The organism is Lysinibacillus sp. NPDC093210, assembly GCF_044753985.1.
GTDB lineage: Bacteria > Bacillota > Bacilli > Bacillales_A > Planococcaceae > Lysinibacillus.
Genome location: NZ_JBIVOE010000012.1, coordinates 1 through 57,671, shown reverse-complemented (window position 1 = coordinate 57,671; position 57,671 = coordinate 1). Strand labels below are relative to the sequence as shown.

Annotated in this window: 56 protein-coding genes (1 of these 56 running past the window's edge); 49 read left to right on the top strand and 7 right to left on the bottom strand. The window is 35.2% G+C overall.

The genetic code is table 11. The features are described 5' to 3' along the window. Positions 1-1,181 carry the 5' portion of an S-layer homology domain-containing protein gene (locus ACIP9C_RS21070; RefSeq protein ID WP_401014196.1) on the bottom strand. The gene continues 715 nt to the left of window position 1, outside the view, so 1,181 of the gene's 1,896 nt are visible here — the first part of the coding sequence; the start codon lies at positions 1,179-1,181; its stop codon lies off the left edge, out of view. Between the two features lie 234 nt (positions 1,182-1,415). Between ACIP9C_RS21070 and ACIP9C_RS21065 the strand changes: the two genes are divergently transcribed. The 5 genes from ACIP9C_RS21065 to ACIP9C_RS21045 all read left to right on the top strand — a co-directional run bounded on the left by ACIP9C_RS21065 (position 1,416) and on the right by ACIP9C_RS21045 (position 8,809). Beyond that, entirely contained in the window at positions 1,416-3,680 is a 2,265-nt protein-coding gene (locus ACIP9C_RS21065) for an S-layer homology domain-containing protein (protein WP_401014193.1), read from the top strand. A gap of 331 nt (positions 3,681-4,011) precedes the next feature. Next, complete coding sequence (locus ACIP9C_RS21060; RefSeq protein ID WP_401014190.1) at positions 4,012-5,157, top strand: polysaccharide pyruvyl transferase family protein; 1,146 nt, start codon at positions 4,012-4,014, stop codon at positions 5,155-5,157. Beyond that, positions 5,154-6,254 carry a glycosyltransferase gene (locus tag ACIP9C_RS21055; RefSeq protein ID WP_401014187.1) on the top strand — a complete coding sequence of 367 codons (1,101 nt, stop codon included), beginning with the start codon at positions 5,154-5,156 and terminating at the stop codon, positions 6,252-6,254. The genes ACIP9C_RS21060 and ACIP9C_RS21055 overlap by 4 nt, the downstream gene beginning before the upstream one ends. Then, positions 6,251-7,783 carry a murein biosynthesis integral membrane protein MurJ gene (gene murJ / locus ACIP9C_RS21050; RefSeq protein ID WP_401014184.1) on the top strand — a complete coding sequence of 511 codons (1,533 nt, stop codon included), beginning with the start codon at positions 6,251-6,253 and terminating at the stop codon, positions 7,781-7,783. The genes ACIP9C_RS21055 and murJ overlap by 4 nt, the downstream gene beginning before the upstream one ends. Positions 7,784-8,185: 402 nt before the next feature. Further along, entirely contained in the window at positions 8,186-8,809 is a 624-nt protein-coding gene (locus ACIP9C_RS21045; RefSeq protein ID WP_401014181.1) for a TetR/AcrR family transcriptional regulator, read from the top strand. 331 nt (positions 8,810-9,140) lie between these two features. Here the strand turns inward: ACIP9C_RS21045 and ACIP9C_RS21040 are convergent, their stop codons facing one another. Further along, the gene (locus ACIP9C_RS21040) at positions 9,141-10,529 is read right to left on the bottom strand and encodes a S41 family peptidase (protein ID WP_401014178.1); all 1,389 of its coding nucleotides are present in this window, start codon (positions 10,527-10,529) and stop codon (positions 9,141-9,143) included. A 111-nt stretch (positions 10,530-10,640) separates the two neighbouring features. Next, positions 10,641-11,963: a branched-chain amino acid transport system II carrier protein gene (gene brnQ, locus ACIP9C_RS21035; RefSeq protein WP_401014175.1), complete on the bottom strand. Its 1,323-nt coding sequence runs from the start codon at positions 11,961-11,963 to the stop codon at positions 10,641-10,643. A gap of 251 nt (positions 11,964-12,214) precedes the next feature. Between brnQ and ACIP9C_RS21030 the strand changes: the two genes are divergently transcribed. Then, positions 12,215-13,144: a C40 family peptidase gene (locus ACIP9C_RS21030; protein WP_401014172.1), complete on the top strand. Its 930-nt coding sequence runs from the start codon at positions 12,215-12,217 to the stop codon at positions 13,142-13,144. A 207-nt stretch (positions 13,145-13,351) separates the two neighbouring features. Here the strand turns inward: ACIP9C_RS21030 and ACIP9C_RS21025 are convergent, their stop codons facing one another. Both ACIP9C_RS21025 and secA2 read right to left on the bottom strand, forming a co-directional pair. Further along, entirely contained in the window at positions 13,352-14,251 is a 900-nt protein-coding gene (locus ACIP9C_RS21025) for an accessory Sec system S-layer assembly protein (RefSeq protein WP_340820901.1), read from the bottom strand. After that, positions 14,251-16,614: an accessory Sec system translocase SecA2 gene (secA2, locus tag ACIP9C_RS21020; protein WP_401014169.1), complete on the bottom strand. Its 2,364-nt coding sequence runs from the start codon at positions 16,612-16,614 to the stop codon at positions 14,251-14,253. Before secA2 ends, ACIP9C_RS21025 begins: the two co-directional genes overlap by 1 nt. 225 nt (positions 16,615-16,839) lie before the next feature. On the opposite strand from secA2, the gene ACIP9C_RS21015 reads away from it, so the two are divergent. Further along, positions 16,840-17,883, top strand: coding sequence for a glycosyltransferase family 4 protein (locus ACIP9C_RS21015; RefSeq protein WP_401014166.1), 1,044 nt, complete (start codon positions 16,840-16,842; stop codon positions 17,881-17,883). A 296-nt stretch (positions 17,884-18,179) separates the two neighbouring features. Here the strand turns inward: ACIP9C_RS21015 and ACIP9C_RS21010 are convergent, their stop codons facing one another. Together ACIP9C_RS21010 and ACIP9C_RS21005 are read right to left on the bottom strand one after the other, a co-directional pair. Beyond that, positions 18,180-19,235 carry an LCP family protein gene (locus ACIP9C_RS21010; protein WP_401014163.1) on the bottom strand — a complete coding sequence of 352 codons (1,056 nt, stop codon included), beginning with the start codon at positions 19,233-19,235 and terminating at the stop codon, positions 18,180-18,182. A gap of 145 nt (positions 19,236-19,380) precedes the next feature. Beyond that, entirely contained in the window at positions 19,381-20,016 is a 636-nt protein-coding gene (locus ACIP9C_RS21005) for a YigZ family protein (RefSeq protein ID WP_401014160.1), read from the bottom strand. A gap of 165 nt (positions 20,017-20,181) precedes the next feature. Here ACIP9C_RS21005 and ACIP9C_RS21000 point away from each other — a divergent pair, with 165 nt between their 5' ends. From ACIP9C_RS21000 to ACIP9C_RS20795, 42 genes are all read left to right on the top strand, one after another. After that, entirely contained in the window at positions 20,182-21,330 is a 1,149-nt protein-coding gene (locus tag ACIP9C_RS21000; protein ID WP_401014157.1) for a sensor histidine kinase, read from the top strand. A 40-nt stretch (positions 21,331-21,370) separates the two neighbouring features. Beyond that, positions 21,371-22,045, top strand: a complete 675-nt coding sequence (locus tag ACIP9C_RS20995; protein ID WP_173479690.1) for a response regulator — start codon at positions 21,371-21,373, stop codon at positions 22,043-22,045. 199 nt (positions 22,046-22,244) lie between these two features. Continuing rightward, on the top strand, positions 22,245-22,793 hold the full coding sequence (locus tag ACIP9C_RS20990) for a DUF4440 domain-containing protein (RefSeq protein ID WP_401014153.1): 549 nt from the start codon (positions 22,245-22,247) through the stop codon (positions 22,791-22,793). A gap of 158 nt (positions 22,794-22,951) precedes the next feature. Next, entirely contained in the window at positions 22,952-23,794 is an 843-nt protein-coding gene (locus ACIP9C_RS20985; RefSeq protein ID WP_401014150.1) for a DegV family protein, read from the top strand. Between the two features lie 523 nt (positions 23,795-24,317). Further along, on the top strand, positions 24,318-25,391 hold the full coding sequence (locus tag ACIP9C_RS20980; RefSeq protein ID WP_401014147.1) for an ATP-dependent helicase ComFA: 1,074 nt from the start codon (positions 24,318-24,320) through the stop codon (positions 25,389-25,391). Further along, positions 25,388-25,978 (top strand): ComF family protein, encoded by a 591-nt coding sequence (locus ACIP9C_RS20975; protein WP_401014144.1) that lies wholly within the window; start codon positions 25,388-25,390, stop codon positions 25,976-25,978. The genes ACIP9C_RS20980 and ACIP9C_RS20975 overlap by 4 nt, the downstream gene beginning before the upstream one ends. 84 nt (positions 25,979-26,062) lie before the next feature. Then, the gene (locus ACIP9C_RS20970; protein ID WP_173479685.1) at positions 26,063-26,476 is read left to right on the top strand and encodes a TIGR03826 family flagellar region protein; all 414 of its coding nucleotides are present in this window, start codon (positions 26,063-26,065) and stop codon (positions 26,474-26,476) included. 261 nt (positions 26,477-26,737) lie between these two features. Beyond that, on the top strand, positions 26,738-26,998 hold the full coding sequence (gene flgM / locus ACIP9C_RS20965) for a flagellar biosynthesis anti-sigma factor FlgM (protein WP_173479684.1): 261 nt from the start codon (positions 26,738-26,740) through the stop codon (positions 26,996-26,998). A 26-nt stretch (positions 26,999-27,024) separates the two neighbouring features. Next, positions 27,025-27,525: a flagellar protein FlgN gene (locus ACIP9C_RS20960; protein WP_401014140.1), complete on the top strand. Its 501-nt coding sequence runs from the start codon at positions 27,025-27,027 to the stop codon at positions 27,523-27,525. Between the two features lie 33 nt (positions 27,526-27,558). Beyond that, a complete protein-coding gene (gene flgK / locus ACIP9C_RS20955; protein ID WP_401014137.1) occupies positions 27,559-29,106 on the top strand; it encodes a flagellar hook-associated protein FlgK in 1,548 nt (515 codons plus the stop codon). A gap of 45 nt (positions 29,107-29,151) precedes the next feature. Beyond that, complete coding sequence (flgL, locus tag ACIP9C_RS20950; protein ID WP_401014134.1) at positions 29,152-30,066, top strand: flagellar hook-associated protein FlgL; 915 nt, start codon at positions 29,152-29,154, stop codon at positions 30,064-30,066. 79 nt (positions 30,067-30,145) lie between these two features. Next, on the top strand, positions 30,146-30,709 hold the full coding sequence (locus ACIP9C_RS20945) for a DUF6470 family protein (protein ID WP_401014131.1): 564 nt from the start codon (positions 30,146-30,148) through the stop codon (positions 30,707-30,709). 17 nt (positions 30,710-30,726) lie between these two features. Further along, positions 30,727-31,170 (top strand): flagellar assembly protein FliW, encoded by a 444-nt coding sequence (gene fliW, locus ACIP9C_RS20940; protein ID WP_401014128.1) that lies wholly within the window; start codon positions 30,727-30,729, stop codon positions 31,168-31,170. After that, complete coding sequence (gene csrA / locus ACIP9C_RS20935) at positions 31,170-31,388, top strand: carbon storage regulator CsrA (RefSeq protein ID WP_401014125.1); 219 nt, start codon at positions 31,170-31,172, stop codon at positions 31,386-31,388. The genes fliW and csrA overlap by 1 nt, the downstream gene beginning before the upstream one ends. A gap of 186 nt (positions 31,389-31,574) precedes the next feature. Beyond that, positions 31,575-32,387, top strand: a complete 813-nt coding sequence (locus ACIP9C_RS20930) for a flagellin N-terminal helical domain-containing protein (RefSeq protein ID WP_401014123.1) — start codon at positions 31,575-31,577, stop codon at positions 32,385-32,387. A gap of 97 nt (positions 32,388-32,484) precedes the next feature. Continuing rightward, positions 32,485-34,188, top strand: a complete 1,704-nt coding sequence (locus ACIP9C_RS20925) for a motility associated factor glycosyltransferase family protein (protein WP_401014120.1) — start codon at positions 32,485-32,487, stop codon at positions 34,186-34,188. 10 nt (positions 34,189-34,198) lie between these two features. After that, the gene (locus ACIP9C_RS20920; RefSeq protein WP_401014117.1) at positions 34,199-34,543 is read left to right on the top strand and encodes a hypothetical protein; all 345 of its coding nucleotides are present in this window, start codon (positions 34,199-34,201) and stop codon (positions 34,541-34,543) included. Then, positions 34,543-35,754: a motility associated factor glycosyltransferase family protein gene (locus ACIP9C_RS20915; protein WP_401014114.1), complete on the top strand. Its 1,212-nt coding sequence runs from the start codon at positions 34,543-34,545 to the stop codon at positions 35,752-35,754. The genes ACIP9C_RS20920 and ACIP9C_RS20915 overlap by 1 nt, the downstream gene beginning before the upstream one ends. A gap of 140 nt (positions 35,755-35,894) precedes the next feature. After that, positions 35,895-36,857 carry a UDP-N-acetylglucosamine 4,6-dehydratase (inverting) gene (gene pseB / locus ACIP9C_RS20910; protein ID WP_401014290.1) on the top strand — a complete coding sequence of 321 codons (963 nt, stop codon included), beginning with the start codon at positions 35,895-35,897 and terminating at the stop codon, positions 36,855-36,857. A 133-nt stretch (positions 36,858-36,990) separates the two neighbouring features. Beyond that, positions 36,991-38,589, top strand: coding sequence for a phosphoenolpyruvate mutase (aepX, locus tag ACIP9C_RS20905; protein WP_401014112.1), 1,599 nt, complete (start codon positions 36,991-36,993; stop codon positions 38,587-38,589). Continuing rightward, on the top strand, positions 38,590-39,723 hold the full coding sequence (gene aepY / locus ACIP9C_RS20900) for a phosphonopyruvate decarboxylase (protein WP_401014110.1): 1,134 nt from the start codon (positions 38,590-38,592) through the stop codon (positions 39,721-39,723). A gap of 1 nt (position 39,724) precedes the next feature. Then, positions 39,725-40,438 (top strand): phosphocholine cytidylyltransferase family protein, encoded by a 714-nt coding sequence (locus ACIP9C_RS20895; RefSeq protein WP_401014106.1) that lies wholly within the window; start codon positions 39,725-39,727, stop codon positions 40,436-40,438. Further along, positions 40,431-41,522 (top strand): phosphonoacetaldehyde reductase, encoded by a 1,092-nt coding sequence (locus tag ACIP9C_RS20890; RefSeq protein WP_401014103.1) that lies wholly within the window; start codon positions 40,431-40,433, stop codon positions 41,520-41,522. Before ACIP9C_RS20895 ends, ACIP9C_RS20890 begins: the two co-directional genes overlap by 8 nt. Positions 41,523-41,526: 4 nt before the next feature. Then, on the top strand, positions 41,527-42,432 hold the full coding sequence (locus tag ACIP9C_RS20885) for a LicD family protein (RefSeq protein WP_401014100.1): 906 nt from the start codon (positions 41,527-41,529) through the stop codon (positions 42,430-42,432). Between the two features lie 11 nt (positions 42,433-42,443). Then, positions 42,444-43,184, top strand: a complete 741-nt coding sequence (locus ACIP9C_RS20880) for an SDR family NAD(P)-dependent oxidoreductase (RefSeq protein ID WP_401014097.1) — start codon at positions 42,444-42,446, stop codon at positions 43,182-43,184. Positions 43,185-43,290: 106 nt separating this feature from the next. Beyond that, the gene (locus ACIP9C_RS20875; protein ID WP_401014094.1) at positions 43,291-43,530 is read left to right on the top strand and encodes an acyl carrier protein; all 240 of its coding nucleotides are present in this window, start codon (positions 43,291-43,293) and stop codon (positions 43,528-43,530) included. A gap of 56 nt (positions 43,531-43,586) precedes the next feature. Next, entirely contained in the window at positions 43,587-43,877 is a 291-nt protein-coding gene (locus ACIP9C_RS20870; protein WP_401014091.1) for a hypothetical protein, read from the top strand. Positions 43,878-43,953: 76 nt separating this feature from the next. Further along, positions 43,954-44,934 carry an AMP-binding protein gene (locus tag ACIP9C_RS20865; RefSeq protein ID WP_401014088.1) on the top strand — a complete coding sequence of 327 codons (981 nt, stop codon included), beginning with the start codon at positions 43,954-43,956 and terminating at the stop codon, positions 44,932-44,934. Beyond that, on the top strand, positions 44,931-45,992 hold the full coding sequence (locus tag ACIP9C_RS20860; protein WP_401014085.1) for a LuxE/PaaK family acyltransferase: 1,062 nt from the start codon (positions 44,931-44,933) through the stop codon (positions 45,990-45,992). Before ACIP9C_RS20865 ends, ACIP9C_RS20860 begins: the two co-directional genes overlap by 4 nt. Then, the gene (locus tag ACIP9C_RS20855) at positions 45,989-47,161 is read left to right on the top strand and encodes an acyl-CoA reductase (RefSeq protein WP_401014082.1); all 1,173 of its coding nucleotides are present in this window, start codon (positions 45,989-45,991) and stop codon (positions 47,159-47,161) included. Before ACIP9C_RS20860 ends, ACIP9C_RS20855 begins: the two co-directional genes overlap by 4 nt. Beyond that, on the top strand, positions 47,162-47,698 hold the full coding sequence (gene pseH, locus ACIP9C_RS20850; protein WP_401014080.1) for a UDP-4-amino-4,6-dideoxy-N-acetyl-beta-L-altrosamine N-acetyltransferase: 537 nt from the start codon (positions 47,162-47,164) through the stop codon (positions 47,696-47,698). After that, on the top strand, positions 47,695-48,417 hold the full coding sequence (locus ACIP9C_RS20845; RefSeq protein WP_401014077.1) for a cytidylyltransferase domain-containing protein: 723 nt from the start codon (positions 47,695-47,697) through the stop codon (positions 48,415-48,417). The genes pseH and ACIP9C_RS20845 overlap by 4 nt, the downstream gene beginning before the upstream one ends. Then, positions 48,417-49,376, top strand: coding sequence for a UDP-2,4-diacetamido-2,4,6-trideoxy-beta-L-altropyranose hydrolase (gene pseG / locus ACIP9C_RS20840; RefSeq protein ID WP_401014074.1), 960 nt, complete (start codon positions 48,417-48,419; stop codon positions 49,374-49,376). Before ACIP9C_RS20845 ends, pseG begins: the two co-directional genes overlap by 1 nt. Next, positions 49,373-50,419: a pseudaminic acid synthase gene (pseI, locus tag ACIP9C_RS20835; protein WP_401014071.1), complete on the top strand. Its 1,047-nt coding sequence runs from the start codon at positions 49,373-49,375 to the stop codon at positions 50,417-50,419. Before pseG ends, pseI begins: the two co-directional genes overlap by 4 nt. Continuing rightward, the gene (pseC, locus tag ACIP9C_RS20830; protein WP_401014068.1) at positions 50,416-51,552 is read left to right on the top strand and encodes a UDP-4-amino-4,6-dideoxy-N-acetyl-beta-L-altrosamine transaminase; all 1,137 of its coding nucleotides are present in this window, start codon (positions 50,416-50,418) and stop codon (positions 51,550-51,552) included. Before pseI ends, pseC begins: the two co-directional genes overlap by 4 nt. Positions 51,553-51,799: 247 nt before the next feature. Then, on the top strand, positions 51,800-52,183 hold the full coding sequence (gene flaG / locus ACIP9C_RS20825) for a flagellar protein FlaG (RefSeq protein ID WP_401014065.1): 384 nt from the start codon (positions 51,800-51,802) through the stop codon (positions 52,181-52,183). A 21-nt stretch (positions 52,184-52,204) separates the two neighbouring features. Next, complete coding sequence (gene fliD, locus ACIP9C_RS20820) at positions 52,205-54,688, top strand: flagellar filament capping protein FliD (protein WP_401014062.1); 2,484 nt, start codon at positions 52,205-52,207, stop codon at positions 54,686-54,688. A gap of 34 nt (positions 54,689-54,722) precedes the next feature. Further along, positions 54,723-55,082, top strand: a complete 360-nt coding sequence (gene fliT / locus ACIP9C_RS20815) for a flagellar protein FliT (RefSeq protein WP_401014059.1) — start codon at positions 54,723-54,725, stop codon at positions 55,080-55,082. Positions 55,083-55,156: 74 nt separating this feature from the next. Beyond that, on the top strand, positions 55,157-55,567 hold the full coding sequence (gene fliS, locus ACIP9C_RS20810) for a flagellar export chaperone FliS (protein ID WP_401014057.1): 411 nt from the start codon (positions 55,157-55,159) through the stop codon (positions 55,565-55,567). A 239-nt stretch (positions 55,568-55,806) separates the two neighbouring features. Beyond that, a complete protein-coding gene (locus ACIP9C_RS20805) occupies positions 55,807-56,190 on the top strand; it encodes a PilZ domain-containing protein (RefSeq protein ID WP_401014054.1) in 384 nt (127 codons plus the stop codon). A gap of 88 nt (positions 56,191-56,278) precedes the next feature. Then, positions 56,279-56,830 (top strand): ribosome hibernation-promoting factor, HPF/YfiA family, encoded by a 552-nt coding sequence (hpf, locus tag ACIP9C_RS20800; protein WP_401014051.1) that lies wholly within the window; start codon positions 56,279-56,281, stop codon positions 56,828-56,830. Positions 56,831-57,009: 179 nt separating this feature from the next. Next, on the top strand, positions 57,010-57,207 hold the full coding sequence (locus tag ACIP9C_RS20795; protein WP_401014048.1) for a hypothetical protein: 198 nt from the start codon (positions 57,010-57,012) through the stop codon (positions 57,205-57,207). Positions 57,208-57,671: the final 464 nt, after the last annotated feature.

Sequence of the window (57,671 nt, the reverse complement as noted above, 5' to 3'; positions counted from 1 at the left end):
GTATATTGTGTTGTTGCACGAGCAGGTAAAAATTGATAATAGTTATAAGCTTCGCCCTTAGAAGAGCTATTACCATTTGTGAAGTAAATACCATTCCAGCTATAGTATTTTTCACCCTGCTTCATGAAGGCAGGTGCTTTTCCGTAAACATAGCTTGAAGAATATTTATTTGTTGTGTAATCGTACAGTGTATGTTTAATTTCGCCATTTTCGTTTGAATAGTAAGAACGTCCCTTGCTTAGTGAAAAGGGAATTAACGTTACATCTGCTTGTTTTAAATAGCCAACTTGACCAGCTAATCGAACCTTCACTTGAGCTGCATCACTGCTGATATATTCCATTTCTGTATTACCAGCAACAGCGATTTGATCTTTAATCGTTTCAGAATAAAGTGCAACATAATTATTCGTAACAACATAGCCAGAAGTCATTTTTACAATTTTATCTTTTTGGACGATAACTTGCGTATTTTTTGTTAATGCTTTATCAGCAGCTTCAAAGCTTGTGAAGCCTTGATTGCCGACTAGTGTACCATTTGAAATTTCTTTAATCGCATAAGTAGAGAAGTCAGCACCAGCATCACCTGCAAGCAGCATTAAACGCTGAATAAACGTTGCAGCTTGTCCAATTGTTGCATTTTTTTCAGGCATAAAGTAACCATCAGAACCGATAATGATTCCTAAATGTGCACCGATTGCTACGGCAGAGCGGTATTCTTTAATAATGGATGCATTATCCTTAAATGTAATGGATGAAGTACCCTTAGGAATCTTTAAATAATCAATAGCTCTCTCCAGCATAATAGCCATATGCTGTCTTGAAATGGCGGCGTCAGGTTTAAATGAACCGTCTGTGTATCCTGTTATAATTCCAGCTGTAGCAGCCAATTGAATTTCCTTTGCATACACATATGTATCTGGAACATCTGTAAATGCCATACCGTTATTTGTTTCAAGATTCATTACCTTTGCTAAATAAGAAGCAAATTCTCCACGTGTGACATTGTCATTTGGTCGATAACTGCCATTAGCATCTGCTACTAAAGCGTTTTTCGAAATTAAGTAGCGCAGACCATTTTCATGTGCATGCCCTGAAAGTGCATCAGCAGATGCCAATTGGGGTTGCCCAAATAGCAAGCTCACTACTGCCAGAAGCAATGCAATGATTGATAGTTTTTTCATTTTTTTCCCTCCTAAACTTTAACATCATTTTACCAAAGTTAGAGAGTCGCGATAAGGTCAAATATATGTATTCTCTTAAAATGCGTCAATATAAATAGGTTTTTTACCATTTATATGTAACTGGAAAATAGCTTAAATGTTCCATAGCTATTTTGGCATATTTTTGATAATCTTATAGAAGTAAAACAAAGAAGGGAAGGTGAGGGCTCTACATTACTTGAGGAGCGCGAAAAAATGAAAAAAATAGCAAAAATTTTACTGATTTTAGTTGTAATGATGTCGATAGTTGTTAGTCCGCTAAATGCCTATGCATTTCAAACAGTAAAGAAGGATTATCCACTTTCAAAAGGTGTACAGTATAAACAATATACATACAGTAATACCTATACAAACTCTATTAATCATTTATCGATTAATGTTGGAGATCCGACGACAGAAGTACAATTAGGGATGCCCGCAGCAGTCAATGGAAAAGAATCGACAGTAGCAAATGCGAATCGTCTTTCTCGTGAGGGAAATCGAGTAGTTGGTGCTATTAATGCAAGTTTTTTTAATATGTCAGAAGGCTATCCATTATTTTTACTAGCTAAAAATAATGTTATTTTGAACGGTGGAACTGTTTCCAGTGGTTCCGACCAATATATGAATGTTCCGACGGCATTTGGAATGACATCTGATGGTCGCGGTGTTATTGATTATTTTGATTTTGACGTGACACTATCCCATAACGGAACGAATTATGAAATGTCAGGCTTAAATCGTGTACGTAATATATATGAAGCTATTATTTACACACCACAGTTTTATAGTAAAACAACAGATACAAATGAATACGGCTTTGAAATAGTGGTAGACACTGGTTCACCGATTACAGAAAACACATTTGGACAAACATTAACTGGTAAAGTAACACAAATTAAGCCTTATGGATCGAAAGAAAAATTAACGATACCATCTACTGGCTTTGTTGTATCTTTACAGGGCGGTGAATGGCACAATAAGTTAAGCCAAGTAGCTGTTGGCGATGAAATGAGTGTTAATTTTTCAATTGATCAACTTTGGCAAAATGCACAATTTATATTAGCGAGCGGTCCTTATTTAGTAAAGGATGGTAAACCTTATATTATGATGAGCACTTCAAGCTCACGTGCAAAAGAAGTTGCACCACGTACAGTAGTCGCTACAAGTAATAATGGACAAACAGTGCATTTAATTACTGTAGACGGGCGTCAAAACCATAGTAAGGGCATGAATATGGTGCAGCTTGCAAATTATTTAGTAGCACTTGGTGTCGATAGAGCCATTAACTTAGATGGCGGTGGCTCAACAACAATGGCTATTCGAAACTATGGCAGTAATAATGTTGTATTAGCGAATTTACCATCCAACTCAGGTAATACGCAGCGTCTAGTATCTGCCACACTACAAGCAGTAAGTACGGCACCAACTGGCAAGGCAACACATATTAAATTTACGAATAGTACAAACTATGCAACGCTTCTAGTAGGCGCTTCATCAAATGTAGCTGTTCAATACGTTTTAGATGAAAACTATACGACACTACCACTAGATGGTCATTTATCGTTAGCATCTCAAAACCAAACTTTACAGATTAATGGCTTGAACTATACAGCAACGCAAGCTGGGGATGACCGAATCTACATCGGCTATGACGGTGCTGCTGTGCAATCATATCAAGTTAAGGTAGTAGATGCCCCTACAACAATGGCTGTTGCACCAAGCTCTAAAACGGTAGGTGCAGGTGAATCTGTTAGCTTTACAATTGATGCAAAAGACGACGCAGGTAAGCCTATTGTTTATAATCCATCTCAAGTGAAATGGTCTGTAGAAGGTAATATAGGTACAATTACAAGTGCTGGTAAGTTTACAGCGCAAAATCCAGGAACGACTGGTAAGGTAATCGCTACTTTAGGAACGAAGAGTGTAGATGCTACCGTTTCTGTAGCGAAACCAGCGCTGTTTAAGGACATTCCAAATAATTATGTCTACTATAAAGAGATTGAGTATTTAACAACTCACAATATTATTACAGGTCAGGCTGATGGTACATTTAGACCAAATGACAAGCTAACACGTGCACATGCAGCAGTCATTATTAGCCGAGCATTAGATTTAAATACAAAAAATGTGAAAAATCCAAGCTTCAAAGATATTCAGGCAAATCACATATACTATAAGGAAATTGCAGCTGTTGTAGAAGCTGGTATTATGAGTGGCCGTGAAAACAATACTTTTGACCCGAATGCAACATTGACACGAGCGCAGATGGCGAAAATTGTGGCAATTGCATATGAATTAAAAGGGACAAGTGGTATTGCATTTAAAGATGTTCCAAAAGATCATTGGGCTTACACTTATGTACAACAATTAGCAGCTAACAACATCACGACTGGCTACGACGGAAACATTTATAAACCGAACGAAGCAATCAGTCGAGCACACTTTGGTCTGTTCCTTTACAGAGCGATTAATAAGTAAAAGATTAGTCAAGTCTCGGCATAATAGCGTCACATTTTTTCGAGTCTGCTCGAAAAGCACCTCTTAAAACTGTGACATCCGCCTGGGCTTTTAACTTGATTCTGCTAGTGTTCGAACCTCTTATAGTAGAGTAGACTTGTGCTGAAGTAAGTAAAAAAAGAAGTAGTACTTTTCTGCTGTTTTATGCTATGAATAATGGCCATAAGGCGGTAGAAACAGGGAGAATCTCGTAGATATTCGAGGCTCCCTTTTTTTTTACTATTTTTAAAAAGAACGAATAAGTGCAATTGTGGTATAATCTCTGTATTAAAAAGTAAAAGGATGTTTTTTAATGAAAATAGGCATTGTGGGGAATTACGGCAATGATAATAATGGTGATGAATCAATATTATACGGCATTCTTCAACAAGTAAAACAAACATTTTCGGTAACGAGTGACGACATTACCGTTTTTAGCAATAACACAAAACAAACATCCGAGCGTTATGGGGTACATAGCTATCCATTGTATTATAAAAAGGGCAATCTATATAAAACGTTTATCCATACGTATAAAAATAACAAACAATATGTATCGAAATTTGACCTCCTCATCATTGGTGGTGGTGGTATTTTAATGGATTTTTATAAACGTGAGGCTCATCTTTATGGAACATACGCAATGATGGCAAAACAAAGTAATATTCCCTACATTATTTACGGATGTGGCGCAGGTCCACTAGATACGATTTCTGGTAAAATAAGTATCCGTGTTATGTGTCGTTATGCAGCAAATATCTCTGTTCGTGATCCTCAGTCTAAAAAACTATTACAAAGTATCGGGGTCAAGAAACCGATTGAAGTGATTGGTGATCCTGCATTTACGTTAAAAGGTGATCGCAAAGATTATGCTGAAAAGCCAAGAAAAATTGGTGTTTCGGCCGTTCCGTATTATAATGCAAACTATTGGCCAGAAGGTAATGTAGCAAAATACGATGCATATGTAACAGGTATGGCGAAAAATCTAGATCAAGTAATTTCTGAGCAAAATGCTCACATTACATTTTTTGCAACGAAATTTCCTCAAGATGTAACAGTGACACAAGATATTCAGAAGAAAATGCAGCATCGTGCACATACAGAAATAATTGAGGGAAATCTTGTACCTGAGCGTTTACTAGAGGTTACGGGCGAGCAAGATATAATAATTGGTACGCGTTTACATTCACTTATTTTGGCGACCAATTCAGAGACTCCCATTATTGCTGTATCCTATCATACAAAAGTGCAAGATTTTATGTCCTTTGTTGGTGCATCAGATCGTTGCTTACAGATGCAGGATATAGAAGATGATGAGAATGCTCTTTCTAAATTAGTTGGTAAACTAAGTAGCAATTGGGAACAGTCAATTGCAGAGACGAAACAAATTGCTACACACATTCATAAAGAGGCCATGTATGGTCAGGAATTAATGAAAAAGGCAGTGACACGTCTATGAAAAAAATACTCGTCATTAGTAATATGTATCCAACATCTGATCATTTATCATTCGGTATTTTTGTAAAAAACCAAGTTACAGCTCTTGAAAAAGCTGGACTAGACGTTGAAATAGCAGTGAATACAAACCCAGCTACAGGCAAGAAAAACACCATTGTCAAATATGCTAAATGGGGATTTTCTACTTTAATGAAGGGTTTAAAAAATCGAAAATCAATCGATGTCACACATGCGCACTATGTGTTTCCTTCAGGGATGTTATCGCTACTTTTAAAGAAAATGTTTGGTATACCGTACATTGTTACTGCTCATGGTGGAGACATTGAACGTATGGCAAAGAAAAGTGCGAGAATTCGCAACTGGACAGCGAGTATTTTACGTGAAAGTGAGCATGTCATTGCAGTAGGTCCTGTGTTAGCACAACAAATTGAGCAAGACTTTGATATAGCTCCCGAAAAAATCTCAGTAGTTAGCATGGGCGTGAATCGTGAAGTATTTTCAAAAGGTAGACAAGCAGAAGTACGTCAACAATTGCAATTAGCCAAAGAGCCTTTTGTTTTTCTTTTTGTAGGAAATGTCATTAAGCAAAAGGGTGTTGAAGAACTACTGCAGGCATTCCAAATGTTAAAAACGAAAGTGGAGCGTCCTATAGAGCTAATTATTGTAGGTTCTAGAAGAGATGAGGGATTTTTCCAATCTTTGCAACCATTCTTCAGTGAAGACGTCAAATTTATAGACCCACTAAAACAACAGGAACTTGTAAAGTGGTTCCAGGCAAGTGATGTCTTCGTATTACCATCACATTTAGAAGGATTCGGGCTTGTAGCATTAGAGGCATTAGCGACAGACACACCTGTTATCGCTTCTAAAGTAGGTGGCCTCGTATCACTACTTGGTGAAGGTGCAGGGCATTTAGTGGAGCCTGAAGACGCAATCGCTTTATCTGAGGAGATGCTGCGTGCAGTGAACACGCCGAAAGAACAATATATGAATCGTGAGGCAGTCGAAAAAGTATTAGACGTTCATGATGAAAAAAATATAACAGCAAGATGTATTGCCATTTATAAGTCGGCCATTAAAGGTAGGGATGACTTATGAATAAATTTATAAAAGTTGTAGGGGCCGTTGCGATCATTAATATCGTTGCCCGTGTATTCGGCTTTTTACGTGAAATGATTATCGGTTACCAATATGGTAGTACACATATTGCGGATAGCATCTTCACAGCTTATACCATTCCGAATTTTTTATATTTAGTAGTAGGTGGGGCTTTTACGACGGCCGTTATTTCGATTTATAATCGGGAAACGACTGACCGAGCACTATTTGTAAAACAATCTTTTACCATTGTATTGTTAACAGTTTCCATTATGACCATCGTTTTGTTAGCTTTAACTAACCCAATTATGGACATATTTAACCAAGATAAAAACACAAAAGATTATACCCAGAATGATTTAGACTTATTGAAAAATCTTTACTTTTGGATGATGCCGTCATCTATATTACTTGTTTTATCTTCTTGGTATAGCGGCTTGCTAAATGTGAATGAAAAATTTCACTTATCAAGCTTTGCCATTTTAATTTACAACGCGATTTTCTTAGTAATTGCAGTTGGATTATCTCTTTGGATCGGACCAATTGGGTACGGTATTAGTGCTTTAGCTAGTGCGGCTATTATGGTGTATTTCTTAATTGTCGGCTATCGTAAATTAGATTCCCATAAAGTTGGTTTTTCATTTGAACAGAATGTGTCCTCAAAGCAACTTTGGATTATGGTTTTACCAATTATGCTCGGAGGAGCGACGATTCAACTTTATGCTTTATTACAGCGTGTATTTGCTGGAATGCTTTCAGAAGGGGCAGTTGCTGCTGTGAACTATTCTTCCAAGCTGATGCAATTCCCGCAAGCTATTTTAATTACAGCTGTTACAACGGTAATTTATCCAATCCTGAGCCAAAAAGAAGCCAACAATGACCTTGCTTCTATTAAGAGCCTGTATTCAAAAGGTTTACATTATCTATTGTTGCTACTTATACCAGTAACAATATATTCTTACTTCTACTCAGAAAACCTTATACAAGTTATATTCCAATATGGTAAATTCGATGCTGACTCGACTGCCATTACAGCACCTGTCTTAGCAATATTCGTGTTATCCATGTATTTCTTAGCTGCGAATACGTACATTACGCGTTTTTACTATGCAAAAGGCGACTCGATGGCACCCGTTATTTTCAGCTTAATTAATGTATTTGGTGTCAATATTGCTGTCATTATGCTAATGGTGGACAATTACGGTGCTGAAGCAATCGCTTGGGGTACATTAATTAGTTCCATTACAAACTATATTATGTTAGTTATTTATGCGATACCTAAGTATGACTTAAAAATGGGTATATTCAGCAAAGAGCTGCATTTTTTCAGAGCGATGCCGCCAATGATTATCATTACGATTGTCATGTATTTCTCAAGTCATTATTTAGTGTTTGAATACAAGTGGTTAACATTCATTGTAGGACTAGCTATTTTTATCGCAGTCTTTGTTGGCTCTTACTTAGTATTTGGTATTAATGAAGTAAAAGAATATATAGATAAGCTGAAAAAGAAGTTATTAAAACAATAAAAAATGAAAAGGCTGTGTAAACAGTCAGATATAAAAATCCATTTTTTATATGTTAAAAATATGCTTATTTTAGACAGATTATCTTTTTAAAAGCATGCCGGGAATACTTCCGGCATGCTTTTTATATTGTATCTAAAGCCTGTGAAGGTACATTTGTAAAGGATGTTCATGATGATTTGGGTGAATCTTTCAATCGATTGTATTTATTTTCAAAAGGCAAGAAAAGTACCAAACATCATATTATTGCTAAAAATGCATAGTGTAATTTTTTGAATTGTATTATAATTAACATTATTCAGGTAGTGAAAAGGAAAATGATGGGTTATTATATGGTATTAACTATTTTAAATACCATAATTAAACAAAATAATGAATATTTATTGATAGAGTAAGGTGACAATTATGGCAAGAGGTAGGAAGATTAATTCGAATGGTGAAAGAAGTAAACAATTATTACTGGAAAAAGCAGTGGAGCTTTTCTCTGAAAGGGGATATTACGCTACGAAAATAAGCGATATAGTGAAAGCGGCAGATGTAACGCAGCCGACATTTTATTTATATTTTAAAAGTAAAGAATCACTCTACAATGATTTGAACATAAGATTTCAACAGGGATTCAATGAAATCATGTGCAATCAAAATGAAGATGTGGAAAAGGGGATAGAGAGCTTTATTCAAATACTAGAGCAAAAGTTATATTTGTTGTTCCTTTATATAATTGAGAATCCAAAGCTAACGAAAATAGGCTTTTTTGAATCTAAACAATCATCATGCGTTAAATCTCAATTGACACAACAATTTATTGAACTAGTTTATCGACATGATTGTGCCCGTCTGTTTCAATTACAAAATATCGATATAAAAATAATAGCAGATAGTTTAGTTGGCTCATTTGAACGTTTAATATTAACAAATTTACTAGAACAAAAAAGCAAGCCGTGTGAACTTGCACGAAATTTAGTGCATGTATTTTTTCTCCTAAAAGAATCTCCCAGTAGTGATAATGGATGTAGCTATACTGAATAATGTCAAAACCCCTCTCCGCATAGCCTGGAGAGGGGTTTTTAATGTAAAGAAACTGTTGATTTCTGCTACGGGCGGACGCTTCCAGCTCAGCACTCTGTATGCCGCAACCCACGCTAACATGCGGTCTGTTGTGTCTTATGTACTGTGCTTTCTCGCAAAAGTCCCCGCCCTTCGCTCCATTCTAATTGTTTGAGTGACTGGCACTTCATATCGCTTCTTGTTCTTTTAAACATTTGCCAAATCAATTCTATTAGAAAAGCGTTTGATTTTCGCAGCAAGCATCTACTTGAAGCAAAGATCAAACGCAATCTATTATGGGGTAGCCCCATTTTTATTTAGTTACTGCTATATGGAGATAAATCCCCTTTTGTAGTTTGCCACCTGTAGGTTTTTGAATAGTTGGATGAACAAGTAGCATATATTCTTGCCCTTCAACTAAAGGATCAGTAGGTGTAATAACTAAGGAATTATCTTTTTCCACCTTTGTTGTAAATGAAATTTCGTCTCCGCCTAAAGCAACTAGCTGTACGCTGCCTACAGGTATTGGTGTAGTGAAAGCTTGTGAAAACTTAACAGTAAACGTTTTAGTAGTAGGCACATTTTTTAAGCTAACTAGTTCTTGATAATCTTTGTATTGCGCTTTAATAGCATCATAGTGAGCTTGGAAAATTGGTGCGGTCTTCGTTTGGATGTTTGGTTTCACACCTACTTCATTAATAGTGTGACCTGCAGGGCCAGTAAATTTACCGACAGTAAGCTTTAAATAACTACCGTCATGCAATTCATAGAAGCCTTGCATTGCCCCTTTACCGTAAGTAGTCTCACCATACAGAATTGCGGATTGTTGATCTTGTAACGAAGCCGCTAGCATTTCAGATGCACTTGCACTATAGCGATTTACTAAAATACGAGTATCTGCTGGGAATTTAACGTTTTGCTGTTTAGCTCGGACTTCGTAAGAGGCATGTGCTTCTTGCAATAAATAAGCGGTTTTTGCCTTTGGGAATAAACCAGTAAGCTGTTCTGCTGTTGCAACATAGCCACCGCCATTATTTTGTAAATCCAAAATAAAAGAAGTAGCACCACGCTGTTTAAGCTGAATCATTGCCTCTTTTACTAGTTGCGCACCATCTTCAGAGAAAGAAGACATTGCTATGTAGCCAACATTACCAAATAATAAAGCAGACTCTACGTTTGGTAGTGTGAATTTTTTACGTGTAATTGTTTTCGTAGATGTGGAACCGTTGTCGTGTAATAGCTTAACCTGTACTTGTGAACCTTCATTACCGATTAGTAGGGAAGAGGCTTCTTCTATCGAGTTACCTACAATGGATTGCCCGTTAATCGCAATAATGATATCTCCAGCCACGACACCGGCCTCAGAGGCTCCACCTTCGTCGATTACTTGCAAAATATGAATACCATCCTCATGTTCCTCAATTACAACACCAATACCAATCGTGGATAGATTGATGCTATTCATAAATTCCTCAAATTCTTGTTTAGAAAAATATGTTGAATAGGGGTCTAACATATTAATGATGTCAGAAATGGTTGTTGCTTTTTGTAGGTCTCCATTAATTTTACCAACATAATTTTCCGTAATAATTTCTTTTATTTCTTCAACAAGTTGCTGGTCGTTATTCGCAGCAGAAGCGTTTGTTAATGGAAAAATGACAAAGCTCAATATGAACAAGAAGGACCATAATACTTTTTTCATAAGACACCTCTTTTCAGAATTATTTACATATATTATACATGAATTTCCATATTGACGTCGAATAAAAACAGACACGTCTATAAATAGAACGTGTCTGTGAGCAATGCGTATTTAGTTTTTCTTGAAAAGCTTATGAATAATGAAGCCTAAAATTGCTCCTATCATTGCAGGTACAAGCCATCCAAGACTCTGTTCGTACAGTGGTAATGTTTTTAGAATATTTTCATAGGAAGTAACTTTAATTTCCATTTGTTTTAAGCCATCGTAAAAACTAACAAAGAATGTCGGGATTAACGCTAAAATATAAACAATTCGTCCACCTTTAAAGAAATGATCGGCAAGCGATAACACCATTAATACCATAGCTAGTGGATAAATAATCAATAGTACCGGAAGTGATGTACTAATGATTGTTGATAATCCAACATTTGTAATGGCTACACTTAATAACGTAAATACAATTAAGAACGTTTTATATGAAATTTGCGGGAATAGCTTATTAAAAAACTGCGCATTGGCTGTCAATAAGCCGACAGCAGTAGAAATACAAGCTAATAAAATGGTAAGCGATAAAATAATACTACCGAAGCTGCCGAAAAGGTATTCTGCAGATTTAGCGATGATGACGCCACCATTATCGGATGTACCAATTGCTCCTATGCTTGTATTGCCGATATAGCCAAGCGAAATATACACGAAGGCTAAACCAATTGCAGCTACAATTCCTGCAAAAATTGTTGTTTTAACTTGTTTTTTAGTGTCTTTCATTCCCATATCGCTTAAGGCTTGTAAAATTACAATACCGAAAACAAGTGCACTTAGGACATCCATCGTTAAATAGCCTTGAACAAAGCCCTCTGAAAATGGTGAAACAGTGTATTTCCCAACAGCCATTCCTGATTCACCCATCGGTGTAATAAAGCTTTTAACAGCTAGTAGTAAAATAACAATTAATAGTGCAGGAGTTAAAATCTTTCCTACACGATCTACTAGTTTAGAAGGATTGAATGCTAAATAAAGTATAAACGCAAAGAATACTACAGATGTAATGAATAGTGGAGCCCAATGTTCTTGTGCTGCCTGTGAAAGAAATGGTGCAATGCCAATTTCATAAGACACAGAGCCAGTACGCGGAACTGCAAAAAATGGCCCGATTGCTAAATAGACAATTGACGTGAATATAATTCCGAATACAGGATGAACACGACTTGCAAGTAGCTGTAAGTCGCCACCTGCTTTTGCAACAGCGACAATAGCAAGTAATGGTAAACCTACACCCGTTATTAAAAATCCAATCATCGATATTGTAATATGTTCACCGGCTTGTTGGCCTAGTAATGGTGGAAAGATAATATTGCCTGCCCCTAGGAACAATGCAAAAAGTAGTAAGCCTACTGCTAAATTCTCTTTGATGAAAATCAAGATGTTTCTCATAAATACTAAAAACTCCTTTATAATTGAAAAAATAAAACTTTCTAAAAATTTTAAATACAGTCATGTATGTTATCATAGGACTATAAAACTTGCAATTATTATACTAATAGTAGATAGTCGGATTCTGTAGTATTCTATAGGATTCATAAATTGTTTGAAAAATAGTCAGTTTTTCCGATTTTTGTTTAGACAGTTCTTTAGTATGATAGACACACAAGGAAATATTCTACCATGAACGGAGGCTATTTGATATGCTAAAATCACAAAAGTGGAGAATTCTCGCTTTAAGCACTATTGCTACTTCATTTTTCGCAATACAGACCGCAGAAGCTGCAACATATACAGTACAAAAAGGCGATACATTATCCAAAATCGCCCAAACACATCAAGTGACAATACAGGACATAAAAAAATGGAATAATCTATCAAAGGATACGATTTATGTAGCCCAAAAACTAGAGATTACGAAGCAGGCGACAACGGAAACAGTAAAACCGTCAAAACCTACAACGGAAACAGTAAAACCGTCAAAGCCAACAACAACTACACCTTCTAAGCCATCGACTGCCGTTCATACAGTTGTTAAAGGTGATACACTTTCAAAAATAGCAAAGCAATACAATGTGACATTAAAAGAGCTTAAAGATTGGAATGGAATAGAGAACGACACGATTTATATTGGACAAGTGTTAAAAATTTCTCCAGTAGCTGTTATACCCGAGGGTGATACAATACATAACAATGTGACTTCAGATACGGGGACTCCTTCAAAAGTAACGAATCAAGATCCCACAGCGAATGGACAAGCTATATACAAAAAAACGGTGGAAATGGCTAATAAATTAATCGGAACACCATATCTTTATGGCGGAAACACACCAGAAGGTCTTGATTGCAGTGGATTTATTTTTTATGCTTTCAATCAAGGCGGTTTGAAAATTGGAAGAGATAGCAGCGAAGGCTATTTCAATAGCAGTACAACGCAAGTGAAAAATCCTGTACCAGGAGACTTAGTATTTTTTGAAAATACGTATAAAGAAGGTATTTCTCATATGGGTATTTACCTAGGAAACAATAAATTTATCCACGCAGGTACGGATGGTGTGGAACTTTCTGATGTTACGTACTCTTACTGGTCAACTAGATTAGTAGCTTATAAACGATTCGATTCAGTGAAATAATAACTAGGCGATTTTTGCATTGCGCAAAAATCGCTTTTTTTGATAGATAGAACGGAACGAATCGCCGATAGGACAGGGAGAACTGCTGTAAAGCTAATTCAAGTGTTTCTCTGACATCCTTCATCCATTTTTGCGGCATCCACCAATCAACGGTTTGTTTACACTAAAAAATCCTTCTTTCTAATAGAAAGAAGGATTTTGTTAATATTATTGTGTTACTCGTGCTGTCCAGCGAGAAAGATCGGCTTGTTGAGCATCAACAAGTTCAGCTGGGAAGATGAATGTCCAAGGTTTTGTTGAGTTCGGTTGGACAGTTAGGATTGGATCCATTGTAAATGAACCTTTTGCAATTTGTTTACCTGTTGCATCGATAATTTCTAATGGTAATTGCTCTAGATTAATCGCTTTGTTGTGACCATTACGGATAAAGATCGAAACATTCAGGTTACCGTTATCAGCAAGTTTTGCTTGTAGACCAGTGAAGTTAACTTCCGTTTCGCCTAACTTTGGTAATGTATTCACGATTTTTGCAAGCTCTTCTTTTTGCGCTGCTGGTAACTGTTGCTCCCATGAAGGGTCTAATTCTAATTGGTGACCACGTAATGAGACAAGGTTAAAGGCAATTTTCCAGCCGTCTTCTGGCACTTCGTCAACTTTAATAGTTGATTTTTCAAATTCAAATACCCATGGACGTGCACTTTCAGCTGGAATTGTGCCAAGTGCTTTAAAATCGAATTTTTTAGATGCTATAAGCTCATCATTTTTATCCATAATGAATAATTCAATTTCACCAAGCTCAATTGCTTCAGCTAATGAAGAACGGAAAAATGCGCGAACAAGCCATTTACCTGTACGTGGCTCATCTTCAATACTAATAGAAGATAGCGATAATTGATTTGGTTTTAATGGCTCTAGCTCATTTGCTAGGAAGTTAAAAATGTATTTTTGCTCCTGTGGTACATCCCATTCAGGGTGGAATGAAAGTTTCGTCACCACATCACGATTGTCACCTTTATTAGTAGAAACTTTCCCTAGTAAATCTTTAGAGTCAATTGTGTTCTCTTGTACGATTTTGTCTGATTTCTTAAAAAATGAAAATAAGCCCATTATTGTACCTCCTGTTGTCCTTCAACCATTTTCATGAAGCCTGTAATTTCGATAATAATAGAACGGCGTAATTCTTGGAAGTTCTTTCCGAATAATTCAAGTCCTTCACGTTGATAAATGCGCATTGGATCTTCCTGTTGGTAATGACGTAAGCCAATACCTTCTTTTAAGTGAGCCATTGATTCTAAATGCTTCACCCAGCCACTATCTAAATAACTCAACATAACTTGTGGAATAACAGCCATTACTTGCTCATTTTCTGCAAATTTCTGCATATGATCAAGGAGTTCTTGTTCAGAAGACTGTATATCAGTTAAAATTTGTTTCACTTTGCCTACTTCACGATCAATCGTAACAGGAGTGATGAATAATGAATTAAGTGAATTTTCCATTTGGTCATAAGCCCATTCTACAGAAGGGAGCTCTTCAGGCGCAGCATCGCGCACTGCAAAATCGACCGTTTCGCTCAACATTTTTTTCAGCTCACCCATTAAATCCTCGCCAGCTAAAATTTTGTCACGTAAACCATAAATAACAGTACGTTGATCATTAATAACATCGTCTAATTTTAAATTGTACTCGCGCATGCCATATTGTGAGCCTTCAACAATACGTTGTGTACGATTGATTAGCTCTTGTACATCTTTGTTTTGAATGACTTCATTTTCATCTACAACCATTTTTGCAGAGAATTTTTCAACCTCTTCTTTTGCATAGCGGCGGAACATATCATCTTCAATAGAGAGAATGAAGCGGCTTTCGCCTACGTCGCCTTGACGGCCAGAGCGACCTCGCAGCTGATTATCAACACGGCGGCTTTCATGCTTCTCGGTACCGATAACATAAAGTCCACCAAGTTCATGGACATCGTCGCCTAGCACGATATCTGTACCACGACCAGCCATATTTGTAGCAACGGTAATACGACCTTTTTGACCTGCTTGAGAGATAAGCTCAACTTCTTGTTCAACCGTTTTAGCATTTAACAATTGGAACTTTAATCCCTCTTTTTTCAAATGATCTGCAACCGTTTCGGATTGTAGAATGGATGTTGTCCCAATTAACACTGGCTGACCTTTTGCATGGCGTCGTTTCGCTTCAGCAGCAACGAATTTATATTTGGCTGCTTGCGTTTTGAAAATCATATCAGGCTGGTCAACACGTTGACGTGGACGGTTTGTTGGAATTTGTATAACTTCCATGCCATACACTTCACGAATTTCTTTTTCCTGTGTTTTCGCTGTACCTGTCATCCCAGAAAGCTTCGGATACATACGGAAATAGTTTTGAATTGTAATTTGTGCCTGTGCTTTATTTTCTTCCGTAATCGTTACGCCTTCTTTTGCTTCGATTGCTTGGTGTAAGCCATCAGAAAGAGAGCGACCTTCTAAAATACGACCTGTGAACATGTCAACAAGCTCGATTTTATCTTCTTTAACAATGTAATCAACGTCACGTTGGAACATAACATGTGCACGAACAGCTTGAATTACATAGTGATAAAGCGTTTGATGTTCTAAATCGTATAAATTATCAACATCGAATGCAGCCTCTACTTTTTCAATGCCTTTATCTGTTAAAGAAGTTGCCTTTGTTTCATCATCGAAATCATAGTCTTCTTCAGCTTTAAAGCGTTTTGCTAACATTGCTGCAATGCGGTGTAATTCATCGTTTGCAGGCATTTTACCAGCAATAATTAATGGTGTTTTTGCTTCGTCAATAAGCACACTATCGACTTCATCGATGATGGCGAAATGATAAGCACGTTGCACTTTATCGGCTAAGCTATGTGCCATATTGTCACGTAAATAGTCGAAACCAAATTCTGTACCAACACCGTACGTAATATCTGCGTTATAAGCTTCCTTTTTTTCAGTTGGCTCCATCATCGGAATATTTAAACCGACTGTTAAACCTAGGAAACGGTGAATTTGACCAACAAGCTCAAAGTCACGTTTAGCTAAATAGTCATTTACTGTAATGACATGAACACCTTTACCTTCTAATGCGCGTACATAAGAGGGCAGTGAAGCGACAAGTGTTTTACCTTCACCTGTAGGCATTTCAGCAATATTGCCTTCTGTTAATACAAGGCCACCAATCAGCTGTACATCAAAATGACGCATACCTAAAACACGCTTTGAGGCTTCGCGTACAACAGCAAATGCGTCTGGGATAATTGATGTTATTGGTTCGCCTTGTTCTAGGCGATCCTTGAAAATAAAAGTCATTTCTCTTAATTCAGCATCTGACTTGTTGACATATTTTTCTTCTAAATGATTAATTTGCTCTACTATTTTATAGTAGCGTTTTAATTGACGAGCACTTGTTTGCTCGTTGTTGCGTTTAAAAATTGAGAACATGAATTTACGCTCCTTTAAAGTTGTCTAAATGCTAGACACCTCATTATTCTATCAAATTTTACGAATGATGACTACATTTGACATTAAGTAATACAAGTAGAATAATAGAGAAAAATGTAAATTGTGAAATGGTGGAAAATGAATAGAAAAAGTATATTTCAGAGCTTGTTCATGCTATAATCAAATTGGATTCAAATGTAGATTATTTTTTTGAGGGGGAGAGACATGCTTTACGTGTCTTTAATAGCAGCATTCGTTGCTTCCATTTTGTTAACTCCACTAGTTAAGCGTTTGGCGTTTAGAATAGGTGCCGTTGACGCGCCAAACTATCGAAAAGTACATGCACGCATAATGCCAAGGCTTGGTGGTCTGGCGATTTTCCTTGCGTTTTTAATAGGGTTGGCATTCATACAGCCACAAGGTGAAAATAGTTTAGCGATTATTATCGGAGCTTGTATTATTGTAGCAACTGGTGTCATTGATGATATGCGCGAAATTTCCGCAAAGGCAAAAATGCTTGGCCAAGTTGTTGCTGCCCTTATCGTTATTTTTGTAGGCGGTATTCAAATTGACTTTATTAACTTGCCATTTGGTGGGCAATTAGATTTCGGTTTCTTAAGTATTCCATTTACTATATTATGGATTGTTGGTATTACAAATGCGATTAACTTAATTGATGGTTTAGACGGTTTAGCTGCAGGTGTTTCTTCTATTGCACTAATCACATTATCAGGTATGGCATTTATAATGGGCGATATGTTCGTATTAGCCTTTGCAGCAATTTTAGCTGCAGCGACAATTGGTTTCCTATTTTATAACTTCCATCCAGCAAAAATCTTCATGGGAGATACTGGGGCACTATTTTTAGGATTTATGATTTCTGTATTAGCATTATTAGGATATAAAAATTTTACGATCATTTCGTTAATTATCCCAGTTATTATGCTAGGTGTACCGATTTCTGATACATTCTTTGCAATTGTTCGTCGCTTACGTATGAAGAAAAAATGGTCAGATCCAGATAAATCGCATTTACATCATCGATTATTGGATATGGGCTTTACACATCGTCAAACAGTACTTATTATTTATGGCATTGCGATGATGTTCGGCTTAGCTGCTATTATCTTCTCAATGGCTAAATTATGGGGAGCAATTTTGCTTATTACGGTTATTTTAATCGCCATTGAAATTTTCGTCGAGATCATAGGACTTGCCGGTAAAAACTATAAACCGCTATTAAATTTCATGCGGATTTTTAATAAATAACATTAGAACCAACCATACTATATTATGGTTGCTCAGACTGAAGACAAACTCAAAGGATTTTGAGTTTGTCTTCAGTCTTTTTTTGTGGAGATTTTTTCATTTATTGCTATCGCGGAAAAACCTTGTTGCTTCGCGGAAATAAGGTCCTAATTCGCGGAATTAATCTCCTAATTCGCGGAATTAATCTCGTGAAACGCGGAATCATCTCCTTGTATCAATTAACTCTTAATCATGAGCAGACAAAAAAACAACCAGTCACCGGTTAAATACCGGCAACTGGTTGTTTCTCAAATACTTTATTGTGCTGACTCGTTAGTAGAACTGTCGTCGCCAGCTGCATTATCTTTATCTGTATTATTATTTGTTAAAGTAGAAGAAGATTTTAAAGCAAGATGGTTTTTAAGAATCTGTGACACATCATCAACTGATTGTTGGTCTAATTGATAGTAGTAAACACCTGTCGACATATCATCGCTACCATCTAAAGTTAACGAATCGATGCGTGGTTTACCTTGTGTTAAATAAGACAGGAATGATTTCATTTCACTAAATGTCATATTTGTTTTCATATTATCGCCAATTGCTTTAATGACATCGTCATACTTTGTAATCGAACCGACTGAAGCTACTTTATTTGTAATAGCTGTTAGAATTTCTTGTTGTCGTATACCACGTTGGATATCATTATCTTGTTTACGTGTACGTGCTAGTGCAAGTGCTTGACTACCACTTAAATGTTGTAAACCTGGTTTAAGATTAATCGTATTACGATCAAATTCATCTTTTTCATGTAAAGCATATGGTACTTCAGCTTCAATGCCACCTAATGCGTCGACAACATCAATAAATGCATTAAAGTTCATGCGCACATAGTAGTCGATTGGAATATCTAGAAGTCCTTCAACCGTTTCAATTGTTGCCAGCGTACCACCTAAAGCATGTGCATGTGTGATTTTATCTTTATAGCCTACCGTAGGAATATAAACGTAAGAATCACGAGGGATGCTTAACATTTTAATCGTTTTTGTATTGTTGTTTAATGTAGCTAAAATCAGTGCATCTGAACGTGAGTGATCAGAACCTTGTCCACGATTTTCGCTATCATCAACACCTACAAATAAAATAGAAACATTATCATGAACTGGTTCTACTTTTTCTTCTCTTAGTGTAGAAACATCGCGACCTTCTAATTCTTCATGTGCTGAGTTTGCAGCGTGTTCGGCTTGCTTTGTAATATAGACTCCGTAGGCCGTAACGCAAATTAGGAAACTAGCAACAAGTAGTAATGCTACTTTTATAATGAAAGAAGCTTTAGAAGACCTCTTTTTCCTTTTTACATTCGTTCTTTTCATGTCTGGTATATTCTCCTCTTGATTTTGGGAATAATTACGTGATTGAACTAAAATTTATTCAAATTAGCACAGTGGCATAACTGAGTAAGTTAGCTCAATATTAAAATTATACTATGGACCTTCAGCATTAGACAATTAAAACTATTTATTTCACAATAAATTCGATAAATTGCGCGCTCTCGAATGAGATGGATGCTTGTCCATTTGTAAGTTCTGTAATCCAATTGTTAAATTGATTTTCTTCCTCTTTTAACACGGAAACAATGATTTCGACACCTTCCAAGTAGCGAATTTCCTCTAATGAGTAAGCGGAGTTACGAATCTCATTTTCTACTTTTCCAAGCCAAGTGTAGTCGATTACAATTTTCATTAGATGGTGTAGCTTGCGTTCGACAACTTGTGCAGCGAGTAAACCCTCTGTTGTTGCCTTACCGTACGCACGAATAAGACCGCCACCGCCCAATTTAATGCCACCAAAGTAGCGTGTGACGACAACGACCGTATCTTTTAAGCCTTGTTTTTTTAACACCTCTAACATAGGGACGCCTGCCGTGCCACTAGGTTCCCCATCATCATTTGCCTTTTGAATATGATCATGCTCCCCAATTATATAAGCAGAGCAATTATGTGTCGCATTATGATGCATTTTTTTTATGCGCTCAATAAACATCATTGCATCCTCTTCGCTTTCAGCGCGTTCTATATAAGTGAGAAAACGAGATTTAGAAATTATGATTTCACTTTCTCCATAGCCTTTTACAGTTAAATAGTTATCTCTCATATGTGTCATTCTCCTTTAATGTAGGGTTGTATGCTATAAATTTCATAAAGAAAAAGCATTAATTTTTATCATTGTGATGCTATAATAGGTTTAGACTTAGATTCTATGAAATTGGTCTTTCAAAATACTATGTGGTAATAAGGACATTAGACTGGGGAGTACACTATGTTTTCAAATGATACCTTCGATTTAAAGTCGCTTGATGACGTATTTAATCGAATGTTAGAAACAATAATGAGCTCTAAAGACGATATTTTCATTATAAGTGAACAAAGCCGTAGAAGCTTTGAAGATATGCAACAAGAGCTAGAAATTGTTCGAAAACAGATTTCAACTGTCATCGATGAAGGCGATGCTTTAGAAAAAAGCACGCAACTTGCTAAGCAAAGACTTGTGTTAGTGAGTAAAGCTTTTGATAATTATACCGAAGAACAAGTTAGAGATGCATATGAAACGGCCCATGATTTTCAATTGAAGCTCTCTGTCATTAGAACACAAGAAAAGCAACTTCGCGACAAAAGAGATGATTTAGAGCGACGTCTAAGAGGATTACTCGATACAATTGAACGTGCTGATCATATTGTCAATCAAGTAAATGTAATTTTAAATTATTTAACTTCTGATTTGAAAAATGTTGGGTTAGCGCTTGAACAAGCGAAAATGAAGCAAGATTTTGGTATACGAATAATCGCAGCGCAAGAAGAAGAGCGAAAACGTTTATCAAGAGAGATTCATGATGGACCAGCCCAAATGTTAGCCAACGTCTTAATGCGTACGGACTTAATTGAAAGAACGTATCGTGAGAAGGGCATTGAATATGCTTTGGCTGAAATTGCTGATTTGAAGAAAACAGTGCGTAATGCGCTATCAGAAGTGCGACGTATTATTTATGATTTACGTCCTATGGCGCTAGATGATTTGGGAATTGTACCGACATTAAAGAAATATTTGTCGACTGTGACCGAATACAATCCTGGTGTTGAAATCCATTTTCAGTCAAGAAGCACAGAACAACGTATTCCATCAAATTATGAGGTATCCATTTTCCGATTAGTGCAGGAATGTGTAACAAATGCTATGAAACACGGGAAATGTAAGGATATTTGGGTAAAGCTTGAATGGTTAAACAATGCGGTAAATATTGTCGTGAAAGATGATGGCGTTGGATTCGACCAGAAAGTCGTAAAAGATCATTCCTTTGGTATTTTAGGAATGAAAGAACGAATTGAAATATTAAATGGTACAATCTCAATTGAAAGTGAGATAAATCGTGGCACCACGGTATTATTTAAAATTCCGTTAGAAGTAGATTAAAGAAAGAAATGTGTTGCAGAATTTTAGGGGGTAAAGACTAATGACGAAGATTATTATTGTAGACGATCACCAGCTATTCCGTGAAGGAGTTAAACGCATCTTAGATTTTGAAGATACGTTTGATGTAATTGCAGAAGGTGACGATGGCACAGATGTTGTAAACTTATACGCAGAAAATCAACCAGATGTTGTTTTAATGGACATCAATATGCCAGGAAAAAATGGTGTAGAGGCAACAGCTGATTTAATTGCAGAATTTCCAGATGCAAAAGTGATCATGCTATCTATCCATGATGACGAAACATATGTAACACATGCACTAAAATCAGGTGCACTTGGCTATATGCTAAAAGAGATGGATGCTGACGAAATCGTAGAAGCGATTAAAGTAGTGGCTAATGGCGGCTCTTATTTACATCCAAAAGTAACAAAAAATTTAGTAGCAGAATTCCGTCGCCTTTCTGAACATGAAAACAAAGGTAATTTCCACCAAACAGAGATTCGTCGTCCATTCCATTTACTAACAAAACGTGAATGTGAAGTTTTACAATTACTAACAGATGGCCAATCTAACCGTACAATCGGTGAGACACTGTTTATTTCGGAAAAAACGGTTAAAAACCACGTTTCAAGCATTTTACAAAAAATGAACGTAAACGACCGTACGCAAGCCGTAGTAACTGCCATCAAAAATGGTTGGGTTGAAGTACGATAACTGCATAGTATAGAATTTAAAGCTGTTTTTAAAAGCTACTTTACCAAATAAAGTAGTTTTTAAGGCAGTTTTTTTGTTGTGCAACATTTTAAATTAAAAGACGTCTTAAGAATGATATAAGCACCTAAAAGTAGAAAATGCGCAACAAAATTCCTACTAATGCATTTATATGCTACAATATTGCGCGGGAGGTTTTATGATGTTAAAGAAAAGTATTCTAGCAGTTTTAACCTTATTAGTGTTAACTGCCTGTGGCAATAAAGATGAAGATTTAACTGCTAAAGAGCGTGCAAAGGTTATTGAAGATGGTACAGTAGGCTTTGAAATGATGGGTGGAGAAGTCGAAAAAGCAACGAATGTACCAGCAAATGAGGAAAAAGCAATTATAGCGGCGTTCGATGAATATATTGCCGCATTCAATGATAAAGACATTCATCGTTATATGAGTACGATATCTAAGAACCCAAAAGGATTTAACTATGATGAAGATAAAGTATTTGCAGAGAAAGTATTTGATCAATCCGATACGAAACGCGATGTTGCAAATGTGACTATTGCGAAGTATGAACAGGAAGAAGCTCAAGTATTTGCCAATGTGACAACGCATTCACTCCAACTTGAGACCAATGTAGAACACGAAAGTGCCGGACGTCAAGTTACGGTATTTGTGAAAGAGGATGGAGCTTGGAAAGTGACGAGCGTCTTTTACATTGGCGATGACTCCAAATCTAGCACGGGCAATCAATAAAGGGGAATCTTTCCCTTTACTATACATAGAAAATGAATGTGAAGTGGACGTCATCGTTTGAACAGCGGTTCAATCCTGATGCAATTACGTTAGGTCGTAATTCAATTCACATTCATTTCTTTTTGAGGTAAACTTGGAACATAGGAGAGTGGACATGAATGAGGACGGCAATCGTAACAGACAGTACTGCATACATTACGCGAGAAGAACGCGCGCGCTTAAACATTCGTATGATTCCGTTAAGTGTAAACATCGCAGGTGAATTATTCGCAGAGGAAGTAGATATTACTGCTTCTGAGTTTTATGATAAAGTACGTGGGGCAAAAGAATTCCCTAAAACAACACAGCCACCAATTGGTGAATTTGCTTCTCTCTTTGAAGAGTTGGCAAATGATTATGACGAAGTAATTTCCATTCATTTATCGAGTGGTATAAGTGGTACATATCAAGGAGCTGTCCAAGCAGGAGAAATGGTGGAAGGTATTGATGTGTACGCATTTGACAGCGAGATTTCTTGCGCTGTTCAAGGCTTTTATGTGCTACGTGCAGCTGAAATGGCGGCAGAAGGTTGCTCGGCACAAGAAATATTAGCAGCATTAGCGGACATGAAGCAGTATATTCGTGCTTACTTCATTGTAGATGACTTAGCGCACTTACAACGTGGGGGACGTCTTTCTTCAGCAGCAGCTTTAATCGGAGGCTTATTACAAGTAAAGCCTGTTTTGCATTTTGTAGATAAGGTAATCGTACCATTTGAAAAAATTCGCACACGTAAAAAAGCACTAAAGCGTGCAGAAGATTTACTAGCTGAAGATGCAAACAAGTATGACAAGATGGATGCAGTAGTCATTCACGGCAACTGCCAAAAAGAAGCCGAGGAATGGTTAACGCAGCTCGCTACGACATACCCAAACGTAAACTTTAAATTGAGCTATTTCGGTCCAGTTATTGGCACACACTTAGGTGAAGGCGCAATGGGACTAGGTTGGACAAAAAAATAATATGAAAAAGTCTCTACAACTTGTTGTAGGGACTTTTTTTATTGTGCTTATGGCGGCGGTTGGTCGATAGCATGGAGAGGTGGAAATCGCCAGTAAACTCTGTGAAATCACCATTATCCGTCGTGGAATCGCCACTAAAGCTCTGCAAATCGCCGGTAAAACCGCGTAAATCGCCAATAACCTGGCAGAACCCCCTGTTAGAACTTTTATCACAAAAAGAAAGGAGCAAATTAGAATGAAATATAAAGGATGGCTGTTGCCTCCTGCGTTGCGGGACTTTCATGAAGGCCGTATATGGTTAAGGGAGCATTCACCTTTTGCAAAACGTGATATACAGTATGCCGTTGATAATAAGTATCTTCATATAATAGGAGGTATTCAAATAACACCACGATTGAAATGTAATCGTTGCTATAATGATAAGCCACAGTACTTTACAATGTTTAATTGCTCAAAATGCCAGCAACAATGTGTGTATTGTAGACATTGCCTGAGCATGGGCAGAGTGAGTAGCTGCACGCAATTGATAAGATGGAGAGGACCGAAAGCATATAGAAAAAGACGGCATACGTTCCAATGGACGGGCCAACTGACGAAACTACAGCAACAGGCAGCTGATGAAATGCTTGAGAGTGTCAAAGCAGGTCGATGTCATTTAATTTCAGCAGTATGTGGGGCTGGGAAGACTGAGCTGCTCTTTCAATCTGTACATTATGCATTGGAAAAGGGGTTACGGGTTTGCATCGCAGCGCCACGAACGGATGTGGTGCTAGAGTTATTTCCGCGCTTTCAAAAGGTTTTTCCTCAAACGGTCATTCATGCTTACTATGGTGGAGCGCCGAAGCAGATCGGTTATGCGCAACTAATTCTGGCAACGACTCACCAGCTATACCGCTTTGAACAGGCATTTGATGTGATGATTGTTGATGAGGCGGATGCTTTCCCTTATTCATTCGATGAAACATTAGCAAGAGCCGTGAAAAAAGCCAAAACTGCAAAAGCCTCAACTTACTTTATTACGGCTACACCGTCACCTTCATTAATCAAAGAGTTTAATCATTGCTCATTTATTCCAAAAAGATATCACAACAAGCCTTTGCAAGTACCGCACTTCAGCTCGCTATGGGGATATGAAAAAAGCTTGAAGCGTGGAAAAATTCCTCGAAAGCTAAAAGAATGGACAGAGGAGCGGCTTACTAAAAAAGAGCCTTTTCTTATATTTTTCTCGAAAGTTGAATTGTTGAAAATTGCAACGCCACTTTTTCAAAGGCTACATGCAAATATTTTAGCCGTTCATGCTGAGGACCCAGAAAGGACCCAGAAAGTACTTCAGCTACGTAATGAAGAAATTCCTGGGTTACTAACGACAACTATTTTAGAAAGAGGTATCACGATAAAAAATGTACAAGTCGCTGTAGTGGGGGCAGAATCGACTATTTTTACTGCAAGTGCATTGATTCAAATTGCTGGACGAGTAGGGCGGCACGAAAATTATGCAGAGGGGGATGTGGTGTTTTTCCATCATGGCATTACAATAGCAATGGATGAAGCACGAGAGAAAATAGTATATAACAATAAAGTAGGGTTCTCGCAATGAATAAAGTAGAAATGTTTTGTTTACTATGTGAACAGCCTTTGCGTATAGTTCCTAGCTGGAAAACACTTTTAATAAGAAACTTTTCACCTTGCCTTTGTGAAAAATGTACCTCCAAATTTGAGCGTTCATCTACAACAACAGCACTTTATCAATATAACGATGCAATGAAGAAGTATTTACATCAATATAAATTTCTCCAAGACGTTGCACTCGCTAAAGTGTTTCGACAGGAGTTACATGCACAATTTAAACATGAAACAGCAACAATTATACCGATTCCTATGCATCCTATTAAGCAACAAGAGCGTACCTTCTCGCATACGGAGGAACTTCTAAATGCTGCAAACACCCCCTATATACAACTATTAGAAAAAACAACAGTAGCAACACAAAGCTCAAAAAATAGGGAGCAACGTATAAAATCAGCTCCACTTTTTCGACTAATGCCTGCAGCACAAGTTGAGCATAAAGATTATCTCCTTTTTGACGATATACAAACTACAGGGACAACACTGCGGCATGCCAAACAGGTTTTACTAGAAGCAGGCGCCCAAAATGTTCGAACCTTCACATTAATTAATGGATGAAAATGCTAAAACATCATGTATAATAGATTACGAATTTAGGATTCGTGTAATTAAATAGTGATCATGCAAGAGGAGGAAGAATAGATGGCTGAGGTTCGAAATTGTCCAAAATGTAATGAGTTTTTTAATTATACAGGGGTCAGAGACGTATGTCATAAATGCGCGCAATCAGAAGAGGAATTATATCAAATTGTTTATCGCTTTTTAAGAAAGCGTGAAAACCGTGCGGCTACAGTAGAACGAATTGTGGAGGCAACTGGTGCTGAAGAGGAGCTATTATATAAATGGGTTCGTAAAGGTCGTTTACAGCCTGCTATGTTCCCGAACTTAGGCTATCCATGCGATAACTGCGGTCATTTAACGACAACAGGGAAACTGTGTACAAAATGCCAAGATGAATTAAAGTCAGATCTTCGCACATTTGAGGCAGCTAAGGAATTCCGTGAAAGTGTAGCTGAGCATGATCGCGTAACATATCATGCAGAACGTAAAAAATAACAAGATGGCACTTGTTGTTTTTTACACTAGAGTTGAGCTTCCTTCACTTACACATGTTCAATGCTCATGCGAATCAGCAAACAAATTGTAATAGGAAATTCAAAATGACGAAGTTAAATTATACACCTTAAAAATGGTCGATAAGTGAAAGTGTGTTAATTTTAAACAAAATTAGCACACTTTTTTATATTTGAAAACTTAACATTGTTGGAGACAATCCGAAATAATAGTAAGATAAGCTTTTAAGATAGGGGGATGAACATGAAAATTACATCGTATGGTGTTAATGCCGTTAACGCATATAAAAATCAAGTACGCAATGTCAAATCTGGCGACAACAAAGCGTCATTTGCTGACAAAATTGAAATTTCAAAAGCGGCGCAAGAAATGCAAGGTGTAACGACGTACAGTACTGAACGTGCTGAACGTGTGCAACAATTAAAGGCAGATATCGATTCTGGCGAATACAAGGTCAATGCTCGCAAAGTTGCTGAAGATATGCTGAAATATTATCGTTTCTAGGAAATACAGAAAGGGTGCTTAGTAATATGACTGTAGAAACAATTTGTTCTACATTAACAATATTAGAGAGAATGCATAAAAGCTTACTCGAACTAGCCTTTAGAAAAACAGAAATTATTAAAGCTGGCGATATCGAAGCACTAGACCAAATGCTCAAGGATGAGCAGGCACATGTAGCGGCCATTGATAAGCTCGAGCAACAGCGTCAGGTACAGGTAACCGAATACCTTGGAGCAAAAGGAATTGCTTCAACTGACACATTGTCTGTTGCTGATGTCATCGAGGCTGCTGAACAAGAAGTTGAAAAAGAAGCACTTTCAGCTGTTCGCAATCGACTAATGCTAATCATCAACGATTTACGCAAACAAAACGAACTCAATCAAAAATTGGTATTCCAATCATTACAATTTGTCAATCTTACATTAGATGCGCTACGCCCACGCCCAGAGCAAATGAATTACTCTGGTCGTGAGGTACGTGGTACAAACACAATCGCAAAAAAATCGTACTTCGATTCTCAAGCATAGTTCTTTTAATTGTTACTAAAGGGAGGAATAAAGATGCGCTCAACATTTATGGGCTTAGAAACAAGTAGAAGCGGTTTGTTTACTCAGCAATCTGCTTTATATACAACAGGTCATAATATTTCAAATGCCAATACACTTGGTTACTCACGCCAACGAGTAAACATGCAAGCTACACCAGGTTTTCCAACGGCAGGCTTAAACACGCCAAATTACCCTGGACATATGGGAACAGGGGTAGAGACAGGTTCCATTCAACGTATTCGCGATGAATTTATTGACCGTCAATACCGTCAGGAAACAAATAAGCTAGGTTATTGGGAATCACGTTCAAATGCAATATCCCAAATGGAAGATATAATGGACGAACCTTCTCAGTATGGTTTAAACGCAGCATTAGAACAGTTCTGGAAAGGTCTGCAAGATGTTAGTACCGGTCCGGAAAATGCGGCATCACGTAAAGTGGCTATTGAACGTGCCAACCATTTAGCAGAATCATTTAATTATATCGATACGCAATTAAAAACAATTCAAGGCAACTTAGGTAACGAAATTAGTGTTTCGACAAACCGCATCAATTCATTACTAAAGCAAATTGCTTCTATTAATAAGCAAGTGCAAGAGGTTGAGCCAAATGGTCATGTTCCAAATGATTTATATGATGCTCGCGATGTGTTAATCGATGAATTAAATAGTTACATCCCGGTCTCAGTTGAACGAGTTCCTTCTGGTGGGCTTGCTTCTAGTGTAGCGGAAGGCAGTGTAACCATTACATTTAAGCCATATGGCACGAACACAGCTATTAAATTAGTGAATGGTAAAGATGCTGCGAGCATCGAAGTAAATAGTGGTGCTACACAAATTGATGGAACGGATTTATCGAAAGTATTTACGAGCATCAATGTAACTGGCACAGGTACAGCAGATTCAGGAACTATTACATATGACCAGTTAGAGCCTGGCAAAGGTAAATTATTATCATTAATCAACTCTTATGGATATCAAGATGGGGCAGATGTTAAAGGCTATTACCCAGAAACGATGGCTAGCCTTGATAAACTTGCCTCTGAATTTGCAAATGTCTTTAATACAATGCATAAGCAAGGGTATGATTTAACTGGTGCTCAAAGCACAATCGATTTCTTTGAACCAATTGATAATACAAAACCGATGTCAGCTGGAAATATTAAAGTGAATGCTGACCTTTTGAAAGATTCTTCAAAATTGGCTGCTTCGAGCAAGCCAAATGAAGAAGGGAACGGCAAATGGGCACTTGAGCTTTCAAATATCCAATCAAAAGTTCAAGCGAATTTAGACGGCGCAACATTTAACTCATTCTATCAAGGAATTATTGGTAAGCTCGGTGTCGACGGAGAAGAAGCAGCGCGCTTAAACGGAACTTCTGAAACTCTTCTTGTGACAATTGGCAACAGCCGTGCTTCAATCACTTCAGTATCGCTTGATGAAGAAATGACGAATATGATTACATTCCAGCAAGCATATAACGCAAATGCACGTATGATTACCGTTATCGATGAAACATTAGACAAAATCATTAATGGCATGGGCCGAGTAGGAATTTAAATAAAAACTAATTGAGTACGACTAAAGGAAGGAGCTTTTACAAACATGCGCGTAACACAATCCATGTTATCGAATAACATGCTTCTAAACTTAAATAATAGCTACGGAAAAATGTCGAAGCTACAAGATCAAATTAACTCTGGCTCAAAAATAACGAGACCATCAGACGATCCAGTTATAGCTGTAAAAGGGATGGGCTATCGACGAGATTTAGGTCAAGTTGAACAATATTCACGTAATATGAATGAGGTCAATAACTGGCTAGATACATCTGACGAATCATTAAATCAAGTAGGCGAACAGATGAAGCGAGTTCGTGAACTTGTAATTCAAGCTGCGAATGATACAAATACACCAGATGAGCGAGCGAAAGCGAAAGCTGAAATCGACCAAATTCGTCAACAAATTCAAGATGTAGCGAACACAAAAGTGGGAGATCGCTATATTTTCAGTGGTACAAAAACAGGACAGCCATTATTTGTAAATGGCACACTTAACAATGCAAATGTCAATTCTGAAGATGTTAAGGTTGAAGTATATGATGGTATTCAGATGACAGTGAATACTGCTGGCATGGATTTATTTAAAAGTGTTGATGATATGATGGGCAAAATTTCAGATGTTCTAGACCCGAATAGAATTCCACTTGCTACAAGTGACGAAATCAGCTCATCATTAGGTGGTGTTACAAGTACAAGCACTGACGATGACATTACAACAATGCACAATAAAATTCTCGAAACGCAGGCGGATGTTGGTGCACGCCAAAATCGTGTGGAATTAATGGAAAACCGCTTATCTATTCGCGAAATTAGTGTGACGAAGCAATTATCGAATAACGAAGACGTTGATTATTCAAAAGCTATTACAGAAATGGTAACATCAGAATCAATTCATCAGGCAGCATTATCTGTTGGCGCTAAAATCATTCAACAATCTTTAGTAGATTTTATTAGATAAATACAATTGATTTTTCCGCTAATAAATCCAAGCGTTTGAACATTTTGTTCAGACGCTTTTCTTGAAAGGAGAGGTGTACATGAGACTCCCGCAAATCCAAATCCGCACAACAGATGCACAAATTGACCTTAATATTTCCAAACCACAGCAATACATTAAACAGCCAAGTGCTACGCAGCAGATTGAACAGCCTGCTGCAATACTTGATATTAATACAACACGTGGTGTCTTGAAAATTGATTCATCCCAAGCAAGACGTGACTTAGGCTTAATTGGACCATTAGAATCAAGTGCAAATTATGCGCAAAAAGGTAAGCAAGAGGCAATCAAGGGTATGGTACGAAGAGCAAGAGAAGGCCGACAAATGATGGAGGCAGCTGGCAAGGATCAGGGAAGAGCAACTATCCAAAATATTGCTAAACAAAATCATGGCCCCCACCGTGTTCAATTTAATGTGAAATTTGTACCATCTGTTGGATCTGTTAAAATTGACTACACACCAGGTACAACTGACGTCAATATTCAACGAAGAGAACCAATAATTGACGCACAAGTGAACAAACCCATCCATGAATACACACCGGGTAAAGTAACTGGTACAATGATACAAAGACCAGATGTTGACATTGACGTCATCGTTTAAAGGAGTGCACGGAAAATATGAAAATTGCTACTAAATTTTTAGGTGAAGTCGAAATATTAGAACAAGATATCCTGACTTTTGAACATGGCTTATTAGGACTTGAAGAAGAAAGAGAGTTTGTTTTATTACCGATTGATGCCGACCTGCCACTTGCATTACTACAGTCTGTTCAGCACGTAGAAATAGGCTTTGTCGTTGCCTATCCTTTTGCTTTCAAAAAAGATTATAGCTTTGACATAAGCGAAGAAGATCGAGAACAATTACAAATTGACAAACAGGAGGATGTTCTAACGTATGCCATTGTCACAATGAAAGAAACATTCCAAGAATCTACTATAAACTTATTAGCACCTGTTATTTTAAATATAGATAAAAAACTTGGGAAGCAAATCGTTTTACAAGATAATAAAGCCTTTCCATTACGCTATCCAATGATGCCATTGGAAGGAAGTGCGAAATAATGCTAGTACTATCACGTAAAAAAGACGAGTCTATTATGATAGGCGACCAGATCGAAATAAAAATATTAGCTGTGGAAGGTGACCAAATTAAACTTGGTATAGTTGCGCCTAAAACAGTAAAAGTACATCGTTCGGAAGTTTTCGAAGCTATTCAAGCGCAAAATAAAGAAGCACTTGCTTCATCTTCGACTTTTTTAGATCAGCTGAAGAAAAAATAGTAGTCTTCTGAAGCTTTAAATCTATTACATAAAAAAATAAAAAAACTTTAAAAAAACTATTAAACTTTTCCAACTACTAACGATATATAGATTGTAGGGTAAGGGAAGTACTTACATACAACCTAAACCGACAATATTCCACACGGATGTGGAATAACAAAACAAACATTCAAGGAGGAATTCCAAATGAGAATTCAACACAACATTTCAGCTTTAAACACACACCGTAACCTTTCTTTCAACAACACTGAAGCTTCAAAAAATCTTGAAAAATTATCTTCTGGTTATAAAATCAACCGTGCTGGCGATGACGCTGCAGGTTTAGCAATCTCTGAAAAAATGCGCGGACAAATCCGTGGTCTTGATATGGCAACTAAAAACGCTCAAGACTCAATCTCTTTAATCCAAACTGCTGAGGGTGCTCTTAACGAAACTCACTCTATCTTACAACGTATGCGTGAATTAGCAGTACAATCTGCAAACGATACAAACGTAACTTCTGACCGTGGGGATTTACAAAAAGAAATAAACGCATTATCTGAAGAAATTACACGTATCTCAACTGATACAGAGTTCAATACTCAAAAATTACTAAATGGTTCATTTAAAGCTAAAACTTTCCATATTGGAGCTAATAAAGGTCAAACAATCAATTTAACTATTGGTAATATGGCAGCATCTTCATTAAAGGTTTCTAAAATTAGTATTTCTAGCCAACCTAACGCGAACAATGCTATCGATACTATTAACAAAGCGATTACTTCGGTTTCAGATGCACGTTCTAGCTTAGGTGCTGTTCAAAACCGTTTAGAGCACACAATCAACAACTTAGGTGCAACATCTGAAAACTTAACAGCTGCTGAATCTCGTATCCGTGATACAGATATGGCAAAAGAAATGATGGGCTTCACTAAGAACAATATCTTAATGCAAGCTGCTCAATCGATGTTAGCGCAAGCTAACCAACAACCACAAGGCGTTCTTCAATTATTACAATAATTGATTAACTCTTAAGTTAAAATAAAGGAATCTGTCTTTTGGCAGATTCCTTTATTTTTTTTATTTTAGGACGATAATAGATAGGAGGTGGTTAAATTTGAGTAAATATAATATCGAATATGTATTAACTAATAACAATTTAAAAACAATGAGAGTAAATAATTTCTTTTTACATAGTAAGTATAATCCTATTCAAGAAGCAAAGAGAATTGTAGAAAAAGAGTTTGAACCCAATTTCGTTCATGTAGTTTTTGGGTATGGTTTAGGTTATATTATTGATGAAATGAAAAATAAATTAAGAGAAAATGATAAGTTGATTGTTATTGATCCTTTTTTTAAGGAGTTTAACAAAGAATTAATAGATGATAAAATTGAATTTACTCTTATTGAAGAGATAAAAAGTGAAGTTATTGAAGGGGTCGTATCCTCTAAATTAGGAAATTTTAGTAAACAAGTAAAGGTAATATGCTCACCGAATTATGATAAAATCTTAAAAGAAGAATACCTGATTGTTTTAGAAAGCATTAAAACAGTGCAACGGCTTCAACAAGTTGGAGAAAATACGATAAGACAATTTTCCCTAGACTGGCAGGAGAATTATGTACATAATATTTTGCATTCATATATGAATCATTCTTTAAAAGAATTAAAACAACTCTATGATTGTCCAATTATCGTAATCTCAGGCGGCCCATCTTTAAAAAAGCAGATTTTTAAGTTGAAGGAAATAAAAGATAAAGTTATTACAATTGCCTCTGGATCAACTATTAATTCTCTATTACATCATGGAATTGAACCTGATTATGTCGTTTCTATAGATGGAGGAATAGCCAATTATAATCATTTTAAGGAAATTAGCAATATAAAGTCCCAATTGATTTTTGGTTTTAGTAGCCATTATAAAATTCAGGAAATATTCCCAAACGAAAAATATGCTTTTCTAGATACTGGAGATAGTGAATTTCAAAATTACTTAAATAATGTATTTAACATAGATGTACCACTTATTGCAGGTGGAGCATCTGTAGCAAATTTTGCTTTTACAGTAGCTTGTTATATGACGAGCGGACCAATTGCTATTATTGGACAAGATTTGGCTTATACCGATAATAAATCTCATGAAGATAGTAATAAACATTATAAAGAAATAGATGAATCATATAAGAAGAGCCGTGGGATGTTTGAAATAACAGGATACTATAAAGATAATGTTTTAACAGACTATGCATTTTTACTTATGAAGAAGGATTTTGAAATGCTTAATAGGCAAATTCAACATCCATCGCCAATATTTAATTGTACAGAGGGTGGGGCAAAAATAGAAGGAATGGAACAAATGCCATTCACTGTATTTTGTAATTCATTTATTAATGAAGAAACTAATATAAAGTTAAATAGCCAATCTAAACCGCAATCACAAGATATTGATCTCTTAATTGGAAAAATGCAAGCTGAGATAGAGATTTATAATAAGATTATTAGAGAGATTCAAATTGGTTTAGCTAAATTAATTAGCAATAAATCGAATATAATATTTGAAAAAAGCGTATTAAGAGAATTAGATAAAATAGACAAATTGTTCAAAAAATACAAAACAATGACTGCAATGAATCATATATTTGATCCTATTACACTGGATGTCCTGCGTAATTATGAACCAGTACCGAATGAAAGTAATCGAGCAACTTATGAAAGAGTATTCAATCAAAACAAAGAACTTTATTCAAGACTTTTAGAGGCTTTTAAAGTTTCAAAACAATATGTTTTAGATGTAATAAAAAACACAAATAAATTAATGTGAGGTTACAATAATGAATGAACTTTTAAACGATACAATTATTAGTTTTAATGAATATGTGGAGAGATTACCTGAGGGATGTATGATGATTGCTAATAATCTTCGCGATGATCATATTGCAGAAGCTCTTAACCATATCCGAGATTTTTCAGAAGGTGCAGGTTGGATAGTGGAAGCAAGTAGGTTGTTAAAAGAAAATAATGTGGCTATTACCCTCGATATGACAAAGATTGTAGATTATTTATCGGAAATAAATGATGGGTTGTCAATTGGTGATTATAATTTGGTTGCAGATTTATTTGAGTATGAGATTGTTCCTTTCTTTTCAGATGTTGAATTAGGAACTTCTAAAAATTAATGCAATTTGAAAAAATAGAAGCGCGGGATGGAAATACCACATTAAAGGTTAATAATATATTGGTATATAGTAAGTATCGGCCGATTACAGATGCGGAAAGGTTCATTGAAAATGAGTTTAATAATGACAATCCAGGATACTTATTAATCGGATTAGGATTAGGCTACCATCTACATGCTTTATTAAAACTAGTTACTAATTCGAAGCCAATTTTTGTTTATGCTTTGGATAGACAAGAAATAGACTTATATGAGTCTATTTCTGTTAATGAAAAATTGCCGAGCAATGTTACTATTACAACAGATATTAGAAAAATTGCTATTGCAAATGATTATCAAATTATTATGCCACATGTTTGGCTGCAAGTAATGGATAAGCATCATCCACTATATTATTTGTTAACGGATATTAAAATGAAGCAGATATCGTATAAACGCTTCTCTTCAATGATGAAAATGAACTTTAAAGAAAATATTCAGCAACAAAGTTTCGCGTTACAACATTTTAAAGAAAGGTTAAAGCAGAAAGAGTTTTCGTGTCTAATTGCTAGTGGGCCCTCTTTAGACGTTACTAAAAAGTGGTTAAAAGTTGTTAAAGAAAAGGCATATCTACTATGTGTAGGGTCTGCTTTGAAAGTACTATTGAAAGAGGGAATTGTTCCAGATGGGGTCATTATATCGGATTGCCAACCAACAATTATCAAACAAATAAATGATTCTGGATATACTGGAGGACTCTTCTTTTTAAGTACTGCAGATTTTAACACGGTAAGGTCGCATAAGGGAGATAAATATATATTATTACAAAAGGGATATGAACTAGCAGAACAATACGCTAAAAAAATGAATTATCCATTGTTAGAAACGGGTGGTTCAGTAGCTACTACTGGCTTTAGTTTGTTGGAGTATCTAGGGTTTAAGTCAATAGTACTGTTTGGTCAGGATCTAGGATTTACGGATGAATATACACATGCAACTAATTCTACCTCTGGAAGAAATCTATCGAAAGACGAGCAATTTATAGAAATAGAGTCCAACTCTGGAGTACCTATTAAATCATTGCCAAATTTATATAGCTACTTAACATGGTTCAATCGAAATTGTAAAGAAAGTAAATGTTATGTATATAATACTGCTGAAAATGGGGCTAAAATAGAAAGTGTTCCATTGATAAACGAAGAACAACTTTATAAACTTATTAAAAACTCATAGATTTATGAGTTTTTCTTTATGATTTGAAAAATTTGTCGATATATATCATATAAAATTTAAGAAGAAAATATATAATTTTTATTTTTCAATAATACTCTATATGACTTTAATCGCTTATATAAGATAGGAGTTTTAAAATGATGTCGTTAAATAATAAAACCGTGTTAGTAACAGGTGGTACAGGCTCTTTTGGTAAAAAGTTCATCGGAAAAGCACTTACATTAGGTGTGAAAAAAGTGATTGTTTTTAGTCGCGATGAGCTAAAACAATATGAAATGAAACAAGAGTTCCAAGATGATCGCATTCGCTTCTTTATTGGTGATGTGCGAGATAAAGACCGTTTATATCGCGCATTTGATGGTGTGGATATTGTCATTCATGCAGCAGCTATGAAGCATGTTGATGCATGTGAATATAACCCGTTTGAGGCGGTAAAAACAAATATTCATGGTGCACAAAATATTATTGAGGCTGCTATTGACCGCGGTGTTGAGAAAGTAATTGCACTTTCAACAGATAAGGCTTGTAGCCCAGTGAATCTATATGGTGCAACAAAATTAGCTTCTGATAAATTATTCGTTGCTGCTAATGCTTATGTCGGAGAAAAGAAAACTAGGTTTTCAGTTGTACGCTATGGCAATGTAGTTGGTAGTCGCGGTAGTGTAGTACCATTTTTCAAAAAGATCAAAGATACAGGGAAGTTACCTATTACAGATGAGCGTATGACACGTTTTTGGATTACTCTTGATCAAGGAGTACAATTCGTATTAGATAATTTAGAGCGCATGTATGGTGGAGAAATCTTTGTACCTAAGATACCTAGCATGAAAGTAACAGATTTAGCAAAAGCGATTGCTCCAGATTGCAAAATAGAAATTATAGGAATACGTCCTGGTGAAAAGCTTCATGAAGCGATGATTATGGAGGATGATGCTCGTCATACATGTGAATTTGATACATATTATGTTATTCAACCAGAGTTTTCATGGTGGTCAACTCAATATGGAAATAATGGTAAAAAGTTACCTGATGGCTTTGAATATACAAGTGATAAAAATACCGATTGGTTAAGTATTCAGGAATTAAAAACTTTAATTAATTAGCCAAAAGATTTATTCAAATGAATGGAAGAACTTATACAAAAGTCTAACTCAAATAATTGAGTAACAATTATATTATTTCTTAAAATTTCTATATTCGATATATTTAAAATAAATAAAGATAAGAGGAATCATTGTGAAAAAGACTACACAGTTAAAAAACATGTTACATTCAAATCAATTAGAATTTTTAATGGAAGCTCACAGTGGGTTATCTGCAAAAATAGTAGAAAATGCAGGTTTTAAAGGAATCTGGGCGAGTGGTTTATCGATTTCAGCTACACTTGGGGTACGAGATAACAATGAAGCTTCATGGACACAAGTATTAGAAGTAATTGAATTTATGAGTGATGCAACAACTATTCCTATTTTACTAGATGGAGATACTGGATATGGAAACTTTAATAATATGCGCCGATTAGTACGGAAATTAGAACAACGAGGCATTGCTGGTGTATGTATTGAGGATAAGTTATTTCCAAAAACTAATTCATTTATTAATGGTGAAACACAACCTTTAGCTGATATAGATGAATTTTGTGGGAAAATTAAAGCGGCTAAAGACGCGGCTACAGATCCAGACTTTGTTATTGTTGCACGAGTAGAGGCATTTATCGCTGGATGGGGATTAGAAGAGGCATTAAGACGTGCAGAGGCATATCGTCAAGCTGGTGCAGATGCTATTTTAATGCATAGCAAAAAAGCAAATGCTTCAGAAATTCAAGCATTTATGGAGGCATGGGACAACCGTCATCCTATCATAATTGTACCTACTAAATATTATTCAACACCAACTGAACATTTCAATGAGTGGGGGGTAAGTACAGTTATTTGGGCTAATCATAATGTTCGTTCCGCAATTACAGCAATGGAACATACAACGAAACAAATCTTTGAAGACCAAAGTTTAATGAATGTAGAAGGAAATATAGCAACTGTCAGTCATATATTTGAACTTCAAGGTGCAGATGAATTAAAAGATGCTGAGAAAAGATATTTACCAACTTATGGTCAAAATCTAAAAGCGGTCATTTTAGCTGCAGCTAAAGGTGAGGGATTTAATGAATTAACGGAAGAATTACCAAAGGCTCTTCTTCCAGTAAATAATAAGCCTATATTAAATCATTTAATTGAATTATTTAACGATACAGGTATAAAAGATATTACTGTAGTAAGAGGTTTTGGTAAGGATTACTTTAATCAATCTAATATACAATTCGTAGATAATGAAAATCATGCTAAAACAAAAGAAATTTATTCTTTAAATTTAGCTCTAAAGGAGTTAAAAGGTAATGTATTGATATCCTATGGGGATATTCTTTTCAAGTCGTATGTTTTAAATGAGCTATTAACTTCAGAATCAGATATTACTATTGTTGTCGATGCTGATGCGGAATATAAAAATAAAGGTTATCAAGATTATGTTGTTACCTCTGAAGAATATAATAAGAAAAAGTTTAATCAGGAAGTTATTTTAAAAGAAATGTCAAGTGAACTGGCTAGTGATGGAATCCATGGTGAATTTATTGGGTTGTGTAAATTTTCTGAAACAGGATTAGAAATGTTAAAAACAACAATATCTAAACTAGCGCAAAATCGTGAAATTGAAACACTTCGCCTAAGTGAAGTGTTAAGTGATATTGCAAAATCGCAAGAAGTAAAAGTAAAGTATATTCGTAGTTCATGGATAGACATTGATGATATTATTGAATTAAAAAAAGCAGGTGAAATGTAGATGTTGTCAATGGATAGTTATGGTGAAAAATTAGAAGAATTAGGCTTTGATTTTTTTTGTGGAGTTCCATGTTCATTTTTAAAGCCGATGATTAATTATGCAATTAATAAAGATCAATTTGTTATGGCCGCTAATGAAGGAGATGCTGTAGCCATTGCTGCTGGGGTTACTTTAGGAGGACGAAAAAGTGTATTTTTATGTCAAAACTCTGGTTTAACTAATGCTGTATCTCCATTAACTTCTTTAAATTATACATTTGAAATCCCTGTACTAGGGTTTGTGAGTTTGCGTGGTGAGTCTGGTGTTAATGATGAGCCTCAACATGAATTAATGGGAACAATAACAGATAAAATGTTAGATATAATGCAAATAAAAAACGAAGTATTATCATTTAATGAAGATGAGGCAATTGCACAATTAGTTAGAGCTAATGAAATTATTGAAAATGGACAATCTTTCTTCTTTATTGTTAGAAACGGTACTTTTGATGCAATGCAATTAGGAAAACAACAAAATGTTGCATCAAAAGAAAAGAATATAAAATTGAGCGTACGTGAAAAAGTTGAAACAAAACGCCTAGAAGTACTGACTGAATTACATAACATCATTGATAAAAAAACAGTTTTACTTGCTACAACAGGTGTAACTGGGAGAGAGCTATTTGAAATAGGAGATTTAGAAAATCAATTTTATATGGTTGGATCTATGGGATGTATTAGTTCAGTTGGACTAGGTTTAGCTTTAGCGAAGCCTGATATAAAAATAATCGTAATTGATGGAGATGGGTCTTTATTAATGCGTATGGGTTCATTGACGACAAATGGTAGCTATGCTCCTAAAAATTTATATCATTTACTTTTAGATAATGGTCTACACGAGTCAACAGGCGGACAAAAGACAGTTTCTTCAATTGTAGACTTTGTGAAGATAGCTGAAGGAGCAAACTACGATCAGGTTGATCAATTAAATTCTTTAAAAGATTTAAATGACTCGATTCATGGTTGGAATCGTAATATGAAATTAACATTTGGTTATTTCAAAACGACAAAAGGTATTAAGGAAAATTTAGGGCGACCAACTATTTCTCCTGTAGAAGTTAAAAACAGATTTATGACATACTTAAAGGAGAATTAATATGAAAACAGTAGTTATTGTAGCTGCTGGTTTATCCAGTCGGTTATATCCATTAACTATTAATACGCCTAAAAGTTTATTGCCATTAGGAAAAGAACGTATTCTAGAGCGAAATATAAGATTATTAAAGGAAAATGGATTTGAACAGATTATAATTGTAACCGGATATTTGAAAGAAATGATTGAAAAAATAGTGGGTCCTTCAGTTAGTACAATTTACAATCCGTTTTACAAATATTGTAACAATATGGGCTCTTTATATGCAGTAAAGCATATAGTCGAGAATAATCCATTTTTATATCTGCATGGAGATGTAGTATTCAGTGAAAAATTATTTAAACAATTTATATCTCAAAGCAATGGGAATAACATTATAGATTTAGCAGTTGATTTTAAAGAAACTGATGAAGAGGCTATGAAGGTACGAATTGATGAGGAATTTAATTTAATCGAATCAAATAAAGATATTCCATTAACAGATAGTGCTGGTGAGTGGATAGGGTTGGCTGCAATACATCGACCTGAATCAGTTTTTGACTACATTGAAGCTATTTTAGTTGAAGAAAAGTTAAATGTTTATGATACATTTGCTTTTACTGAAATGGCAAATAATGGTTTTATGATTAAATGTCATTCGATTAATAATGAACCGTGGATGGAAATTGATTTTATAGAAGATTATGAAAAAGCTAAGGAATTATTCGCCGATGAGTAAATATAATAACCCAGTTAAAGTTGAATTCGGAAGAGGTTCAATAGATTTTTTACCAAGATTTATAAATGGTAGAAAAGCATTATTAGTTACATCAAAAGGATTTGTTACAAGGGGCTTAGTTAATCAAATAGTAAATAATAATACTGAAATTGTTAATATTATAGATACTATTCAACCTAATCCTACACTTAATCAATTAGAAGAGATTCGAAAAAATATACAATATGAAGAATTTGAAATTATTGTTGCTTTAGGAGGGGGCAGTGTAATTGATGCAGCAAAAGCAATTGCTCCTTATAAAAGTGAAGCTCAGTTAGATTTATTAGATTTGTTGACAAATGGACTATCATCTCGAGTTCTAGTGAAGCCGATTATTGCAATTCCAACAACTGCAGGTACAGGCTCAGAGGTTACAATGTGGGGAACAGTTTGGGAGGATGTTAAAAAGAAGAAATATTCTATTTCTGATAATAGGTTATATTGTGAAGCAGCTATTTTAGATCCAGAACTTCATTTAACTGTACCAAGAAACATTACTCTACAAACAGGTTTAGATGCATTATCACATAGTTTAGAAAGCATTTGGAATCGTAATAATAATAAAGTTTCATCAATATATGCTGTGAAATCGGCATGTATGGTATTAGAGGTGCTACCAAATTTAGTTGAAGATTTAGCTAACATTGAATTAAGAGAAAGAATGTTACTAGCATCTTATTATGCAGGTGTTGCGTTTTCTAACACGCAAACTTCAATAGCACATGCAATGTCATACTATATGACATTAAATAAAGATATACCTCATGGAATTGCAACGAGTATAACGTTACCAATTATTATCGATACCTATTTGAAGCAAGATTTAAATAATAAGCATCCATTTATTACAGAACAACTAAAGCAACGAATTGTTAAGTTATTTAAACAATTGAAACAAGATTTATTAATAACAGATTATGGTTTAACTAAACAAGACTTTGATAACATTTTTAGTGAGTTAAACACTAATGTTCGTGCCCAAAATTCAATAATCAATTCCACTGAATTATATGATAATATACTTATTCAATTAGAAAGTAGATGAAAGAATGCCTAATGATAAAGTTTTTATTTTCGGAGCAAGTATGGGTGGTCAAAATTATTTAACACAGTCAAAAGAAAATATTGAGGTATTAGGTTTTATAGATAATGATGTAAAAAAACAGGGTACAGAGATATTAGGATATAAAGTATTTTCTCCAAACGTTTTGAAAGATTATGGTGAAAAGTTTGATTACATTGTGGTAACCAGTATGTATATAGAATCGATTTTACAACAATTAAAAGAATTGTATGTGCCACAAGATAAAGTGAAATTCCCACCGAAAAATATGCTGAAAATAGATAAAAGGCCTTTTGAAGTACCTGAAATGAGAAATAAGGCTACCGATTTATTATGTGATATATCGAATATTTTAAAAGAACAATCATGTTATGTGTCCTTTGGTACACTACTTGGAATTATTAGGGAAGATCAGTTGTTATCTTGGGATGATGATATAGATTTTTCTATTTTTTCGGATGAAGTAGACATCATATTAAAAAAGTTAATTGATAATATTGAGTTGCTATCAAATGACTTTGATTTAAAAATTTATAAACGAATGCTTTCTAAATCCAAGGTATTTGATATCTCCATTCATTGTTATTGGCAAGATGAATACTATTTTCAAATTAGTTTCGCATGTCTAAATAATAGCCTAGATGATGAAGATATGTATGTTCAAGAAGTTAATATTACACCGAAAAAGTTTTTTAAAGGTTTTGATGAAATTATATTTAATAATGTAAAAATGAAAGCACCTAAAAATTATATTGGTTATTTAGAATATACATATGGTGATTGGAAAGTCCCGAAAAAAAATACTACTTTTTATGATAATTCATTGTCTTTTAAAGAAACAGAAGCTATCGCTCAAACATTGGCTATTTACGATTTCACAAAAAAAAATTAGGAGTATAAAGTATGTTAATAGGTAAAACAATTTTCATTACTGGTGCGACCAGGGGTATAGGCTATGCAACGGCTTTACAAGCAGCAAAACAAGGAGCTACGCTTATTTTAAATGGTCGTGATGAACAACGGCTATCTCAAATAAAAGAAGAGATAGAATCTTTATATGGCGTAAATGTACATATTTTAAGTTATGATGTTTGTAATGTAGATGAAATAAAAAGGGCATTTTTATGGATTAAAAAAAATATAAATAAGTTAGACGCCGTTGTAAATAATGCTGGAATTTTAGATGACGCATTGCTAGGAATGATTGACAGGAAACGAGTTTCGAATACATTAGCTGTAAATACCGAAGCGGTTATTTTTCACATTCAGTATGCATCACGTTTAATGATGAAACAAAAATCTGGTTCTATTGTGAATGTAAGCTCCATTATTGGTCGTGTTGGAAATACTGGACAAACTGTTTATGCTGCGAGTAAGGCAGCTGTTATCGGTGCAACATATTCTGCAGCGAAGGAACTAGCCCCTTACAATATTCGAGTTAACGCTGTAGCACCAGGATTTATCGAAACTGATTTAACGAGTCAACTGACACTTGAAAAATTTGAAGAGCGAGTTTCACAAATTAAAATGGGGCGTATAGGGAAGCCAGATGAAGTTGCAAATACTATTTTATTTTTAACTTCAAGTCTTTCATCATATATAACAGGTCAAGTAATAGGTGTAGATGGTGGAATGGTGATTTAGCTAGGGGAGTATAGGGATTATAATTGAATATATATATTATTCAATTAATTTATGTTTGATTAAAGTTATAATAATTTATTAAATGAATAGATTAAGGAGGGATACTATGAATAACGAAGAAAAACTGCGAAATATTTTCGCTGAAGTATTAGGGATTGAAGAAAAACAAGTAATTAACGATTTAACATACAATAGTATTCCGGAATGGGACTCTATTGCCCACATGGCGTTAATCTCTGAAATTGACGATCAATTTGATACGATGCTTGATACAGATGATGTTTTAGAGATGAGTACCTTTGCTAAGGCTAAGAATATTTTAGGGAAATATGAAGTGAAATTTTAAAGGTAGCTGGTGTGGTAGTAATTATCACACCTTTTTTCTATGAAAGGAGAAATAGTATGAGTTTTTTTAATATAGAGGTTGAAAATATTGTTGCAATTACTTCTAATAATGAAGCTTATATATATAATGAAATTCCAATAGTTGAATTTAAAAGTGAAAAAAAAGAGTTAATATTAATTTTGTGTCAAAATACAATCGAAATTTTATTTACTTATATATCTGCTATGAATAGTAAGCATGCAGTAATGTTAGTTTCTTCTGATATCAACCGAGAATTACTGGCTATTACTGGCGAAAATCATAGATGCTTATTACCCAAAATGGATTGTAGGATTAAATGCTTATAAAGATTATGAAGCCAACAGTAATCGATTAGTAAGAAAGAGAGATTTTACAAGTTTTATTCATCCTGATTTAGCAATATTGCTAAGCACTTCTGGAACGACAGGTAGTCAAAAATTTGTCCGACTTTCATATGATAATCTCAGAGTAAATGCAGAATCTATTATAGATTATCTACAAATTAATAAAAATGAACGAGCGATTATGAACTTACCCCTTTCCTATTCCTATGGCATGTCGATAGTAAATAGTCATCTTTTAGCAGGTGCTTCAATTTTATTGACCGATGAAAGTGTATTGGAGAAGTCTTTTTGGGAATTTGTAAAAAAACATAAGGCAACTTCAATTGCAGGTGTTCCATTTACATATCAAATGTTACAACGTATCGGCTTTACAAAAATGGAGTTACCTTATTTAAAGACAATGACACAAGCTGGCGGACGGTTAAATGAAAAGCTTGTAAAACATTTTGCAGAGTATGCAAAAGAACAAAATAAGAGATTTTACATAATGTATGGTCAAACTGAAGCAGCACCGCGTATTTCTTATATACCTTATGAGAAAGTATTAGAGAAGTCTAGCACCATTGGAATCGCTATTCCTGGTGGTAAACTTTCTATTGATGCAGAAACAGAGGAGTTAATTTATAAAGGTGCTAATGTCATGATGGGGTACGCTGAGAATTTAGCAGACTTAGCAAATGGCTATGAACTAAATGGGGTACTTTATACTGGCGATACAGCAATCGTTGATAAAGATGGATACTTTACAATTACAGGTCGTATTAAGCGTTTTATTAAGTTATTTGGTTTGCGCATTAATCTAGATGATGTAGAAAAGAAACTTGAAGAAGAGCTACAAATACCTTTAGCTTGCACTGGTTCTGACGATAAATTAATTGTAGCTATTGAACAAGTTGATTGCGTTGAGCAAGTAAAAGAAGCGCTTGAACGATTATATAAGCTTCATAAAACTGCATTTAAAATCAAAGTGATTGATGAAATACCACGTTTTGCAAGTGGCAAAACCGATTATATGAAGCTAAAGGAGAGCTGTTTATGACGGTCCCTTATCATTTAGTACGGGCAGAGAAAGAAAGTGAGCTTTTGGTTAAATTAAATGAACTAACTAGATGGCACATCGAAAACTGCCATGAATATAAATCAATGCTTGAAAAAAGCAACGCATTATTAGAAGCAAGTTGTTTAGAAGAAGTACCTTTTTTACCTGTGCAGTTATTTAAACTAATGAAACTAAAATCGGTTTCGCAAGAAAATGTTGTAAAGGTGTTAACGTCCAGTGGCACAACAGGACAGCAAGTATCTAAAATCTATCTCGATAAAGAAACGTCGATTGCACAAACGAAAGCACTTGTAGAAGTGATGAAACCTATTTTAGGTAATAAGCGTTTGCCAATGATTTTGTTAGATACGAAATCCGTACTAAAGGATCGTAAATCATTTAGTGCGCGTGGAGCGGGAATTTTAGGATTCTCAAATTTTGGTCGCAAACATTTTTATGCTTTAAATGATGATATGTCATTGGATGTTGAAGGTTTAAAAGCGTATTTAAAAGAATACGAGGGTCAGCGAATATTACTATTTGGATTTACATTTATGATTTGGCAGTACGTTTATAAAGAAATAAAAGATAAAAGGTTAAATATTAATTTTAATAATAGTGTACTGATTCACGGTGGTGGATGGAAAAAGCTTAAGGACGAGGCAGTTGATGCTTTAACGTTTAATCATCTTCTTAGTGAGCAACTTGGCATTCAAGAAGTACATAACTATTATGGCATGGTTGAACAGGTCGGTTCAATTTTTGTCGAGTGTAGTGAAGGACATTTACATGCTCCGAGCTACGCGGATGTGATAATTCGTCATCCACTTACGTTCGATGTTTTACCTGTAGGGCAACAAGGGTTAATTCAGGTAGTGAGTGAACTACCGAAAAGCTATCCAGGTCATTCTTTATTGACAGAGGATTTAGGCACAATTCTTGGTATTGATGATTGTCAATGTGGATGGAAAGGTAAGTATTTTAGTGTAGTTGGGCGTATTCCGAAGGCAGAATTACGCGGTTGTAGCGATACTTTTCAAGGAGGTGTGCGTTTGTGAAAATATTTTGGCCGAAAAATGTAAATTTTGATGATGCACTATGTAACTTGAATAGTCAAAAACTGAGTAAACCTTTTGCTGAGGAAATCATTGCTTTTACACAAAGTCTATCGAAGCGTTTCGTGCGGATGCGTTTTATGCCCGAAGTTGTAGCATTAGGTTACTGGCTCCGTAAATCAAATATTAAGCAAATGCAAGCAGAGTTTGAAAAGGCTACTGAGGGGAAAGTAGTTCGTGGACGTGGCACAGCTTTTCATATCGCTCCTTCAAATGTTGATACTATTTTCGTTTATTCATGGATGCTGTCCCTCCTTGCAGGGAATCGCAATATCATTCGAATCTCAAGTAAAACGGAAATAAATGAGTTATTACAAGTGATTTTAGAAGAGTTACCGAATTTTAAAACGGTAGCAGAGCAAATCATAATTTGTACATATGGACATGATGAGAAAGCAACGGAAGTGTTTAGTCTAGCATGTCATACACGTGTTATTTGGGGCGGCGATGAAACGATAAAAGCTATTCGCAATATTCCGCTTGCACCAATTGCAAATGAATTAGCATTTCCAGACAGATTTTCATTAGCCATATTGAATTCTGAAAAAGTTAAACTGTTAGATAATGAGGCACTAGATGCATTACTTGAGCAATTTTATAACGATGTGTTTTGGTTTGATCAAATGGCATGTTCATCCCCAAGACTTGTCGTATGGATAGGCGAGAAAACAGAATCTTTCTGGACGGCATTTGAACGTAAAATCCAGATAAAGCAACATGAGTTACTAGCAGCAACGCAAGTATTAAAGTATTCGACTAGTTTACAATTAGCTGCTGAAAGTTATGTAGAAAAAGTAGCACCTATAACTTACTTTTCACGTATAAAGCTAAATGATGTACCAGCGAATGTACGTGAACAGCATTGCGGTGGGGGCTTGTTTTTTGAGTATGAAGTTGAAAACTTAGTAGACTTAGAACAAACAATAATCGATAAAGATCAAACAATTGTATATTTTGGTTTTGGGAAATCCGAGTTAGTAGAATTGGTAGATACAATTTCAACAAGAGGGGTAGATCGGATTGTACCAATTGGCCAAGCGCTAGATTTTGATGGTGTTTGGGATGGACAAAGTTTCTTAACATCGTTTACCAGGGAAGTAGTGATTAAATAAATGAATTGGCTTCAAATAGAGGAAAAACATTTAAAGCAAATTTTAGATTGGCGTACAAGTGAAGAAGTAACCCGTTTTATGTACACAGATATTGAATACAACATAGAAAATCAAAACAAGTGGTTTAGCAAAATTAGGGATGATAAAAATGGTTATTATTGGTTAATGGAATATCGAAATGAATTAATAGGTTTTATTTCTATTACAGATATTAATTGGATGCATAAGCGTGGGACATGGAATTTTTATATTGGTAATAAAAAATTTACAATGTTAGCGGGCTTTATAGGTGCTTATGTATATAATTTTGCATTTACTAAGTTAGGACTTTTAAAGCTTAACGGCGAAGTATTAGATATAAATAAAGCTGTACAAAAATTGCATATTAAACAAGGTGCTCGAGAAGTTGGTATATTAGAACATCATATTTTAAAAAATGGAGTTTGGCATGATGTTTATATGTTTGAAATGACGAAACAGCGTTGGCAAGTAGTTGGTGTAAAATTCAATAAATATATAGCAGAGGTAGAATTATGAAATTTATTGTAATTATCCAAGCAAGAATGGGCTCCTCTCGTTTGCCAGGGAAAATTTTAAAACCACTTGGAGATATAGATGTTTTAAAGTACGATATCGAGCGCTGTCGTGCGATCAAAGGTGTTAACGAGGTTATTGTTGCGACAAGTACATTAAAACAAGATGATGCTATTGCAAACTGGTGTGAGAAGCATCAAGTTGCATATTTCAGAGGTTCTGAAGAAGATGTATTAGATCGCTATGTTCAATGTGCAAAACAATACAAACCTGACTATGTGATGCGAGTAACGTCTGATTGCCCATTTGTTGACTATGAAATGGCCAGTGAAATTGTAGAGTTAATGCTAAAAGAACGAAAAGATATTGTGTTGATTGACGGGCAATTACCTCGTGGTTTAGCGGTAGAACTTATTTCATATAAAGCACTTTTATATATTCATAAAGCAGGACTAGAGTCTCGGCATCGTGAGCACGTTACTTATTATGCCTACGAATTTGCTGAAGAGTTTAAATCAGTCATATATAAAGTACCAGCAAATCGAATTGCGCCAGAACTAAGGATTACGCTTGATACAGAAGAAGACTATAAACTTATTTATGAGGTAGCGAAGCATTTCGATAACCCTTTAATTTCAAGTGCTAACGTCATTCAATTTTTAAAAGATAATCCTGATGTAGCAAAACTAAATGCTCATATCGAGCAAAAGCCGGTGATTTAATGAAAGTCATTATTCGTACAGATGCATCTATTGAAATCGGTAGTGGTCATGTTATGCGTTGTTTAACAGTTGCAAAAAATTTGCGGCTGAATGAATGTGAAGTAATCTTTTGGATGCAAGATTTACCTGGCAATCTAATAGATTACGTAAACAGTGAAGGCTTCAGAAATATTTTTGAAGCTGAGCAAGCAGACCTATATATCATTGATCATTATGGGATTGACAAAGAATGGGAGTCCGAAATACGTGTATTTACAAAAAAAATCGCAGTAATTGATGATTTAGCAAACCGTAAGCATGATTGTGAGTTACTTCTAGATCAAAATGCATTGCCATATTTTGAATCGCGTTATGATGGTTTAGTGTCTGATACATGTGTAAAACTATTAGGCCCAAAATATTTAATTATGCGTGATGAATTTATTGATGCAAGAAGACTATTACGCAAGAGACAAGAGAAAATTGAAAATTTACTCGTTTTTATGGGCGGTTCGGACCCAACCAATGAGACAATGAAAATATTGGAAGCACTTGAGGATTTTCAGTTTAAACATGTTGATGTAGTTGTTGGAAATGGTAATGTTTTCAAGGAACAAATTCGCGAGGTTTGTGAAGAGCGAGGGTATTACTATCATTGTCAAATTAATTATATGGCAGAGTTAATGCAACAAGCTGATTTTGCTATTGGTGCTGGTGGAAGTACAACGTGGGAACGTTGTTATGTTGGACTGCCCTCATCGAGTACAATTGTAGCCGAAAATCAAATTTTAACTACCAAATATGCAGAAGATCAAGGTGCAATTGTTAATCTAGGTTGGCATGAACATGTGACAGTAAATACTTATAAAAAATTACTGGGCAAACTAAAAATTGAAGGTCTAAGTGTAAGTGGATTAAAAATAACACAAAATAAACTTCCAAATTCGTGGGTTTATAAAATATTGGAGTTGATAAAATGATTAAAATAGGAAATAGAGAAATTGGTCGTCATACAAAGCCGTTTATTATTGCTGAAATGTCAGGTAACCATAATCAATCATTAGAAAGAGCCTTACATTTAGTAGAGCTAGCCGCAGAGGCAGGTGTAGACGCGCTGAAATTACAAACATATACACCAGATACGATTACATTAGACGTCCATACAGATGATTTTTTTATAAAAGATGATGAGAATATTTGGAAAGGTAATTCTTTGTATAATTTATATAAAGAGGCCTATACACCTTGGGAATGGCATAAGGAGATTTTTGCAAAAGCACAAGAACTTGGTCTCCTTGCTTTTAGTTCACCGTTTGATGAGACAGCAGTAGATTTTCTGGAAACATTGAATGTACCAGCTTATAAAATAGCCTCATTTGAAAATGTGGATATTCCATTAATTAGGAAGGTGGCGCGAACTGGAAAACCGATGATTATTTCAACAGGTATGGCAACAGCTGCTGAACTTGATGAGGCTGTTCGTGCTGCTCATGAAGAAAGCAACGATCAAATCATATTACTGAAGTGCACTAGTACATATCCTGCTACACCTGCCAATTCGAACTTAATAACAATACCGCATTTGAGAGAAATGTTTAATACAGAAATAGGGTTATCAGATCATACTATGGGGGTTGGTGTATCGGTTACCGCGGTTGCACTAGGAGCAACGGTAATTGAAAAGCATTTTACAACATCTCGTGCTGAAGGTGGGGTTGATTCTGCCTTTTCTATGGAACCACATGAATTAAAAATGTTAGTCGAAGAAACAGAGCGTGCATGGCAAAGTTTAGGGAATGTGAGCTATGGACCAACAAATGCTGAAAAGGAATCAGCAAAATTCCGTCGTTCTTTATATATTGGAGAAGATTTAAAAGCTGGTGATATTTTAACTGAACAAAATGTTCGCAACGTTCGACCAGGACTTGGTTTGCCAACAAAGTACTATGATTTAGTCATTGGTAAAGCAATTAAGCAGGACGTAATAAAAGGAACACCATTAAGTTGGGAGTTATTACTATGAGTGATTCACCTCGATTTATTTCATATGGCAGTCAAAGTATAGATGAGGATGATATTCAAGCCGTTATAGAAACATTACGTTCGCCTAACTTAACACAAGGACCGAAAATTGCACAGTTTGAGCAAGCTGTGGCAGATTATGTTGGATCAAAATATGCAGTAGCATTTTGCAATGGGACAGCTGCTTTACATGGCGCTTGTCACGCAGCGGGAATTGGTGAAGGCGATGAAGTAATTACTTCTCCTATTACTTTTGCGGCAAGTGCAAACAGTGTGCGTTATGTTGGTGGCACAGTCGTTTTTGCGGATATTGATGAACGTAAGTATAATATAAATCCTGAACAAATCCGTTCAAAGATTACATCAAAAACAAAGGCAATTATTCCTGTGGATTTTACTGGCCAACCTGTCGATATAGATGCAATTATGGAAATTGCCAATGAACATAAACTCGTTGTCATTGAAGATGGTGCACATTCTTTTGGTTCTAGCTATAAAGGGCGTAAGATTGGAACACAGGCAGATATGACAATGTTTAGTTTTCACCCTGTAAAGCCTGTAACAACAGCAGAAGGTGGCGTAATAGTTACAAATAACGAATGTTATTATAAAAAATTATTAAAGTTCCGGAGCCATGGAATTGAGCCAACAGTTTATGCTAAAGAGCAAGGTGACTGGTATTATGAAATGACAGAATTAGGCTATAATTATCGGATGACAGATTTACAGGCAGCCCTCGGTGTTTCACAAATGAAAAAGCTTGATCACTTTATTAAGCGGAGACAAGAAATTGCTGCAAAGTACAATGAAGCCTTGAAACACGTTCCTGGAATTACAATACCAAAACAATTAGAAGATACTGAATCCGGCTGGCATTTGTACATGATTCAATTAGATGAAGCAAATCGGAAACAAGTATTTGATGCTATGCGAGCTGCAAATATTGGTGTCCATGTGCATTATATACCTGTTTATTGGCATCCGTATTATCAAAACCTAGGTTATGAGCGGGGGCTATGTCCAGTAGCGGAGGAATGGTATGAAAAAGCGTTAACATTGCCTATACATCCTCGTTTAACTGATGATGAAATTAACTATATTGTGAGCATTTTAAGCGAACAAGTTTCATTATAAGAGCTTTTAATTTGAAATTAATAGATTTTAAGAAATACAAGATCATCTGGTGATATCTAAATAACGTTATTAACGATTGTTTTATTAATTCATTAAAAACCTCTAGTTCAGAAAATTATAATCTGAGCTAGAGGTTTTTTAGAAGAGTATCATTGAAAGTAAGTAGTTAGCGCAAAAAGGTGAAACATTCCAAAAAACTTCCGATACTAAATATAAGAACAAGAAATGTTTAGGAGGTTACATACTTATGCGTATTGCAGCTCAAGGACAATCTACAGATGTTGGACCTGCAACTTCATCAACACTTTCTAAAAAAGTTGGTTCAGAGGAACTCCCGATGACAACACAAGTTAAATCGCAGTCTGTAGTACAAAGAGAACTACCAACTGCTGAAGACCAAGAAATATCGAAAGAAAAGCTGCAAAATGCAGTAGACACTGTAAATGAGTTTTTACAAGTAAATCATAATGCTTCTAAGTTTGTTCTGCATGACGGTTTAGATCGTTATTTTGTGCAGGTTGTAGATACCAAAACAGATGAAGTCGTAAAAGAAATTCCGCCTAAAAAACTTTTAGATGCATTTTATGAAATGCAAAAGTTATTAGGAATGATTGTAGACGAAAAAATATAAGCAAATTTAGGAGGAAATATAATGGTAAATAGAGTAGGCGGATTAGCTTCCGGAATGGATATAGATGCACTAGTAAAAAAATTGATGAGTGCGGAAAAAGCACCATTAAACAAGTTATATCAAAAGAAACAAACGTATGAGTGGCAACGTGACGCATATCGTAGCGTTAATACAAAATTAAAAACATTCGATACTTACATTGCTGATAATTTAGTCTTAAAAAGTTTCCTTTCAAAAACAGCAGCTAGTACAAACTCTAACTTAGTATCTGCTACTGCAACAGGAAGTGCTTCTGGATCACTTTCTATAGAAGGGGTTTCACAATTAGCAACAGCAGCTCGTAAAGTTGGTGACCAAGTAAGTGCTGTAGGTTCAACTAAAATGTCTGATTTAGGGGCAACAGGGACGATTGAATTTAAAGCTATACAAAGTAACGGTCAATTAGCAAGTGAAGCAACAAAAATTCAAATTACTTCTGATATGACTGTAAACCAGTTTGTTAGTAAAGTGAATAGTAGTAACGCAGGAATAAGTGCTGTTTTTGAAAATGGTAGATTTTCATTTACTGCTAAAAACACTGGTGACGTTAAAGGCGATGACGAAATTAAAGTTACAGGTGGAGTAGATATTTTCAACAAGTTAGGATTTGCTGATCCTAGCAAAGTGCAAAGTACAGAAGGAAAAAATGCTATTTTCACTGTGAATGGTATAGCAACAGAACGAACAACCAACACGTTTACGATTTCGGGTTATAGTGTCACATTAAAAGATACATTTAACGGTCTTCAAACTATTTCAGATAAATATAAGGCTGCATTGGAAGAATTTAAAAATGCTACAACTAATTTAGCGAATAAACAAGCAAATCTTACAACGAAGCAAAATGCCTATGGTGCTAGTGATATTAATAGTTATACTGCTGCACATGAACAGGCTTATGCAGATGCTTTCGGAAAATCGTTAACAATATCACAACAAGTTCAATATAACAAACTTGGAAGTGATACATGGAGAAATTTATCAACAGATGAAATTGATTTCATCAAAAATCAGTCATCAGTACAAGGTATTAAAGATAATTTAGACGGAAGCTCTTTAAGTGATGAAAGCAAAGCAAAGTTAAAGAAATTTGATGACAAAACACTAGATGCTTTATTTTCAAATAAAGATCAATTAACAGATTTTAAAGCTCAAGCTGATTATGCAAAGTATGGAACAAAATTAAAAGATTTTGACCAAAATGCTATTGATGCTCTAAAACGGTTCCCATACGACAGTAATGATTCTATTGAAAAAATTCATAAAGATATAGACGATAATACCGAATTTACGCAAGAAGTAAAAGATGTATTAAAGTCATTAAGTAAAGATGATTTAACTAATTTAATAGCAACGGATTCGGCAACTTTAAAAAATTATCAAGAAAAAGCGCAGGCTGACGATTTAAAACAAAAGTATAGTCAATTTGGAGATGCATTAGTTAAAGGTTTGCAAGATGGTTCTAAAAAGGTTGAAGATTTAACGGATAAACAAAAAGAAATTTGGAATAATTTATCTCCAGAAAAAAAGTCTCAATTTTCTGCTCTAGCGGAACAAAATATCCTACGTAAAGAATATTTAACCGCAGATGCTGAAGAAAAAGCAGCACAAACACGTTTAAATGAAGCTACTAGTACGCAAAATGCGGCAAAAGCAGATGCTGATGCAGCTGGTATTTTAAAACCTGATGGTAGTATAGATGATACGAAAGTAAATGATGCACCAAAAGCACAAGCAGTGACGATGACATCAACAACAAATGTTGATGATATCATGGCAAAAATTAAAGAATTTGTTACTACTTATAACGGTTTAGTAAAAGATTTTACTGATCAAACAAAAGAAACAAAATATCGTGATTATACGCCTTTAACTAGCGAGCAAAAAGAAGAGATGTCTGAAAGTGAGATTAAACTTTGGGAAGAGAAGGCGAAGAGTGGTTTACTTCGCGGAGATACTCTTATCCGTGAAGGATTGTCTAGTATGCGTGCATTAGTGTATCAATCTAATCCAAGTATTGATTCTAAATATAATACGTTATTTAGTATTGGAATTACAACATCTAAAAACTATAATGACGGTGGTACATTAGAAATTGATGAAACTAAATTAAGAAAAGCATTAGAAGAAGATCCCGATTCAGTTGAAAAACTATTTAAAAATAGTGAAGGTAAAAAAGAGGATGTTGTAGATGGCAAAACAGTCGATACACGTGGTTATGTAGATAAATTACGTGAATCGATGAAAACTTTAGAAATTAATATTGAGAAAAAAGCTGGCCGTTCTACGATGACAGATGCTCAATATGCAATTGGGAAGACTCTTATTGATACTGAAAGTCGAATTAGCACATGGAAGACCAAACTCGAAAATATTGAAGCTCGTTATTGGAAGCAATTCACGGCAATGGAGCAAGCGATAAATAAAGCCAACTCACAATCAAGTTTATTCTCTCAAGGTTCTTGATTAGGCTTTTAATGTAGAAAAGTAGGGGAATTTTATGCAACTAACAAATCAATTATTGCAGGCGTCTGCGAATCTATTTAAATTATTAGGTGATATCCCAAAGGGCGAAGATCGCGATGAATACGTGGATACAATTAATAATTTGTTGGACAAGCGTGGAACCATTATCAATGGATTGAAACAAGAAGGTTTTCATTATGATGAACAAGATCGCGTTCATCGTACCTTGCTTGAATTGGATAATGGCATTAAAGAAAGATTGGCTGCTGTAATGAGCGCAGTAAAGCAGGATATGGCAAACCTTCAAAAAACGAAAAAAAGTGAAGTGCAATATTTTAATCCATATGGAAATGTCCGTGTGATGGACGGGATGTATTACGATAAGAAAAATTAATTTCTCTATTAGCTTTTCTTCGTTTAATGGTTTAAAATAGTAAATAAGTAACATCTAAAAGGAGTTGTCCTTTATTGGCAGCAAATTTAACAGCACAAAATGCGTATAAGCAAAATAGTGTCACAACTGCTTCACCTGGTGAACTTACATTAATGCTTTATAATGGGTGCTTAAAGTTCTTAAATAAAGCTAAACTTGCGATTCAAGAAAAAAATATTCAAGACAAAAATACAAACTTACTAAAAGCTCAAGCGATTATTAGTGAGTTTATGGCGACACTTAATATGGATATTGAAGTGTCAAAAAATATGTTAGCACTCTATGAATATATGAATCGTCGGTTAGTAGAAGCAAATATCCAAAATGATATTAGTATCATTGAAGAGGTTGAAGGCTTAGTGACGGAATTTCGGGATACTTGGAAAGAAGTTATTCGCATTAATCGACAACAACAATTTGGTAATGGGAATAACGGACAAGTTTAATAAAAAATTAGAGACCATCTCTTGATGATGGTCTCTTTTGTTTATTAGACAAATTAGTGCAAATAAAAAACGATAAAGTTATTATGATTATACAAAAATCGACAAGAGGAACTTTACATATAGTCATAAATTAGGTGATTTAACGGTAAAATATGTTACTAATTCCCTCTAGATGAAAATCATGTATTCGTGTCATAATCAAGCTAACTAAATGTTTGAAAAGAATTGGGGTGGGGAAGATGATATTTAAGCGTCAAGAAGGCTTTCGTTTTAAATTTGACGAGCCGGTTCATATGACCTTTGCGATATATGAGAATGGTAAAGTAAATCATGCGCAAACTGCAATGGCTGATTTATTGGATATAAGCCCGAGGGGATTAAAGATGTTTACTGAGGTTGATTTAGGTGTACGACCTTCTCCTCTTGATTTGCGTTTTGTTCTAGATACAATAGAAATTCGAGTATATGGCGAAGTGATTTGGAGCCGTCCTCATGGTAATGGGAAACAATACGGCGTATTTTTTAATAATCAAGGCGCTATTGAGGATTTGATTGTTGACGAGCTGAAATTACGTCGAAAAAAAGAAACGGCTGAAGCAAAACAGAAAAAAATAAATTTATAAAATTTTATTGAAAAAAGAATTATTTTAGAGGAATTTCACACACTTGTGTAGAAATAAGAAGTATAGCAGTCATAAAGGAGGAGTTTACATGTTAAACTTTAACATTCGTGGTGAAAATATTGAGGTAACGCCAGCTATTCGAGAGTATGTAGAAAATAAAATCGAAAAAGTTGAACGTTATTTTAACGAAGATGTTAACGCCAATGCTAACGTAAATTTAAAGGTTTATAATGACAAGCAAACAAAAGTGGAAGTTACGATTCCAATGAAAAACTTAACACTTCGTGCAGAAGAACGTCATAACGATATGTATGCTGCTATCGACTTAATTGTTGATAAATTAGAGCGACAAATTCGTAAGCATAAAACAAAAGTAAACCGTAAATTCCGTGAGCGTGAAGGTGCAGGACTTTATTTTGCTATATCGCAAGCTGCAGCTGATACTGCAACAGAGGAAGATGAATATTCCATTGTACGTACTAAACAGTTTGATTTAAAACCGATGGATCATGAAGAAGCTGTTTTACAGATGAACATGTTAGGACATGATTTCTACATTTTCACTGATGCTGAATCAAACGGCACAAACATTGTTTACAAACGTAAAGATGGCAAGTACGGCTTAATTGAAACAACTTAAATAACTGTCAAAGAACCCTCGTATTTAGAGGGTTCTTTTTTGTATGCTTTTACAACTTCCTACTGCCCTGAATATTTTTTAAAACTTTTTTTGAAAAATGGTTGTTAAATCGAGACAAAATTCCCTTTATAGAGTGTTAGCTAACAAATAAAAAAACAAATACAATAGGGGGAATTAAAATGGGTCTTTATTCAGACACAAGAACGATTGATGTAACTACAGCACAAATCGCAGAAATGGTTCGTGCACAAAAGAAAGCAGTGGAGCTACTTGCAGACAATAAGGTAAATGAATCTATCGTAAGAAACACATATGCCTTCCTCATATGGAGGCGCTGTTTTAGGAATTGGCTGTGTGAATGGCAGACGCACAGCTAGAAAACTAGAGGTTATTCCTACATAATAAAATAAATACTACAGCTACTATATAGTAGGAAAATAAAAAATAGATTTTTTTATAATTTTTATTGACTATTATACAATTAACATGATATTATTTATTCCTGTCGTGAAACACTATTGTATTAATGAAATATTAATTAAATGAAAGTGTTGACAAATGAAATATTACCGTGTTATATTATAACCCTGTCACTTCGACAGCGAAAAAATAACTTGAAAAAAGTTATTGACAAACATATTGATATTTTGATATAATAATTTTATTGCTGCTGAAACACAGCGAAAATGAACCTTGAAAACTGAACAAGCAAAACGTAATCAATATAGTTTTTATTAGCTAACTTTGTTAGTGAACGAAACAAAATTTTGGACATCAAAATTGATGCCAGCAAAACAATTTGAGCTAATCAAATTTCTTTTATGGAGAGTTTGATCCTGGC

Coding starts and splice junctions, on each gene's coding strand:
- flgL (WP_401014134.1), top strand. CDS start 29,152: ATGCGCGTAACACAATCCATGTTATCGAATAACATGCTTCTAAACTTA.
- csrA (WP_401014125.1), top strand. CDS start 31,170: ATGCTAGTACTATCACGTAAAAAAGACGAGTCTATTATGATAGGCGAC.
- murJ (WP_401014184.1), top strand. CDS start 6,251: ATGAATAAATTTATAAAAGTTGTAGGGGCCGTTGCGATCATTAATATC.
- ACIP9C_RS20875 (WP_401014094.1), top strand. CDS start 43,291: ATGAATAACGAAGAAAAACTGCGAAATATTTTCGCTGAAGTATTAGGG.
- flgM (WP_173479684.1), top strand. CDS start 26,738: ATGAAAATTACATCGTATGGTGTTAATGCCGTTAACGCATATAAAAAT.
- fliD (WP_401014062.1), top strand. CDS start 52,205: ATGGTAAATAGAGTAGGCGGATTAGCTTCCGGAATGGATATAGATGCA.
- ACIP9C_RS20995 (WP_173479690.1), top strand. CDS start 21,371: ATGACGAAGATTATTATTGTAGACGATCACCAGCTATTCCGTGAAGGA.
- ACIP9C_RS21060 (WP_401014190.1), top strand. CDS start 4,012: ATGAAAATAGGCATTGTGGGGAATTACGGCAATGATAATAATGGTGAT.
- ACIP9C_RS20970 (WP_173479685.1), top strand. CDS start 26,063: ATGGCTGAGGTTCGAAATTGTCCAAAATGTAATGAGTTTTTTAATTAT.
- brnQ (WP_401014175.1), bottom strand. CDS start 11,963: ATGAGAAACATCTTGATTTTCATCAAAGAGAATTTAGCAGTAGGCTTA.
- ACIP9C_RS20990 (WP_401014153.1), top strand. CDS start 22,245: ATGTTAAAGAAAAGTATTCTAGCAGTTTTAACCTTATTAGTGTTAACT.
- ACIP9C_RS21025 (WP_340820901.1), bottom strand. CDS start 14,251: ATGGGCTTATTTTCATTTTTTAAGAAATCAGACAAAATCGTACAAGAG.
- pseC (WP_401014068.1), top strand. CDS start 50,416: ATGAGTGATTCACCTCGATTTATTTCATATGGCAGTCAAAGTATAGAT.
- ACIP9C_RS20795 (WP_401014048.1), top strand. CDS start 57,010: ATGGGTCTTTATTCAGACACAAGAACGATTGATGTAACTACAGCACAA.
- ACIP9C_RS21000 (WP_401014157.1), top strand. CDS start 20,182: ATGTTTTCAAATGATACCTTCGATTTAAAGTCGCTTGATGACGTATTT.
- secA2 (WP_401014169.1), bottom strand. CDS start 16,614: ATGTTCTCAATTTTTAAACGCAACAACGAGCAAACAAGTGCTCGTCAA.
- ACIP9C_RS20985 (WP_401014150.1), top strand. CDS start 22,952: ATGAGGACGGCAATCGTAACAGACAGTACTGCATACATTACGCGAGAA.
- pseB (WP_401014290.1), top strand. CDS start 35,895: ATGTCGTTAAATAATAAAACCGTGTTAGTAACAGGTGGTACAGGCTCT.
- ACIP9C_RS21005 (WP_401014160.1), bottom strand. CDS start 20,016: ATGAGAGATAACTATTTAACTGTAAAAGGCTATGGAGAAAGTGAAATC.
- ACIP9C_RS20845 (WP_401014077.1), top strand. CDS start 47,695: ATGAAATTTATTGTAATTATCCAAGCAAGAATGGGCTCCTCTCGTTTG.
- flaG (WP_401014065.1), top strand. CDS start 51,800: ATGCGTATTGCAGCTCAAGGACAATCTACAGATGTTGGACCTGCAACT.
- ACIP9C_RS21045 (WP_401014181.1), top strand. CDS start 8,186: ATGGCAAGAGGTAGGAAGATTAATTCGAATGGTGAAAGAAGTAAACAA.
- ACIP9C_RS20870 (WP_401014091.1), top strand. CDS start 43,587: ATGAGTTTTTTTAATATAGAGGTTGAAAATATTGTTGCAATTACTTCT.
- ACIP9C_RS20920 (WP_401014117.1), top strand. CDS start 34,199: ATGAATGAACTTTTAAACGATACAATTATTAGTTTTAATGAATATGTG.
- pseI (WP_401014071.1), top strand. CDS start 49,373: ATGATTAAAATAGGAAATAGAGAAATTGGTCGTCATACAAAGCCGTTT.
- ACIP9C_RS20915 (WP_401014114.1), top strand. CDS start 34,543: ATGCAATTTGAAAAAATAGAAGCGCGGGATGGAAATACCACATTAAAG.
- ACIP9C_RS21040 (WP_401014178.1), bottom strand. CDS start 10,529: ATGAAAAAAGTATTATGGTCCTTCTTGTTCATATTGAGCTTTGTCATT.
- fliW (WP_401014128.1), top strand. CDS start 30,727: ATGAAAATTGCTACTAAATTTTTAGGTGAAGTCGAAATATTAGAACAA.
- ACIP9C_RS21065 (WP_401014193.1), top strand. CDS start 1,416: ATGAAAAAAATAGCAAAAATTTTACTGATTTTAGTTGTAATGATGTCG.
- aepY (WP_401014110.1), top strand. CDS start 38,590: ATGTTGTCAATGGATAGTTATGGTGAAAAATTAGAAGAATTAGGCTTT.
- ACIP9C_RS20975 (WP_401014144.1), top strand. CDS start 25,388: ATGAATAAAGTAGAAATGTTTTGTTTACTATGTGAACAGCCTTTGCGT.
- pseG (WP_401014074.1), top strand. CDS start 48,417: ATGAAAGTCATTATTCGTACAGATGCATCTATTGAAATCGGTAGTGGT.
- ACIP9C_RS21015 (WP_401014166.1), top strand. CDS start 16,840: ATGCTTTACGTGTCTTTAATAGCAGCATTCGTTGCTTCCATTTTGTTA.
- ACIP9C_RS20880 (WP_401014097.1), top strand. CDS start 42,444: ATGTTAATAGGTAAAACAATTTTCATTACTGGTGCGACCAGGGGTATA.
- ACIP9C_RS20890 (WP_401014103.1), top strand. CDS start 40,431: ATGAGTAAATATAATAACCCAGTTAAAGTTGAATTCGGAAGAGGTTCA.
- ACIP9C_RS20945 (WP_401014131.1), top strand. CDS start 30,146: ATGAGACTCCCGCAAATCCAAATCCGCACAACAGATGCACAAATTGAC.
- ACIP9C_RS20960 (WP_401014140.1), top strand. CDS start 27,025: ATGACTGTAGAAACAATTTGTTCTACATTAACAATATTAGAGAGAATG.
- ACIP9C_RS21055 (WP_401014187.1), top strand. CDS start 5,154: ATGAAAAAAATACTCGTCATTAGTAATATGTATCCAACATCTGATCAT.
- ACIP9C_RS21030 (WP_401014172.1), top strand. CDS start 12,215: ATGCTAAAATCACAAAAGTGGAGAATTCTCGCTTTAAGCACTATTGCT.
- ACIP9C_RS20930 (WP_401014123.1), top strand. CDS start 31,575: ATGAGAATTCAACACAACATTTCAGCTTTAAACACACACCGTAACCTT.
- ACIP9C_RS20895 (WP_401014106.1), top strand. CDS start 39,725: ATGAAAACAGTAGTTATTGTAGCTGCTGGTTTATCCAGTCGGTTATAT.
- ACIP9C_RS20860 (WP_401014085.1), top strand. CDS start 44,931: ATGACGGTCCCTTATCATTTAGTACGGGCAGAGAAAGAAAGTGAGCTT.
- ACIP9C_RS20805 (WP_401014054.1), top strand. CDS start 55,807: ATGATATTTAAGCGTCAAGAAGGCTTTCGTTTTAAATTTGACGAGCCG.
- pseH (WP_401014080.1), top strand. CDS start 47,162: ATGAATTGGCTTCAAATAGAGGAAAAACATTTAAAGCAAATTTTAGAT.
- flgK (WP_401014137.1), top strand. CDS start 27,559: ATGCGCTCAACATTTATGGGCTTAGAAACAAGTAGAAGCGGTTTGTTT.
- ACIP9C_RS20885 (WP_401014100.1), top strand. CDS start 41,527: ATGCCTAATGATAAAGTTTTTATTTTCGGAGCAAGTATGGGTGGTCAA.
- ACIP9C_RS21010 (WP_401014163.1), bottom strand. CDS start 19,235: ATGAAAAGAACGAATGTAAAAAGGAAAAAGAGGTCTTCTAAAGCTTCT.
- fliT (WP_401014059.1), top strand. CDS start 54,723: ATGCAACTAACAAATCAATTATTGCAGGCGTCTGCGAATCTATTTAAA.
- hpf (WP_401014051.1), top strand. CDS start 56,279: ATGTTAAACTTTAACATTCGTGGTGAAAATATTGAGGTAACGCCAGCT.